This is a genomic window from Fluviispira vulneris (assembly GCF_014281055.1).
GTDB classification, from domain to species: Bacteria; Bdellovibrionota_B; Oligoflexia; order Silvanigrellales; family Silvanigrellaceae; genus Silvanigrella; species Silvanigrella vulneris.
Window position 1 is genome coordinate 575,147 of record NZ_JACRSE010000002.1, and the last position, 57,671, is coordinate 632,817.

The 57,671-nt window shown below is 33.1% G+C and carries 55 protein-coding genes (2 of these 55 running past the window's edge); 29 read left to right on the plus strand and 26 right to left on the minus strand.

Going from position 1 to position 57,671, the window contains the following annotated elements; all coding sequences use genetic code 11:
• Together H7355_RS06310 and nrfD are read right to left on the minus strand one after the other, a co-directional pair.
• A protein-coding gene (locus H7355_RS06310; RefSeq protein ID WP_186645875.1) for a tetratricopeptide repeat protein crosses the window boundary here: on the minus strand, positions 1-967 show its 5' portion. It extends 305 nt beyond the left edge of the window; only the first 967 of its 1,272 coding nucleotides appear in the window; the start codon lies at positions 965-967; the stop codon falls past the left edge of the window.
• A 156-nt stretch (positions 968-1,123) separates the two neighbouring features.
• Complete coding sequence (nrfD, locus tag H7355_RS06315) at positions 1,124-2,530, minus strand: NrfD/PsrC family molybdoenzyme membrane anchor subunit (RefSeq protein WP_186645876.1); 1,407 nt, start codon at positions 2,528-2,530, stop codon at positions 1,124-1,126.
• A 192-nt stretch (positions 2,531-2,722) separates the two neighbouring features.
• Here nrfD and H7355_RS06320 point away from each other — a divergent pair, with 192 nt between their 5' ends.
• The gene (locus tag H7355_RS06320; protein ID WP_186645877.1) at positions 2,723-3,703 is read left to right on the plus strand and encodes a hypothetical protein; all 981 of its coding nucleotides are present in this window, start codon (positions 2,723-2,725) and stop codon (positions 3,701-3,703) included.
• Here the strand turns inward: H7355_RS06320 and H7355_RS06325 are convergent.
• The 4 genes from H7355_RS06325 to H7355_RS06340 all read right to left on the minus strand — a co-directional run bounded on the left by H7355_RS06325 (position 3,690) and on the right by H7355_RS06340 (position 6,892).
• Positions 3,690-5,270, minus strand: coding sequence for an APC family permease (locus H7355_RS06325; RefSeq protein WP_186645878.1), 1,581 nt, complete (start codon positions 5,268-5,270; stop codon positions 3,690-3,692). The genes H7355_RS06320 and H7355_RS06325 overlap by 14 nt on opposite strands.
• Before the next feature lie 149 nt (positions 5,271-5,419).
• Positions 5,420-6,268, minus strand: a complete 849-nt coding sequence (locus tag H7355_RS06330; protein ID WP_186645879.1) for a proline dehydrogenase family protein — start codon at positions 6,266-6,268, stop codon at positions 5,420-5,422.
• A 94-nt stretch (positions 6,269-6,362) separates the two neighbouring features.
• Positions 6,363-6,602 carry a hypothetical protein gene (locus tag H7355_RS06335; RefSeq protein WP_186645880.1) on the minus strand — a complete coding sequence of 80 codons (240 nt, stop codon included), beginning with the start codon at positions 6,600-6,602 and terminating at the stop codon, positions 6,363-6,365.
• An 89-nt stretch (positions 6,603-6,691) separates the two neighbouring features.
• Positions 6,692-6,892 carry a hypothetical protein gene (locus H7355_RS06340; protein ID WP_186645881.1) on the minus strand — a complete coding sequence of 67 codons (201 nt, stop codon included), beginning with the start codon at positions 6,890-6,892 and terminating at the stop codon, positions 6,692-6,694.
• Positions 6,893-7,338: 446 nt separating this feature from the next.
• Here H7355_RS06340 and ppdK point away from each other — a divergent pair, with 446 nt between their 5' ends.
• The 12 genes from ppdK to H7355_RS06400 all read left to right on the plus strand — a co-directional run bounded on the left by ppdK (position 7,339) and on the right by H7355_RS06400 (position 21,911).
• The gene (gene ppdK / locus H7355_RS06345; RefSeq protein ID WP_186645882.1) at positions 7,339-9,927 is read left to right on the plus strand and encodes a pyruvate, phosphate dikinase; all 2,589 of its coding nucleotides are present in this window, start codon (positions 7,339-7,341) and stop codon (positions 9,925-9,927) included.
• Between the two features lie 244 nt (positions 9,928-10,171).
• A complete protein-coding gene (locus H7355_RS06350; protein WP_186645883.1) occupies positions 10,172-11,473 on the plus strand; it encodes a sugar MFS transporter in 1,302 nt (433 codons plus the stop codon).
• A 157-nt stretch (positions 11,474-11,630) separates the two neighbouring features.
• Positions 11,631-12,662 carry a sugar ABC transporter substrate-binding protein gene (locus H7355_RS06355; RefSeq protein ID WP_186645884.1) on the plus strand — a complete coding sequence of 344 codons (1,032 nt, stop codon included), beginning with the start codon at positions 11,631-11,633 and terminating at the stop codon, positions 12,660-12,662.
• 54 nt (positions 12,663-12,716) lie between these two features.
• Positions 12,717-14,252: a xylose ABC transporter ATP-binding protein gene (locus H7355_RS06360; protein WP_186645885.1), complete on the plus strand. Its 1,536-nt coding sequence runs from the start codon at positions 12,717-12,719 to the stop codon at positions 14,250-14,252.
• Entirely contained in the window at positions 14,249-15,580 is a 1,332-nt protein-coding gene (locus H7355_RS06365) for a sugar ABC transporter permease (protein ID WP_186645886.1), read from the plus strand. Before H7355_RS06360 ends, H7355_RS06365 begins: the two co-directional genes overlap by 4 nt.
• Before the next feature lie 161 nt (positions 15,581-15,741).
• Positions 15,742-16,083 (plus strand): FeoA family protein, encoded by a 342-nt coding sequence (locus H7355_RS06370; protein WP_222435670.1) that lies wholly within the window; start codon positions 15,742-15,744, stop codon positions 16,081-16,083.
• Position 16,084: 1 nt separating this feature from the next.
• A complete protein-coding gene (gene feoB / locus H7355_RS06375; RefSeq protein ID WP_186645887.1) occupies positions 16,085-18,013 on the plus strand; it encodes a ferrous iron transport protein B in 1,929 nt (642 codons plus the stop codon).
• A 19-nt stretch (positions 18,014-18,032) separates the two neighbouring features.
• Positions 18,033-18,212: a FeoB-associated Cys-rich membrane protein gene (locus H7355_RS06380; protein WP_186645888.1), complete on the plus strand. Its 180-nt coding sequence runs from the start codon at positions 18,033-18,035 to the stop codon at positions 18,210-18,212.
• An 89-nt stretch (positions 18,213-18,301) separates the two neighbouring features.
• Positions 18,302-19,747, plus strand: a complete 1,446-nt coding sequence (locus H7355_RS06385) for a sigma-54-dependent transcriptional regulator (protein WP_186645889.1) — start codon at positions 18,302-18,304, stop codon at positions 19,745-19,747.
• A 398-nt stretch (positions 19,748-20,145) separates the two neighbouring features.
• On the plus strand, positions 20,146-20,913 hold the full coding sequence (locus H7355_RS06390; protein ID WP_186645890.1) for a hypothetical protein: 768 nt from the start codon (positions 20,146-20,148) through the stop codon (positions 20,911-20,913).
• 280 nt (positions 20,914-21,193) lie between these two features.
• Positions 21,194-21,421, plus strand: coding sequence for a hypothetical protein (locus H7355_RS06395; protein ID WP_186645891.1), 228 nt, complete (start codon positions 21,194-21,196; stop codon positions 21,419-21,421).
• Between the two features lie 100 nt (positions 21,422-21,521).
• On the plus strand, positions 21,522-21,911 hold the full coding sequence (locus tag H7355_RS06400) for a papain-like cysteine protease family protein (RefSeq protein ID WP_186645892.1): 390 nt from the start codon (positions 21,522-21,524) through the stop codon (positions 21,909-21,911).
• On the opposite strand, the gene H7355_RS06405 is transcribed toward H7355_RS06400, so the two are convergent.
• On the minus strand, positions 21,898-22,866 hold the full coding sequence (locus tag H7355_RS06405; RefSeq protein WP_186645893.1) for a hypothetical protein: 969 nt from the start codon (positions 22,864-22,866) through the stop codon (positions 21,898-21,900). The two genes, H7355_RS06400 and H7355_RS06405, sit on opposite strands and share 14 nt — an antisense overlap.
• 18 nt (positions 22,867-22,884) lie before the next feature.
• Positions 22,885-23,421 (minus strand): hypothetical protein, encoded by a 537-nt coding sequence (locus tag H7355_RS06410; protein WP_186645894.1) that lies wholly within the window; start codon positions 23,419-23,421, stop codon positions 22,885-22,887.
• A 417-nt stretch (positions 23,422-23,838) separates the two neighbouring features.
• Here H7355_RS06410 and H7355_RS06415 point away from each other — a divergent pair, with 417 nt between their 5' ends.
• Positions 23,839-25,611, plus strand: a complete 1,773-nt coding sequence (locus H7355_RS06415) for an ABC transporter ATP-binding protein (RefSeq protein WP_186645895.1) — start codon at positions 23,839-23,841, stop codon at positions 25,609-25,611.
• A 198-nt stretch (positions 25,612-25,809) separates the two neighbouring features.
• Positions 25,810-26,268 (plus strand): hypothetical protein, encoded by a 459-nt coding sequence (locus tag H7355_RS06420; RefSeq protein WP_186645896.1) that lies wholly within the window; start codon positions 25,810-25,812, stop codon positions 26,266-26,268.
• Positions 26,269-26,336: 68 nt separating this feature from the next.
• Here the strand turns inward: H7355_RS06420 and H7355_RS06425 are convergent, their stop codons facing one another.
• Entirely contained in the window at positions 26,337-26,993 is a 657-nt protein-coding gene (locus H7355_RS06425) for a shikimate kinase (protein ID WP_186645897.1), read from the minus strand.
• A 118-nt stretch (positions 26,994-27,111) separates the two neighbouring features.
• Here H7355_RS06425 and H7355_RS06430 point away from each other — a divergent pair, with 118 nt between their 5' ends.
• Genes H7355_RS06430 through H7355_RS06450 form a run of 5 tightly spaced genes read left to right on the plus strand, consistent with a single transcriptional unit; the run spans position 27,112 to position 32,609 of the window.
• Positions 27,112-27,894, plus strand: a complete 783-nt coding sequence (locus tag H7355_RS06430; RefSeq protein ID WP_186645898.1) for a carbonic anhydrase — start codon at positions 27,112-27,114, stop codon at positions 27,892-27,894.
• A gap of 2 nt (positions 27,895-27,896) precedes the next feature.
• A complete protein-coding gene (locus H7355_RS06435) occupies positions 27,897-28,805 on the plus strand; it encodes a BadF/BadG/BcrA/BcrD ATPase family protein (RefSeq protein ID WP_186645899.1) in 909 nt (302 codons plus the stop codon).
• Between the two features lie 31 nt (positions 28,806-28,836).
• Positions 28,837-29,994: an N-acetylglucosamine-6-phosphate deacetylase gene (gene nagA / locus H7355_RS06440; protein ID WP_186645900.1), complete on the plus strand. Its 1,158-nt coding sequence runs from the start codon at positions 28,837-28,839 to the stop codon at positions 29,992-29,994.
• 14 nt (positions 29,995-30,008) lie between these two features.
• Positions 30,009-31,220 (plus strand): SDR family NAD(P)-dependent oxidoreductase, encoded by a 1,212-nt coding sequence (locus H7355_RS06445; protein WP_186645901.1) that lies wholly within the window; start codon positions 30,009-30,011, stop codon positions 31,218-31,220.
• A 36-nt stretch (positions 31,221-31,256) separates the two neighbouring features.
• The gene (locus H7355_RS06450) at positions 31,257-32,609 is read left to right on the plus strand and encodes a competence/damage-inducible protein A (RefSeq protein ID WP_186645902.1); all 1,353 of its coding nucleotides are present in this window, start codon (positions 31,257-31,259) and stop codon (positions 32,607-32,609) included.
• 50 nt (positions 32,610-32,659) lie between these two features.
• Here H7355_RS06450 and H7355_RS06455 read toward each other — a convergent pair whose 3' ends face one another.
• Positions 32,660-33,448 (minus strand): ABC transporter permease, encoded by a 789-nt coding sequence (locus H7355_RS06455; RefSeq protein ID WP_186645903.1) that lies wholly within the window; start codon positions 33,446-33,448, stop codon positions 32,660-32,662.
• A complete protein-coding gene (locus tag H7355_RS06460; RefSeq protein ID WP_186645904.1) occupies positions 33,441-34,175 on the minus strand; it encodes an ABC transporter ATP-binding protein in 735 nt (244 codons plus the stop codon). Before H7355_RS06460 ends, H7355_RS06455 begins: the two co-directional genes overlap by 8 nt.
• A gap of 61 nt (positions 34,176-34,236) precedes the next feature.
• Here H7355_RS06460 and H7355_RS06465 point away from each other — a divergent pair, with 61 nt between their 5' ends.
• Complete coding sequence (locus H7355_RS06465) at positions 34,237-35,268, plus strand: ABC transporter substrate-binding protein (protein WP_186645905.1); 1,032 nt, start codon at positions 34,237-34,239, stop codon at positions 35,266-35,268.
• 363 nt (positions 35,269-35,631) lie between these two features.
• Positions 35,632-38,697, plus strand: coding sequence for a CotH kinase family protein (locus tag H7355_RS06470; RefSeq protein ID WP_186645906.1), 3,066 nt, complete (start codon positions 35,632-35,634; stop codon positions 38,695-38,697).
• Here H7355_RS06470 and cmk read toward each other — a convergent pair whose 3' ends face one another.
• Positions 38,698-39,369: a (d)CMP kinase gene (gene cmk, locus H7355_RS06475; protein ID WP_186645907.1), complete on the minus strand. Its 672-nt coding sequence runs from the start codon at positions 39,367-39,369 to the stop codon at positions 38,698-38,700.
• Between the two features lie 175 nt (positions 39,370-39,544).
• On the opposite strand from cmk, the gene H7355_RS06480 reads away from it, so the two are divergent.
• Genes H7355_RS06480 through gatB form a run of 3 tightly spaced genes read left to right on the plus strand, consistent with a single transcriptional unit; the run spans position 39,545 to position 42,852 of the window.
• Positions 39,545-39,826: an Asp-tRNA(Asn)/Glu-tRNA(Gln) amidotransferase subunit GatC gene (locus H7355_RS06480; RefSeq protein WP_186645908.1), complete on the plus strand. Its 282-nt coding sequence runs from the start codon at positions 39,545-39,547 to the stop codon at positions 39,824-39,826.
• A gap of 20 nt (positions 39,827-39,846) precedes the next feature.
• On the plus strand, positions 39,847-41,328 hold the full coding sequence (gatA, locus tag H7355_RS06485) for an Asp-tRNA(Asn)/Glu-tRNA(Gln) amidotransferase subunit GatA (RefSeq protein WP_186645909.1): 1,482 nt from the start codon (positions 39,847-39,849) through the stop codon (positions 41,326-41,328).
• A 24-nt stretch (positions 41,329-41,352) separates the two neighbouring features.
• On the plus strand, positions 41,353-42,852 hold the full coding sequence (gene gatB, locus H7355_RS06490) for an Asp-tRNA(Asn)/Glu-tRNA(Gln) amidotransferase subunit GatB (protein WP_222435671.1): 1,500 nt from the start codon (positions 41,353-41,355) through the stop codon (positions 42,850-42,852).
• Positions 42,853-43,078: 226 nt separating this feature from the next.
• Here gatB and H7355_RS06495 read toward each other — a convergent pair whose 3' ends face one another.
• The 5 genes from H7355_RS06495 to H7355_RS06515 form a co-directional block, all read right to left on the minus strand.
• Positions 43,079-43,714, minus strand: a complete 636-nt coding sequence (locus H7355_RS06495; RefSeq protein WP_186645910.1) for a TetR/AcrR family transcriptional regulator — start codon at positions 43,712-43,714, stop codon at positions 43,079-43,081.
• 129 nt (positions 43,715-43,843) lie between these two features.
• Positions 43,844-44,251, minus strand: coding sequence for a hypothetical protein (locus tag H7355_RS06500; protein WP_186645911.1), 408 nt, complete (start codon positions 44,249-44,251; stop codon positions 43,844-43,846).
• A gap of 25 nt (positions 44,252-44,276) precedes the next feature.
• A complete protein-coding gene (locus H7355_RS06505) occupies positions 44,277-44,657 on the minus strand; it encodes a hypothetical protein (RefSeq protein WP_186645912.1) in 381 nt (126 codons plus the stop codon).
• A gap of 112 nt (positions 44,658-44,769) precedes the next feature.
• A complete protein-coding gene (locus tag H7355_RS06510; protein ID WP_186645913.1) occupies positions 44,770-45,750 on the minus strand; it encodes a phosphate/phosphite/phosphonate ABC transporter substrate-binding protein in 981 nt (326 codons plus the stop codon).
• Positions 45,751-46,644 carry a substrate-binding periplasmic protein gene (locus H7355_RS06515; protein WP_186645914.1) on the minus strand — a complete coding sequence of 298 codons (894 nt, stop codon included), beginning with the start codon at positions 46,642-46,644 and terminating at the stop codon, positions 45,751-45,753.
• 83 nt (positions 46,645-46,727) lie between these two features.
• Between H7355_RS06515 and H7355_RS06520 the strand changes: the two genes are divergently transcribed.
• Positions 46,728-47,192: a YaiI/YqxD family protein gene (locus H7355_RS06520; protein WP_186645915.1), complete on the plus strand. Its 465-nt coding sequence runs from the start codon at positions 46,728-46,730 to the stop codon at positions 47,190-47,192.
• On the opposite strand, the gene H7355_RS06525 is transcribed toward H7355_RS06520, so the two are convergent.
• Together H7355_RS06525 and H7355_RS06530 are read right to left on the minus strand one after the other, a co-directional pair.
• The gene (locus tag H7355_RS06525) at positions 47,193-48,605 is read right to left on the minus strand and encodes a phospholipase (protein ID WP_186645916.1); all 1,413 of its coding nucleotides are present in this window, start codon (positions 48,603-48,605) and stop codon (positions 47,193-47,195) included.
• Positions 48,602-49,381 carry a transporter substrate-binding domain-containing protein gene (locus H7355_RS06530; protein WP_186645917.1) on the minus strand — a complete coding sequence of 260 codons (780 nt, stop codon included), beginning with the start codon at positions 49,379-49,381 and terminating at the stop codon, positions 48,602-48,604. The genes H7355_RS06525 and H7355_RS06530 overlap by 4 nt, the downstream gene beginning before the upstream one ends.
• 207 nt (positions 49,382-49,588) lie before the next feature.
• Between H7355_RS06530 and H7355_RS06535 the strand changes: the two genes are divergently transcribed.
• Positions 49,589-51,955 carry an ATP-binding protein gene (locus H7355_RS06535; protein ID WP_186645918.1) on the plus strand — a complete coding sequence of 789 codons (2,367 nt, stop codon included), beginning with the start codon at positions 49,589-49,591 and terminating at the stop codon, positions 51,953-51,955.
• A gap of 12 nt (positions 51,956-51,967) precedes the next feature.
• Here H7355_RS06535 and H7355_RS06540 read toward each other — a convergent pair whose 3' ends face one another.
• Positions 51,968-52,447: a hypothetical protein gene (locus tag H7355_RS06540; RefSeq protein ID WP_186645919.1), complete on the minus strand. Its 480-nt coding sequence runs from the start codon at positions 52,445-52,447 to the stop codon at positions 51,968-51,970.
• A gap of 253 nt (positions 52,448-52,700) precedes the next feature.
• Entirely contained in the window at positions 52,701-53,108 is a 408-nt protein-coding gene (locus H7355_RS06545) for an OsmC family protein (protein WP_186645920.1), read from the minus strand.
• 95 nt (positions 53,109-53,203) lie between these two features.
• On the opposite strand from H7355_RS06545, the gene H7355_RS06550 reads away from it, so the two are divergent.
• Together H7355_RS06550 and folE2 are read left to right on the plus strand one after the other, a co-directional pair.
• Complete coding sequence (locus H7355_RS06550) at positions 53,204-53,704, plus strand: hypothetical protein (RefSeq protein ID WP_186645921.1); 501 nt, start codon at positions 53,204-53,206, stop codon at positions 53,702-53,704.
• Between the two features lie 30 nt (positions 53,705-53,734).
• Complete coding sequence (gene folE2, locus H7355_RS06555) at positions 53,735-54,514, plus strand: GTP cyclohydrolase FolE2 (RefSeq protein ID WP_186645922.1); 780 nt, start codon at positions 53,735-53,737, stop codon at positions 54,512-54,514.
• Between the two features lie 4 nt (positions 54,515-54,518).
• Here folE2 and H7355_RS06560 read toward each other — a convergent pair whose 3' ends face one another.
• The 5 genes from H7355_RS06560 to lpoB all read right to left on the minus strand — a co-directional run.
• On the minus strand, positions 54,519-54,809 hold the full coding sequence (locus tag H7355_RS06560; RefSeq protein ID WP_186645923.1) for a ubiquitin carboxyl-terminal hydrolase: 291 nt from the start codon (positions 54,807-54,809) through the stop codon (positions 54,519-54,521).
• Between the two features lie 116 nt (positions 54,810-54,925).
• The gene (locus H7355_RS06565) at positions 54,926-55,132 is read right to left on the minus strand and encodes a hypothetical protein (protein WP_186645924.1); all 207 of its coding nucleotides are present in this window, start codon (positions 55,130-55,132) and stop codon (positions 54,926-54,928) included.
• A 356-nt stretch (positions 55,133-55,488) separates the two neighbouring features.
• The gene (locus H7355_RS06570) at positions 55,489-56,424 is read right to left on the minus strand and encodes a hypothetical protein (protein ID WP_186645925.1); all 936 of its coding nucleotides are present in this window, start codon (positions 56,422-56,424) and stop codon (positions 55,489-55,491) included.
• 200 nt (positions 56,425-56,624) lie between these two features.
• Complete coding sequence (frr, locus tag H7355_RS06575; protein WP_186645926.1) at positions 56,625-57,185, minus strand: ribosome recycling factor; 561 nt, start codon at positions 57,183-57,185, stop codon at positions 56,625-56,627.
• A 65-nt stretch (positions 57,186-57,250) separates the two neighbouring features.
• Positions 57,251-57,671, minus strand: partial view of a penicillin-binding protein activator LpoB gene (gene lpoB, locus H7355_RS06580; protein ID WP_186645927.1) — the 3' portion only. Its footprint extends 206 nt past the window's final position; only the last 421 of its 627 coding nucleotides appear in the window; its start codon lies off the right edge, out of view; the stop codon is at positions 57,251-57,253.

The window sequence follows — 57,671 nt, forward strand, 5'->3', positions numbered from 1 at the left end:
AAAAACTAGCAAGGTGTTTATTTTCAAAATCTCCCTCAATTTTTTTAAAAAATTCCTTTGCTTCATTATGCTTTCCATTTAATGAATTAACCTTCCCAAGCCCTAATAATGCAGTGGTGTCATTTGGATTGAGATTTACAGCTTCTTTAAATTTTTCTTCCGCCATATAATTTTTATTTAAGCCAAGAAGTGCTTCACCAGTCATAGATTTATGGGAAATATTTTTGGAACTTTTTGCTTCGAGTCTTTCAAAAATCATAAGAGCCTCATCAAATCTCCCTGCAAGACAAAGAGCTTTACCAAGTGAACTCATGGCTTTTAATGTAAGCATAGCGTTACTTTTTGTATCATCTTTTATATGACTTTGAAAAAAATCGATAGCTTCTCCGTATTGGTTTTTGAGCATATGAATTTCACCACCAATATGAAAAAAACGCGGATTCGTATTTATCTCTTCTTTGACAAGTGGGTCCTGGAGAATTTCATCGCATAATTTAATATTTTCGGTATGAATGGCATGTTCAAGTTTTTTTAGTTTCCGATGAAGTTCGGATTGTGCCAAATATTTATTTTTGATTTCTGTCATTTTTAACATAAAAGAATTGCCATTTATAATTTTTGGAAAAGTGTAAATAATGTCTAATTCTGCCATGAGATATTTATCTTCATCATCAAAATGTTGGGAATAAGTTATAAAATCAATGTGATCATAATTATGATTTTGGCGAACTTGTTGTGCAAATATATTGCCTTGTATTTCCTTCATTTTCCAATCAAACAATATATAGTGAATATCATGACATTCAGACTCCAAAATTTCAAAAGCCACTCCGGTATTTGCTGCAGTTGTGACTGTAAAGCTATCACTTGCTTTAAGAAATCCTGAAAAAAAGGAACGAGCTTCTCTTTTTTCATCTACTAAAAGGATTCGAATTGCGTTTTTATTTTCGGTCTGAGTGTTTTCCATAATGTCTCCAATCACTGTTTATTTAAATTATAACAAATTATGTGACGGAATTAAGAAAAGTCGAATCGCTAAAACATGACGGCCGAATATATAAAGAATTTTCTTTGGAAAATTTTAAATTCCCATTTAATCTTATTATAATTATTATGGGAATTTTTAATGATTTGAGTTTAAATCGGGCTTTAAATGAGGATCTGCTTGAGGCATAACCCCTTTCACTTCAGCCATATTTACCATTGGTAGGTAACGGACAAAAAGGCAGAATAAATGAAAGAAAAGAGCAATAGAACCAATAAATAAAGAGATATCCCAAAACGATGGAATAAAATATCCCCAAGAAGAAGGTAGAAATGTTCTGCTGAGTGTTGTCACAATTAGGACAAAGCGTTCAAGCCACATACCGATATTTATAAGAATAGCAGCCACAAAAAGCCAAATGACATTGTTTCTCCACTTCTTTATCCAAAATGTTTGAGGAATTGCAATATTTAAAATAACCATAGCCCAATAAGCCCAACCATACGGACCATTGATACGATTCCAGTTCCAAAACTTTTCGTATGGGTTGCCGCTGTAAAAAATAGTGAAAAATTCAATTACATAAACATATGCCATAATAATACTGGTGAAGAGAATGAATTTTGCACAGATTTCAATATGTCTATCTGTCACTAAGTCTTTGAAATTGAAAATTGAGCGAACCATGATCAATAAATTTAAACAAAGACAAAAACCTGAGAATATTGCTCCCGCAATGAAGTAAGGAGGGAAAATGGTTGCATGCCAGCCTGGTAGGATAGAAGTTGCAAAGTCGAGTGATACGATTCCCGCAGTTGAGAAAACCGCAGGAGTTGCTATACCTGCAAGCAATATACATGCTCTTTCATAGTTTACCCATTGCCGTGCCGATCCGTGCCAACCAAGGGCAAAGAAGCCATAAGCAAGCTTTCCTATTTTTGATTTTGCTTGGTCACGGAGTGTTCCAAGGTCAGGAATCATACCAACGTACCAGAAAATCACACCAATGCTTAAGTATGTATTAACAGCAAAAACGTCCCATTCAAGCGGGCTTTTAAAGTTCGTCCACATTTCCATTTGGTTAGGAAATGGGAAAAGCCAATAGGCAAACCAGGGACGGCCAATATGCACTGCTGGGAAAATAGCTGCTGCCATGACGGCAAAAATAGTCATCCCTTCGGCAATTCTGTTAATAGAGGTGCGCCATTTTTGTCTAAACAAGAGAAGAATTGCTGCAATGAGTGTACCAGCGTGAGCAATTTCAATCCAAAAAACAAAGTTAGTAATATCCCATGCCCAATCTACTCGGTTATTGTTTCCCCAAACACCGATCCCTTCCCAAAAAAGGTACGCAAGTGAGACAAGAAGAAGTCCAACTCCAAGTCCAGAAAGTCCAAATACTATGTACCAACCTGGCCCAGCTTTGCGCCCTGCGAGGGTGGCAACAGATTGTGTTACCATATGAAAAGAAGCATCTTTTCCTGTAACAAGAAGAGGGCGTCTGTCGACGGGATCGCGCCCTTTGAGTTCAACCGAATGTTCCATGGTTCACCTGTGATGGATAATAGGTCATAAAGTAAAAAACCAAATGTGGTTTAACGAATTTGTACTTCGTGATCAAGTATACGGTAAAAATTATCAAAAAAACACTTCACATTGTTTCTTCTACAAATTATTGTCGCGTATGCATCGAAAAGGAATTGCGTATGCATTATCAACATAAATTTAAAGGAATGTATGCAACGTATTGACGCTTCAAAACTTATATCATTGCTATTCGCAAGTGAAAAGTCGGCAGAGATCAAATTTGTACTTGCTGAAAATCCAATTTTTAAAAGAATTATTGAAAATAAAATTAGCAGTGAAATTGGCGCATGTCCTCAAAGATTTGTTGGCAAAAATGCAATTTTGGAATTTTATGAATATGTAGCAACAGGTAGCTTATTTTCTGCTCCACAAAAATGCATAGTAGAAATGCCTGAAAAATTGACAATAAAACAATGGGAAGAAGAAAAAAAATTACTAAATAGAATCCCTACTCCGCTTGAAACTTCATCTTACATTTTTGCACCGACTTCATATCGAAATATTATTAAAGAAACCGATTTAAAGAAATTAGCTTCTATTTATTTGTGCTATGAGCCAAATGAAATGGATTTATATCGTTGTGTTGAGCTTCTTTTGTTACGTTATAAAGTTCTTGCCAAAAAAAGTAAAAGTGAAATTACAGAAATTTGTTGTCATGCCCTAGAATGTTATTCAGGAGATCTTATCTCCTGTGATATGCATTTTTCTCGTATGGAAAATGCTAATTTAAGTTTTACAGCAGCTCTGGCTGGAAGTCCTGAAATCAATGGATTTCATGTGGCTGATGCTCTTTCGCGTGGTGACAAACATCTAATCGAATTGCGTCTCGCACAGTGTGAAGCCTGTGGAGAAGATGCTTCGAGTGTTTTTATGGCGCTTGTTTATTTTGTAAAACAAGTTTCGTTTATGCATGCAGCTCTTGAAGAATGTAGAGATATGCGCACAGCATTTGAAAGTGTGAGAATACCTTACCCTTCGCAAGCAAGGGTGCAAAGGGCATTACAGGTTTTAACAAAAGAAAAAACGGGACATTTTTTTATAGCTGCACCTAAAATTGAGATGCAGCTCAGAACACAAAAAAATGCACACAAATGGCTATCATCTGAACTTATTTCTTTTATTTCAAATTAAATTCATTTATATTTTTTATAACATTTTCCTTATTTAAAGAGTTTTTACGCGCTATATAGAAAACAATTATGCTGAATAAGATAGCGCACGTATTTCCTTCAAAGTTAGAAAGTTTTTGAATTCCACTGCCAAAACCTGAAAAGTAATTAATAATTGTAAATCCAATTAAATATCCAACTAACCATAGCGAGCATTTGAAGTTATATTTGGCAAAAACCTCTTTACCCTCTTTATATTTAATAATGGCAAAAATAATCGTAAATAAAGTAATAATAATTGATAATTTAAGTAGAACAACAAAACCAATCCAGTGCATCATAAGACCACAGATACAAAAAGCGATCAGTGACATAATATGATAAAATGGTAATTTAAACGGTCTTTTTACGTCAGGACATTTATCTCTTAAAACCATAAGTGCAATTGGTGTTACAGATAAAGTCAACACAAACGATGAGGTTAAAAATGTAACCATTTCCTTCCAACCTGGAAAAGGGAAAATGAGTATGAGTCCAACAAAGAAACAAACCCAGAGAGACGTTTCAGGCGATCCGTGTTTATTTAAACGTGTCATTGCTTTTGGAGCTGCGCCGATGTTACCCAGGGTACGCAAAACACGGGAAGTTGTTGAAGTCATCATAAGACCCGATCCAAAGGGGGAGACAACGGCATCGAGATATAAAAGACTGCATAAAAAAGTAAAACCAGCGGCTAAAGCAAGACCAGCAAATGGTCCCATATCTCCAGTAAAACTTAATTTACTCCAACCTTCATTTAAACTTTCTCCTGGTATGGCAATAATAAATGCAAATTGAATAAGGCAATATAATAAAGTTACAATTAAAATAGAAGACAAAGCAGCAAGCGGAATATTTTTTTGCGGGTTTTTGGTTTCACCTGCTAAAATTATCCCAGATTGAAAGCCACCAAATGCAAAAATAATTCCCCCAACGGATAAACTAGCCATTATTCCTTGCAAACCATTTGGTGCAAATCCATGAAAATGATTAATATTTGAAAAATCACTGGATGGACTAAAAATAAAAGCTCCTGCAATTGCTAAAGGAACAAATAATTTCCAAATTGTTGCAAGAGTATTCGTCCGCGTTAAAAACTTTACGCTATAGCGATTGATAAAAATAATGACAAATAAAATAAAGGCAGAAGCAATATATCCTATGACAGATAGTTCTGGTTTTGCTCCAGTGCGTTCTACAAGGTTAGGAAAATAATTGCTTGCGTATTGTACAACGGCTAATGATTCTATTGGAGATATGGTTACAAAACAGAGAAAGTATATCCATCCAGTTAACACGCCAGAAAATTTTCCATGGGTAAAAAATGGATAACTGGTTAAGCCACCCATTATTGGAAACATAGATGCAAGTTCTGCAAATGTAAGAACAATAAAAATGAAGCAAAATCCGCCCAAAAGCCACGAAGTGATTGATGCGGGACCTGCCATTTGTGCAGCGTAAAGAGGACCAAACAGCCACCCAGAACCGACCATGCTCCCTACAGAAGCTAAAGTCACACCGATTAAACCAACATTTCGTTTAGGCAACACGCATGGGCTCCTTTTCAGACATAATAAACAAAAAAAGAGTTTATAAAAATTAACCTCTTTTAAAAAAATAAATCCTCTCATAAAGGCTTTTAGGAGAGGATTGTACTATTACACTAGTATGATCTGTTTATCAAGAAAATTGCTTCATTTTAAGATTTAAATAAATTTTTAAGAACAAAAAATACATTTTCTTTTCTTTCAGCAAGTCTGCGCGCATAGTACGCTTGCCATTGATCTCCATAGGGGACATAAATTGTCATATTGTGCCCTTTCTCACGAATTCTTGTCCATGTTTTTTCACGCATACCATACAACATTTGAAATTCATAACGTTCTTTAGGAATGTTATTTTTCTCAATAAAATCCATACAAAAATCGATAATTTCATCGTCATGTGAAGCGATGCATATTCTCTGCCCTTCAAGCAGCAGTTTTTGAATAAGTTTTTTATAATTTTCAACTATCTTTGCCATTTTTTTTATGGCTTTGTCTTGGGGCTCTTTATATGCGCCCTTACAAAGTCGAACCCGCCCATTTGCTGCTAAAATACGTTTAACATCTTCTTCTGTTCTAAATAAATAAGCTTGTAAGACAATTTCGATATTTTTAAATTCTTTTGCGGCTCTTTCATAAATAACAATAGTCCGTTCTGTATAATCACTGCCTTCCATATCGAGAGCGACGCGAACATGATAGTGATCTGCGATGCGCATAATTTGAGAAAGATTGTTATAACAGAAATCAAAATCAATATCTAAACCCAGCATCGTGAGTTTAATTGAAACGTAACAGTCTAATTTTTTTTCAGAAATTTTTTTAATTAGGATATCATATTCTTCAACAAATTTTATAGCTTGTTGTTTTTCGCTGATATTTTCACCAAGAAGATCAAGTGTAACACTTATTTTTTTATCATTAAGTCGCTCTACAGCAGCAAAAGCTTCTTCAATATTTATTCCTGAAACAAATTTTTTTGCATAGAATGGAATAGAGCTCATCGGGCAGTCCTCATTTTGTAAAAAAGCATTTGTAAAAACATCGGTCGCTGTCTTTTTTACAATAATTTCTTAGAATGACAACTGAGGGGGGGAACTATTTTTGGGGTTTGTCTGAAATTTCTTTAATCTGAGAAATAAGTTTATTTATTCTTTGTACACTTTTTTTTATGTTATCGATTTTCAAATTTATTATATTTTCTTCGCTATCTTTTTCTTCAGCAAATTTGTAAAACTCTAATACATTGATATTTCTCTTGTTCTCGATTTCTGCAAGTTTTTTTAACTTAAATTCACTGATATGATAAATATTATTATTTTTTTCATCATCTAACATACTATTGACCTAAGGTTTCAAGAATATCTAAGTACAAAGCAAAAGGCATTTTAAAGAAGCTCTAAAATGCCGATTCGACTTTTATTTTATTACTTTATTCTGTAACTTTTCATTACATTTTTATTTGCCTGCTCGCGCTCTTTGCGCAATCTTTCTTGATTTGCTTTATTTTGTGCTGTGGCTTTAGTAAAATCAACTTTTGCAGCAGGTTCTTTTTCTTTTTTAGCTAAATTTTTATTAGCATTTTCTTTAATTATTTTTCTTGAGAAGAAATCAATTACATCACCCATAGGAGATACCTCATTTAAAAAACGTTCTTATTTTGCTTAGCAACTCTTATGCCTCGCACTTTAATAGTTTTTTTTAGTAAAAACAAAGGATAAGAGAAGAAGTTGCTCAGCTCTGTAAAAAGAGTGAACACTAAGTGCCCATAAAATGTGCTAATAGAAAATAGGAGAACTTACAAGTAGAAGCTTTCTTTTTGTGCAAATTCTATGAGATTTTTAGTAATAATTCCGTCCTTTAGGAGAAGCTTAAGGCTTCTAAACAAAAAGTCTTGATATTACTATAGAAAAAAGACTATCAAAAGATTGGACACTCAAATTATAGATTTTGCTGAACAATTTTACAGCTCAACTCTATTAAGTGTTATTTTACAATTATAATAATATCGAGTATGAATACATTTAGCGAGAAAATTGAAAACTTCTCAAATTCTGAGTCACGAGGAGAATGTATGAGTTATGTTTATTTTTTTGGCAGTGGATACGCTGACGGCAATGCTTCAATGAAATCAGAATTAGGCGGAAAAGGAGCAAATCTAGCTGAAATGACAGCACTTGGTTTGCCTGTACCCGCTGGCTTCACAATCTCTACTCGAGTGTGTCTCGATTTTATAAGAGAAGGAGGTTCTTTTTCTCGAGAACTTATAAGTCAAATCGAAACGGCTCTTAAAAAAACAGAAGATTCGATGGGCGCTAAATTTGCGGACGCTCACAATCCTCTGCTGGTCAGTGTGCGTTCTGGTGCTCGGATCTCAATGCCAGGTATGATGGACACTGTTCTAAATCTTGGGCTGAATGAAATTACAGTTGAAGCTTTGGCTAAGAAGACTGATAATCCACGCTTTGCATATGATTCTTATCGTCGTTTTATCCAAATGTATTCGAGTGTAGTTAAAGATCTTGAAACGCATTATATGGAAGATGAACTTGAATCTTTCAAAAAATTAAATGGTTATAAAGAAGATACCGAGCTCACTGCATCCGATCTCAAAGAATTGGTAGGGGTTTTTAAAGCAATTTATCAAAAACACATCATGGAGCCTTTTCCTGAAGATCCCTACGAACAACTTTGGCAAGCGATTGGAGCGGTTTTTAAAAGCTGGAATTGCCCTCGTGCTAAAAAATACCGTGAGATCCATGCCATTTCCCATGATTGGGGAACAGCGGTAAATATCTGTTCGATGGTCTATGGCAATATGGGAGTCACTTCAGGTACAGGTGTTTGTTTTACCCGTGATCCTTCTACAGGTGAAAATGTCTTTTATGGTGAGTTTTTGATCAATGCGCAAGGCGAAGATGTGGTCGCAGGAATACGTACGCCAAAACCCTTGTATTTGCTAGAAAAAGAAATGCCAGAAGTCTTTATTCAGCTTGAAAATGTGCGTAATAAACTCGAAGCGCATTATCGTGATGTACAGGATATTGAGTTTACCATTCAGGAAGGAAAGCTTTATATTTTACAAACACGCAATGCAAAAAGGACAACTCAAGCAGCACTCAAAATAGCTATCGATTTTGCCAAAGAAGGATTGATGACAAAGGAAGAAGCTCTGCTTAGAGTGAATGCGCAGGACCTCGATAAACTCCTCCATCCAACCTTGGATCCTCGAGCGCATAAACAGGTGATAGCGAAAGGGCTACCCGCTTCACCCGGCGCCGTGTCTGGCAGAGCGGTTTTTACAGCTCTTGAAGCCGAGAGCTGGGCCGCTAGAGGAGAATTGGTGATATTGGTGCGTGATGAAACATCACCCGAGGACATCGGTGGTATGTATGCTTCACAAGGATTTCTCACAGCACGCGGTGGGATGACTTCGCATGCCGCAGTCGTTGCACGACAAATGGGAAAATGTTGTATAGCGGGTTGTTCTTCATTAAATATTTCGCAAACACAAAAATCTGTAAAAGTTTCGGGCATAGAAATTCTAGAAGGGGATTGGCTCACTTTGGATGGAACGACGGGCGAAGTTATGCTTGGCAAGGTAGAAACTAAAAACGCTGAATTAAGCGGTGATTTTTCGATTTTTATGGATTGGGCTAAAGAAATTAGACATATGAAGGTACGCGCCAATGCCGATACACCACGTGATGCTCAATATGCACGGAGTTTTGGTGCTGAAGGTATAGGTCTTTGTAGAACAGAGCATATGTTTTTTGAAGAAAATAGATTGCCCGTTGTTCGTCAGATGATTTTATCAAAAAACAGTTTAGAGAGAAAATCAGCTTTAGATAAGCTACTGCCATTTCAAAGAGATGATTTTGTTGGTATTTTAAGTGCAATGGAAGGTTATGAAGTGACGATTCGTTTGCTCGATCCTCCACTACATGAGTTTTTGCCACATACTGATAAGGATATGATGACCTTAGCTGCACAGCTTGGTCTTACTCTTGATGATTTAAAGCAACGTGTGCGAGCTCTCCATGAAGCAAATCCTATGCTTGGTCATCGTGGATGTCGCTTAGGCATTTCTCACCCTGAAATTTATGAAATGCAGGTGCGTGCCATCTTAGAAGCGAGTGAAATTTGTAAAGAACAAGGCAAAAAAGTCTTTCCTGAAATTATGATTCCACTTGTCGGAATTGACTCAGAGTTAAAATGGCTGAGAGAACGTTTGCAAAAAATAGCGCCCAACATACCTTTTGGTACTATGATTGAAGTTCCGCGCGCGGCATTAGTTGCCGATAAAATTGCTCGGCACGCAGATTTTTTTAGCTTCGGTACAAATGATTTAACTCAAACAACTTATGGTTTTAGTAGGGATGATTCTGCACCATTTTTAAGAGTCTATAAGCAGGAGAACATTCTTGAAGAAGATCCCTTTGCAGTGATTGATCAAGAAGGGGTTGGGCGTCTTATAAAACTTGCCTGTGAACTGGGTCGTAAGGAAAATCCAGGACTTAAACTTGGTATTTGTGGTGAACATGGTGGTGAGCCAGCAAGTGTTCAGTTTTGTAATAATTTAGGTTTAAATTATGTGAGCTGTTCACCTTTTCGCATACCAATAGCAATGCTTGCTGCAGCTCAAGCAGTAGTGAAAAAATAAATGTCGTAAAGACATTTGTATGAGTGTTTTTGCTCATATCAATATTTGTGGATAAACCACATAAATGCTTGTCCATATAGCCAAAACCACATAATTATATCCCTTAGATGTAAAAAAAACACAGAGAAGCTTCCCATCGAAGACAATTTCCCATAATTCATTCACTGAAGCTTTTCTTTGGATGAATAATTGAGTTCAATTATTTTCCCAGGAATCTTTTCCATTTCAAATATTAGAGGTTAAAATGGTTACAGTTGCTCAGAATCCTCGTCCCCATGATCAAAATCCTATTCCAAAAATACAAAAAAATAGCAATCCCGCCATTGCCGTTGTCTCAACACTATTTTTTCTTTTTGGTTTTATCACTTGTCTTAATGACGTTCTTATTCCGCATTTAAAAGAATTATTTTCTTTAAATTATGCGCAGACTATGCTTGTTCAGACAACATTTTTTGCAGCATATTTTATAGTTTCTATGCCTGCAAGTAAACTTATCGAAAAAGTAGGCTATAAAAATAGTTTTTTGGTAGGTCTTGCATTTACAGCTTTAGGCTGTTTTTCTTTTGTTCTTGCAGCGAAAGTTGCCATTTATGCTGTCTTTCTTGGTGGTTTATTTATTTTAGCCAGTGGTGTGACAATCATTCAAGTTGCTGCGAATCCTTATTTAACTACAATTGGTTCAAAAGCGCGTGCATCAAGTCGTCTTATTTTCGCTCAAGGTTTAAATTCTCTTGGAACGACTATTGCTCCTTTAATTGGTTCAGCACTTATCCTATCTGTGGCAGTAAAATCAGCAGACGAAATTGTTGCATTATCTACTACTGAATTAGAAATATATAGATCAGCTCAGGCAGGTTCTGTTCAGTTACCTTATTTGGGATTAACTCTATTTGTTATTTTAATAGCAGTTGCTTTATGCTTTTTTAAATTCCCAAAAAATAAAGTTGCTTTTCAAAATAATTTAAATGCAAACATTAAGTTTAAACTTTTTGATCATCCAGATCTCGTCATGGGAACAATTGCTATTTTTGCTTATGTTGGAGCTGAAGTTGCAATAGGAAGTCTTATGATAAATTTCATTGCACAACCTAAGATTGGTAATATTCTTTTTGATGAAGCGGGGAAATATTTATCACTCTATTGGGGTGGTGCTATGGTTGGTCGTTTTATTGGTGCTTTTGTTACAACAAAAATAAAACCAAACAAAGTCTTATTCACCCATGCCATTATTGCATGCGCGTTGGTCACCAGTACAATAATGGGTACAGGTTATTTTGCAATGACATGTATTGTAGCAGTTGGTCTCTTTAATTCTATTATGTTCCCAACAATTTTTGTTTTAAGTACAGAGAGATTGGGTTCCTTTGTAGAAAAAGGTTCAGGAATTATATGTATGGCGATTGTTGGTGGTGCCATAGTTCCATTAATCCAAGGTTACGTTGCAGATATTTCCAATTTAAGTATAAGTTATATCGTCCCCTTAGTTTGCTACGTTTATATTGCATTTTTCGCTCTTAGAGCTAAAAATGGAATATCGGTTAAATAATTTATTTAATCCACAAAGTATTGAATAAAAGCTCCCCAGAGATAAATAAAATTTTTTAATTTACTTTATGTTTCCGAACTCGTTTTGACTTTTTATTTTTAATCTGTAATATTTATTGAGTTTCAATAAGCATTAGATCTAAAAATAAGGAGTCCGTATGAATCTCTTGACCAGACGATTGTTCCTCCGTTTTTCATCTTTAAGTCTTCTCCTCTCATCTGCTTTTTCTGTTAACGCTTTAGCTGCTGATGATATTCGTATTGGCATTTCTTTACCGACTCAAAGAGATATTGTTTGGGTAAGATATAAGCAGGGTCTCGAAGATGCAGCAAAAAAACTCGGAGTTAAAATATTATTGCAAGTCTCCGATCAAGATGCCTCTGTCCAAGCCTCACAAGTCGAAAATTTACTTTCACAGAAAGTAAATGCTTTAATAATCGCCCCCCATGATGCTTCTGCTGCAAGTACCTTGGTAGAAAAAGCTCATAAAGCAGGGATTAAAGTAATTTCTCTCGATCGCTTGATATTAAATTCAGATCTTGATCTTTATGTTTCTTTCGACAATCCGAAAATTGGAGAATTGCAAGGAGAGTATTTAGTTAAAAATGTGCCAAAAGGAAATTATGCTGTTTTTCTTGGAGCACCAACAGATAATAACTCCAAAATATTGCATGAAGCTGCTATGAAACATATTGCTCCTCTTGTAAAAAAAGGAGACATAAAAATTGTCACAGAACAAAATATTCAAGATTGGCAACCCAGTGTTGCACAGCGTTTGATGGAAAACTCTTTAACAGCAAATAAAAATAATATAAATGCAGTTTTAGCTCCTAACGACAATACAGCTGGTGGAATAATCCAAGCTTTATCCTCGCAAAAATTAGCTGGGAAAGTTTATGTAACAGGACAAGATGCTGAGTTGACAGCAGCACAAAGAATTGCTGCAGGCACTCAATCAATGACTATTTTTAAGGATCAGAATAAATTGTCAGAACTTGCACTGCAAATTGCTAAAGATATGGCAGAGAAGAAGCCATTTAAAGCTACTCATTATACAGCAAATGGAAAGAAAAATGTTCCCTCCGTTTTCTTAGAACCTATTATAGTGGATAAAAATAATATTGATAAAGAATTTATTCAATCCGGATTCTTTAAAAAAGAAGATGTATATAAATTTATAAAAAAATAAATTTATTTTTGAAGGATTTAACTCTAAGTTAAATCCTTTTAAAGGAGAGTATTTTTGCTAAGCTATTCTTTAGAGTTAAAAAATATTAGTAAAAAATTTGGGACAGTAAAAGCATTGTCTTCAGTTAATTTGTCAATAAAAAAAGGTGAAATTCATGCACTCTGTGGTGAAAATGGTGCAGGAAAGTCAACCCTAATGAAAATTGTGAGTGGGTTATATTCAAGCGGAAATTATGAAGGTGAGATTTTCGTTGATGGTGTTTTGCAAAATTTTAAAGGAACAAGAGATAGTGAGCATGCAGGAATAGCAATTATTTATCAAGAATTGGCCCTCGTAAAAGATATGACTGTTTGTGAAAATATTTTTTTAGGTCATGAATATACTAAGAGTCTATTTATTGATTGGGAAAAATCCTATAATGAAGCAAAAAAAATACTGCAAGAAGTGAAATTAAATGTAAATCCATCGGATAAAATTTCTCAACTCGGTGTTGGTGAGCAGCAGTTGGTTGAAATAGCAAAAGCTATTGCAAAAAATGCAAATATTTTAATTTTAGATGAACCCACAGCAGCTTTAACTGAAAAAGAAGCTGATAATCTTTTAGAAATAATTAAAGAGCTCAGGAATAAAGGTAAAACTTGTATATATATTTCACATAGGCTCAAAGAAATTTATAAAATTGCTGATCGAATCACAATTTTGCGCGATGGAAAAACAATTATTACAAGTGATGTAAAAGAGTTATGTGAAGACAAATTGATTTCTAAAATGGTCGGAAGAAATCTAACTGAAATTTATCCACGTGTAGAGAAAAAACTTGGCAATGTGGTTTTCGAAGTGAGAAATTGGACGGTTGAAGACCCTGAAACTGGGCAAAAAGTCGTTAAAAATGTAAACTTTAAATTGTATCAAGGAGAAATATTAGGAATTGCTGGTCTAATGGGCGCTGGGCGCACTGAACTTGTTATGAGTTTATTTGGTGCATGGGGAAAAGTCACAAGCGGAGAAGTTTATTTAAACGGAAAAAAATTAAATATTTCAAATGAAAAAGATGCTATTCAAGAAGGAATTGCCTTGGTTTCAGAGGATCGAAAAAAGTTTGGTTTAATTCTTGGCATGAATATTAAAGAAAATATCACTTTGTCTAGTATTGAAAATATCACTCAATTTGGTATTGTTAATGAAAATAAAGAAATCTCAGCAAGTCATAATTACGTTCGTGATTTAAAAATAAAGATCCCTTCAATCGAAGAATTATCTGGAAATTTAAGTGGTGGAAATCAACAAAAAGTCGTGCTATCTAAATGGCTCATGACAAATCCAAAAGTATTAATCCTAGATGAGCCTACCCGTGGAATAGATATCGGCGCTAAATTTGAAATTTATAAAATTATGAATGACTTGATTGAAAAAGGTGTTTGTATTTTAATGATATCCTCTGAATTACAAGAAATATTAGGGGTAAGTGATCGCATTTTAATAATGCATGAAGGTGAATTTAAGGGTGATATTCTATATAAGAACGCTTCACAAGAAAAAATAATGCGTTATGCAACAGGACATACAAAAGGAGATGAATTAACTTTATGAATTTTCTTAATCAAAATTCTGTTGATAAAATAAATTCAGAGGTGAAAAAATCTGAATTATGGGAAATAATTACTGTTTCTTTTAAAAAAAATATCCGTCAATATACCATGCTAATTGCATTGTTTGTTATTTGGGCTGTGTTTACTTATTTAACAGGTTCCCTTTTTCTTTCACCAAGAAATTTATCAAATTTGTTTTTGCAGACTTCAACAGTGGGTGTTTTGGCTATCGGTATGACCATGATTTTAGTGGCAGGTCATCTCGATCTTTCCGTTGGTTCTGTAGCTGGATTTATTGGGGCAACCAGTGCTGTTTTACAAGTGAATTACAATTGGCCAACTGTGCCAACCGTCCTTTCAACCCTTGCATTAGGTGCAATTATTGGGCTTTGGCAAGGTTACTGGGTAGCATATCGAAAAATTCCAGCATTTATTGTTACATTAGCAAGTATGATTGCTTTTCGTGGAGCGATATTAGGAATTACAGATGGCAGAACAATTGGACCAATGAGTGATTCATTTAAGTTGATTGGACAAGGATATATCTCTCCTTTTATTTTTACACTTGGCAAACAATTGGATGAATCTGGAAAACCTGTTCTTGATGAATTTAATAATCCTGTCATGGGTTACAATTCTATATTTTCAAACAAATTTTATTTAGGTGAACAAGCTCCTTTCAATGATTTAACAATTTTAATTGCAATTTTTTGTATCGCACTTTTTATTTTGTTGAAGATTAAAAAAAGAAACTCAAGAATTAAATATGGTTTTGCTGTTCTGCCAAAAAGTCTCGAAATATTGAGTATTATTTTATATTCTATTTCAATTGCTGCATTTTTCTTGGTAATGGCATTTTATATGGGAATTCCTTATGCAGTTTTAGTTGTTTTTATTTTAGGAATTACTTTCCATATCGTTACAAATAACACTATTTTCGGGAGACATATTTATGCGATGGGAGGAAATGTTGAAGCAGCAAGACTTTCAGGAATAAATATAAAAAGAAATACATTATTTGTTTTTATAATCATGGGGACTCTCACAGCAGTCGCAGGAATTATTTTAACTGCACGTTTGAATGCTGCTACCACTTCAGCTGGACAAAACTTTGAGCTTGATGCAATTTCGGCAGCTATCATTGGTGGTACGAGCACAATGGGTGGGGTAGGTACGATATTTGGTGCAATTATCGGTGCTTTAGTTATGGCGAGCTTAGACAACGGCATGAGTCTTTTAAATATTGAAGTTACATGGCAGTACATCGTAAAAGGGAGTATTTTACTTTTAGCTGTCTGGGTAGATATTGCCACACGTAAGAAAAGCTAGGAATAATAGTTAATTAATTAACTATTATGTCGTTTATATATCCTCCCTCCGATATTGATAATCGTTATCATGAGTGCTAGCATGATTTTGTGCTGGTTGCTTTCTTATCTTAGAAATAACCATTAATTTTATATATTATCAAATAGTTAGAGGTTTTCTCTATGCAGACAAAAATGGCCAATCCTTTGGAGTTTGGCATCGATCTCGATCATTGTGAAGTTTCATCAGACACAGAGCTTGTGTCCCTCTGCGAGCTCAAAATCGGCGAGAAAGCAGTAGTTGTAGAAATTGATGAACGAAAATTAGGATTAGAAAACACTCTTCCTACAGGCGAACTTGAAAAAAGGCTCTTAGAAATGGGATTTATCGAAGGAACAGAAGTGACTTTAGAGCATGAGGGTATGATTGGCAAAGATCCCATCGCTGTCTTGATTCGTGTTTGCTCTTTAGTCGCCTTGCGTCGAAAAGAAGCTCAAGCAATTTTGGTTAGAAAGATCGCCTAATATGTCAATTCATGCAGATATTTTATCCCCTACCCGTATTGCTTTAGTTGGAAATCCAAACTGTGGAAAAACTGCTCTTTTTAATGCTCTAACAGGGAGTCGCCAAAAGGTTGCAAACTATGCGGGTGTTACAGTCGAAAAGAAAGAAGGAACTTACTTAAGCCCACAGGGTAAAAAAGTAAAAGTTGTCGACTTACCTGGCACTTATAGTTTGAGAGCGAGGAGTCCTGACGAAGAAGTCACTCGCGATGTCGTGCTAGGCAAATTTGCACATGAAAGTATTCCCGATGCCATAATTTGTGTGGCTGATGCCACGAACTTGCATCTCGGTCTTCGCCTTGTGCTTGAATTAAAAAAAGTTGGTAAACCTATTGTTTTAGCTTTAAATATGATGGATGTTGCGCGCAAACGCGGTTACGATATTGATATTAAACTTCTCGCTAAAGAACTCGGCGTTCCTGTTATCCCTACCGTTGCGATACGTAAAAATGGGATTAGCGAACTTGTTGCTGCTATTGAACAAGAAGTTTGTAATAATTCATCCGACAATTCTATAAATGAAGAAAATATAGAACAACAAAATCATACTTCACATTTAAAATGCGTTTGGACAGAACCCAATGCACGCGATGTTCGCTCTTATCACAAAGAAGTTGAGCGTATACTTTGTGTAGCGAATAGAAAACAAGGTGTTGCATCTGAGTGGACAAAAAGACTTGATAGCTTATTTTTGCATCCTATCCTTGGTACCATAACACTTCTGTTCCTATTATTTGCAGTTTTTCAAGCAGTTTTTACATTAGCTGAATTTCCAATGGAATTCATCGAAAGCAGTTTTGCAAGTCTTCAAGCTCTTGTAACGGAAAGCATGCCTGATGGTGTCCTACGTAGTCTACTTGCGGACGGTATAATTGCTGGTGTCGGCAGTGTCCTTGTGTTTTTACCGCAAATTCTTTTGCTATTTTTCTTCCTGCTTTTATTAGAAGATACAGGATATATGGCTCGTGCTGCTTTCCTAATGGATAAACTTATGGGGGGTGTTGGTCTACATGGTCGTGCATTTATCCCACTTTTATCTAGTTTTGGCTGTGCTATCCCAGGAATTATGTCTACCCGTACAATCGAGAGTAAAAGAGATCGCATCATCACGATCTTGATTGCACCTCTAATGACGTGTTCAGCGCGTTTACCTGTTTATGTGCTTATTATAGCGGCGTTTATTCCAGCAAAAACCGTGTTTGGCTTTGCATCTTTGCCTGGTTTAGTCATGTTTGGGCTTTATCTGATTGGTATTCTTTCTGCATTGGCCGTTGCATTTGTCCTCAAAAGATTCTTTATCAAAGGAAATGTGCATCCGTTGCTTATGGAACTTCCGACCTATAAAATGCCAAGTTTAAAAAATCTATTTTTAGGGCTCACAACCCGTGCTAAGTTGTTTATTACCAAGGCTGGTTCACTTATTCTAGCACTTATGGTTCTCATTTGGTTTTTAGCGACATATCCTAATCCACCAGAAGGTGCGACATTACCTGCAATTGATTACTCTTTTGCTGGTATGATAGGCCGCTTTTTTGAACCTGTTCTTGCTCCTATAGGCTTTAATTGGCAAATAGCGATTGCACTCATACCAGGTATGGCAGCAAGAGAAGTCGCAGTTGCTGCACTTGGTACTGTCTATGCAATCAGTGGAAGTGAAGAGGCTGTTGCGGAAGGTTTAGCAACCACTCTCTCTACTGCTTGGTCTTTGCCCACAGCTTTGGCTTTTTTAACTTGGTATATTTTTGCCCCTCAATGTGCACCGACTTTAGCTGTTGCAAAGCGTGAAACAAACTCTTGGTTTTGGCCAACAGTCATGTTCAGTTATATGTTTGGTTTAGCATATATTTGTGCATTTATTGTTTTCCATGTTTCACAATATATTATTGGATAAATCTAAAAGGGACTCTAGTATGCTTCAAGAAATTATTGTTATAACGATCGTTGCAGCAGCAGCTGTCTTTCTTGTTTATAAATGGTTACCCAAAAAAAAGACCTCAGTTGAAAAATCCAAAGGATGCTCATCTTCTGGTTGCAGTGGTTGTTCTGTGGAAAGTAATCCGCAAAACTTAAAAAGTTATCATAAGAAATAAATTGAAAAATAATTCTATATAAGAATTAATAATATTGGAATAGAAAATGGAGGTTCTTTTCATAAAAGAACCTTTTTTTGTGAGAATTTATGAAATCCGTTTTTTCAAGAGAAATAAAAGAAGAATATATATTGATTCATTTAGATGATGATCCTCTTGAGTTAAAAAACTTTGCTCGAAAAATACAAGCGAATAAGAAAAATATTTCTTTTAAAATTATTTCAGTTGTTAATTTATTTGATTTTAAGAGAATTATTCGATCCTTTAAAAAAATTGATTTTGCTGTTCTAGATATATTTTTATCTGAAAAAGATCATAAAAATGGAATTTCAATCGTATCGGAACTAAGAGACCTGCATCCTGAAATTATTGTGCTTATGAGTTCAAATCTAGATGATCCTGACTCAATTTTACAGAGTTTAAATGCAGGAGCCGATGAATTTCTTTCCAAAAAACTCAAAACCGAAAATATAGTCGATAAGATTCTTACTATTAGAAAATCTGCTTATTTAAAAAGAGGGATTGAGCATAAAAATATTCCCTCTGACAGAAAGTATGACACAATTGATTTTGCTGGGGAATCTTTAAAAAAAGTTTACTTACGTATACCTCAAATTATCAACTCAGCTATCACCGCTGTTTATGTTGAAGGTGAATCTGGAACAGGCAAAGAAATTATTGCAGATTTATTTTCTTCCTTCATTCTGAATGGACCTTTTATTAAAATCAATTGCGGAAGTATTGCGCCAAGTTTACTTGAAAGTGTGTTGTTTGGTTATGTAAAAGGCGCATTTACCGGAGCAATTTCACATAAATCAGGGTTGCTAGAAGATGCAAATGGCGGTTGGTTGTTTTTAGATGAAGTTTCTAGTCTTTCCGCAAACGCACAGGTGGCACTCCTTAGAGTTCTTGAGAATCAAGAAGTCACACGTATCGGGGAATCCACCCCTAGAAAAATAAATGTCCGTTTTCTCGCCGCATCCAATATTCCACTCAGTTCTCAAGTTGAAAAGGGAGAATTTCGCAATGACCTCTGGCAAAGACTGTGTGAAACAGAGATTTTATTAAAACCATTGCGGGAAAGAAAAAAGGAAATTCCCGATCTTATCCTATTTTTCTGTCAAACTATGCAAGGCGGTCCTTATCGAATTGAAAAAACAGCTATGAATGTTCTGTGCCAATTGCCTTGGGATGAAGGCAATGTACGTGAATTGCGCAATTGTCTGCGCGCCATGACCGAACATCAAAGCGATAAAGTCTTATCCCCCATGGGTATTCCAGAAAGAATCTTAGCAAAATCAAAAAAACATGATGAACAAAACGAAATCATATCTGATTGTAAAAATAATATTCTTATCAGAACCACTGACGAAAATGGGAAAGCTCTCACATTTAAGCAAATGTGTGATGAACTTTTAGATAAGTATTTACAAAAATTTTATCCAAGCAAAATAAATTTAAGTGATGCAGCAAAAAAACTCAAAATAGCGCGCAGCACATTGCAAATTAAGTGTAAAAAATTAAAGAAATATTAAGTATAGATCTTTTGTTAGATTTGTTTTAGCTTCAATAATAATTAAATAAAGTATAAGTTGATACAGCTTTAATTTCTGCAAGGTATGTGAAAAGTTAGAAGCTTCTTAGGGCAGCGTTGTTAGAAATAAACACTCATCATTGGTAATTTTAAATTGTTAATAATATTCGTTATATTTCTTAAATTTAATGTCAAAACAAAATAAAATTTCGCTTTACTTATATGATAAAAATAAATTTTGATAATATAATATATATTTTCATTGAGTTATATTTTATTAATATTAATGATTCATTAAATATAATTTATATTCTTGACTTCGGTATAAAAAAATGGATTATATTTTAAAACACAATTAAATAAACATTGTGTTTTAAAATTATTTATTAAGGAGGATATATGTTATTAAAGAAAGTTTTAGCCACGCATTTTCTTGTTTTTTCATTGAGTGCATATGCAACTAACGAAGATAAAGTGAATGAATCATTGATGCTAGGACCGAATGATAATACTCAGCATTTGACTGATAATTTTCCATTAGCGACGAATTCTCAAGAAGGTTTTATTGAATCAGATAAAGAGCACTTTAAATATAATGAAAATCCAGAATATATTATCGTAGCAAATCCATATTTTAGTTCCTATGAATATAAACCTGGTTCCATCGAAATTGAGTTAGTGGTACCAACATATTATGAAACTTCCTTCGAAAAAAATATTTTTTCAATACCAAAATATATAGTATTTCATCTGAATGAAGCATTAACGAATGAGTTTCAAAGATTAGGAATAAGTTTTAATGACTTTACTTCATTGGAATTAAATTCACCAAATCCTGAAGTACCTAAAAATTATTCTGGTATATCTATTAAAAGCACTGAAAGTACTCTTGAAATGAGAATCGAAAATGTTGAAAGTGCAGAAATGATAGCTGGACACTTACTTAGACAAGGAAAAGTCTTAGATAGAAAGAAGAATTTAAAGGACAAATTAGCAAGCAAATTACCAAAGAAAAAATTTGACGATAGTTTATATGCTAAGTTTATAAATGAGAATAAATTTGTTTTGAATATTAAACTAATATCAAGTCTTGCAAAATATCGTAAATGTAAGAATGGTGAAGAACCTAAATATTTATCTATCCGATTACCTGAGACAAATTCATAGTCCATTGTTTTCCCCATTTCTTGGTGAAAAAGTGTCAATTTGAAATGGGGGTTATGATCAGATTTAATATTTTTAAAATCAAATACTTCAAAAATCACCTACAAAATAATGATTCATTATAATTTTAATTAACTTCCAAAATCTGTCACAATAATAAGTAGTAATTTTAAATTTCCAAGCTGCACTCCCTATTTACTTAGTGATTTTTTACTAATAGTGATATAACATTATTTGTTTTTGGTAGTCAATTTTATTTCACATATTATAAGGAATATAAATCATGAAACTAATCAAAGGGATGTTTGGATGGCATTCTAATAAACAGATTTTTCAGACAGATGTCTGTAAATTAAGTGGGAAAAAATTTTCTGATTTCCCGCTTAATTTTACAAATCATCCAATGAAATTTCCACCATTTATTAATTTAGATTGTCCTTTTTTCTTTCAAGAGCAAATAAATGCATGTGGAGATACAAGTGTTAAAATGTTAGTTTCATTTCAAATCTAATCCTGAGTTTTCTATACAACTAAAGTACATCAACGACTTTATTTCTAAAAAGAGAGGTCATTTTACAGGTACATCTGATAATGATCTGAAAAAGATAGGATTGAAAACATTAAGTTTACCAAATATGATAATAAATAATTTGAAATATTTCAGTTCTTGGATTGCATATGCATTATATCACTTAGGGCCACTTATTGTAACAATTAAAGGTCGCCTTGTTCTCCATGCAGTTGTTATTAAAGGTATAGAAAATGAGACATTATTAATTCATGATCCATGGCATGGTTCGGATCAATATGTTAAATTTAGCAATTTCTTTAAAATTTTTGATAAAAATAATGAAATATTTATGTATCTACCTAATAGAAGTTTAAATAAAATTTACCCAACGCGTGAAACTGAATTGGTTATTAATTTAACATATTGTGATTGTATAAAGCCAATTCCTTTATTAAAATCTAGTGATATCATAAAACCTATATCAGTTTAGCTGTCAACTTGTCTTTTTCGCTTTTGCAATTTGAGTTAACAGTTTTGAGACTATTTATTATCAATAAAATAAAGATAATCATTAGCAGAAAAAAACATACAGCACTGCTCACGCTCCATATGCGAGGGAGAAGTGACTTTTCGCTAGAAAATATTTCCAATGCCTTGCTTCCCAAGAAAATACCTATGCCAGTTCCCAGTGCCTCAAACAAAGTTGCAGTGCTAAACACAATTCCACTTTGGTTTTTTGCTCCAAGAGAGGCTAAATAAGAATCAGCAATGGGTGAAGAAATAACCTCGGAAATTGTTATCAAAATACATAAAATAAAAACACTCAGTATTGGGTTTATGAAACTTGCTGTCAGGCCAAGTAACACATACGAAAATGCAAAAATTGAAACGCCAATAATAAAAAGCCATGATTTATTAAAATTCTCGATTGCCCTATATTTATTGTAGCATAAATACATGACAGGGATAACGATAAGAGCTTGAATCGAAAAAAAGCCAGAGGCAAGCTTTATGTTATTGAAATAATGCAGACTAAAATATGAAAAGCAAAATATAAACATTTGCAGCAGAGCGAACTGAATGACATAGCCTAGCATAAACAACAGAGTCTCTGTTTTAATTCTAATAAAGACAAGAAAATGCGCTGCAAGAGAAGCATCTTTGGGAATAAAGATAAGGGCAGAAACTGCGAGCATACTTACAAGATTTGCATAAATTATGAAATATTTTCCACCGTATTTGTCGACCAATGCTCCTAAAGGAAATAAAATGAATCTAGAAATAACAATAAATATCCCGATAGATATACCTACAGTTTGAAGTCCCACTTTAAAGTATGAAGTCATGATAATGGCGAGAAAAGGAAACAGCGAATAGTACGCTGCCTGACTGAAAAAGCGGGATGAAAGTAAAAGAGAGTCAGAATATTTCTCATTTGTTACCATAATATTCTCCGCAAAGAGTCAATGATCGAGATCGTTATTATGAATGCCTAATTTCATATTCTCCCAATTTTCCCATGAAATACTTCTTCCAGGATAAGCGACTCTTTTAAATGACCATTCATTTTTAATGAATTTAAGTATTTTTTTATAAACTTCAGCATCGATAGCGATATTATTTTTTGTAACCGTCCAAAATAAAACTTGCGCATCAAAATATAATTTTCTGAGGTCTAAATCACTCTTAACTTTAATTGGTTTTATATAAATACAGCCTAGATATTCCCTAGTGTCTTTTGAAAGAATGCTAAAAGTAAAAGCTTTTTTTTCATTAAAATCATTTTGATGTCGCAAGATGCTTAAAAGATTATCAGCATATGTTAAAGACGATGAAGCCCAATTCTCATTACCGCCAAAAACTTCTTGGATCTCTATGAGGCTACTCATTACTGTTTCATAATCTATTTTTGCATATTTTTCACTTAATTTTGAGAAAATAAATTTATCTATAATGTACTCTTCATGTACAATTTGTTTAGCAGAAATAAAATTTGTCATTATACTTTCCTTTAATTTTCATGAATTTCTTGAAAACATTTAAAATAAAATTTAGACAATAAATATTATTTTAAATGTATCTTATTTTCTTATAAATATAAGAACCATATTGAGGGAAAAAATATTAATTTTTAATTAAAATTTAACATATATCTGTTCTTAATTTATTTTATTTAAAAATAGCCAATTTTAATAAAAGTTATTATAAAAAATTTGTCAAGGCAGCAAATTAAATATTATAAATATGAGTAAAATTATTGCATTATAGGAGATGAATGATCTTAAAATTTTTTGAATGATAGTATGGGAGAGATTTAAAAAATTAAGTAAAATTTTAGTTTTAGTATAATTGACAAATTTATTAAAACAATTTAAAAAAATAGATTACAAAAATTAATGAATATTGGAGAAAGACCAATGCATCCTTTTAAACGACTTTTTCATTACTCTAAGAACTATCAAAAAGACATTGGTTTAGGAGTCTTATATTCTTCTATCAACAAAATCTTTGACATTATGCCCGAAATATTGATTGGTATTGCGATAGACACCGTTGTGAATAAAGAGCGTTCACTTCTGGCAAAATTAGGTTATCAAGTAGCAAAAGAGCAAATAATTATTTTAGGAGTCATCACCGCTCTTATCTTTGTTTTTGAATCCTTATTTGAATATTTATACTCCGTTAAATGGAGAAATTTAGCGCAAAATCTCCAGCACGATCTACGACTCGATGTATATTCACATATTCAGAATTTAGACATGGCATATTTTGAAAATAAAAATACAGGAAATTTACTATCTATTTTAAATGACGATATCAACCAAATAGAACGCTTTTTGAATAATGGAATTAACTCTATTATCCAGGTCTTTTTGTCATCTATACTCATAGGCATTGTCTTTTTTATTTTAAATCCATCCATTGCAGTCTTGTCGCTCCTCCCTATTCCTTTTATTTTATTTGGGGCGTTTTATTTTCAAAACAAAATTGGCCCCAAATATTATCAAGTCAGGGAGAATGCAGGTATTTTAAATTCCAATCTCAATAATAATATTTTAGGAATTTCAACTATTAAAAGTTTCACCACAGAAAATTATGAGTATGAAAAGATAGAACAATTGAGTTCTCAATACAAAAATGCCAACTACAATGCGATAAAATTCAGCTCTGCCATCACCCCTGTTATTCGTATGGCAGTTATGTTTGGCTTTATAATTATTCTCGTTTATGGTGGGTATTTAACACTAGACAATCAGTTAAATGTTGCATATTATAGTATATTAATTTTTCTCTCACAAAGACTGTTGTGGCCTTTGACGGATCTTTCTGAAATAACCGATAACTACCAACGGTCGCTCGCTTCAATCAATCGTGTGATGGATTTATTAAAAATACCAACCAAAAGAATTGATGCTGGGCAAAAATTGACACATGCAAATATCAAAGGGCAAATAGAATGTAAAGATCTTACTTTTGCCTATACAAATAGGCCTATTTTAAACAAAATCTCCATTAAAATAAACTCTGGTGAAACAGTTGCATTTGTTGGCACAACCGGTTCAGGAAAAAGCACTTTACTAAAACTTTTACTGCGTTTTTATGAAAAAAATTCTGGGCAAATCCTTTTAGATGGCAAAGATATTTCTACATTAAATTTATTTGATCTCCGGCGATCGATTGGTTATGTGAGTCAGGATATTTTTTTAGTGAATGGAACAATTGCAGATAATATTGCTTATGGTTCTTTTCATGCATCACGTGAAGAAATAATTCATGCAGCAAAACTAGCTGAGGCTCATATCTTTATCTCTGCCTTTGAAGAAGGTTATGATAAAATGGTCGGAGAACGAGGACAAAAACTTTCAGGTGGACAAAAGCAAAGGATTGCAATTGCGCGCGCTATTTTAAAAAATCCACCCATACTTATTTTGGATGAAGCGACATCTGCTGTTGATAACGAAACAGAATTAGCTATTCAGAAATCCTTAGAAAAATTGGTGATTGGGCGTACAACAATCATCGTTGCACATAGATTATCAACGGTTCGTCATGCAGACAAAATTTTTGTTTTCAACAATGGAGAAATCGTCGAAAACGGTAAACATGAATCACTCGTTGAGAAAAATGGAATTTATGCCAGTCTGTGGAATATTCAGATGGGTGAGAAAAATTTGAATATGAACTTTTAAAATTCTTTTGTGAAAATGATCGTAATTCAGTTGCAATACAAAATTTTGTTAGAGTCAGTTTATTTTTAGATAAAAAACTTAATAATATTATTTTATAATTATATATGAATTGGTAAGCTAGAAAATTTTACAATTTTATTAAATTTTTATAATTTACCAAATCCGATTTTTTTGTCGGATTAATATGAAAGGTTTATTATGATAAAATTAATAAAAATTGCGATAGCTATAACTCCAATTTTTTTTGCTGCAAATTCTTTTTCGCAAGAAATTAGTGAAAATGAAAGAAATCGAATAGAGCAAGAATGCCATGCAGTTAATCAAAGAAATATGGAAATTCTTAGAGCTTATGGTAATAGAACGGTGAGTGCAGAAACCCTTCTGCAAAAATGTATAAATAGTCGGATAGAAATATCAATTTTTAATAGTTACAATACTATAGAAAATACACAAGAACTTTACAGCTACACAGTGTCTGCGCTCGAAAATAAATTAGCTGAGCTGCAAAACATAAACACTCCGGAGTCAAACCTAGAATATAAATGTTTGGAAAAACAAAAGTTTGCAATTGAGTTTGCAACTCTTGCGAATGAAAGTTTTTTAAAACGAGCTCTCATTACAGCAAACAATTTATTAAGATTTAATTGTGTTAATTAGCTTTAAATAAAATTCTTCAACGTTCTAAATCAAATCACAATTTTGAAGTGCTTTGCAAGAGTCGTTCTTTATATATCAGTATTTTTTTCGGGAAGAGGATCATCTTTTTCAATCCAGCGTGAGGATTGTCTTAGTTTTTTGTTCATTATATTATAAACATCTTGCATATATTCACGATTGTCCGCACGGCGTTCGATCAAGGAAAGATGCATTTTTAATGTTTCCATAGAATTATATGCAGTTTCAATTACGACATCCGCTTGTTCGTAGGACTCTTTTCTTTCTTCCCAAAGGTTATTTACTTTTTCTTGAACTTGTTCAAGAGTTTTACAATGTGCAAAGAACGGACGGTTATCTTTCGCAGCGAAAATGCGTTGACTGATGATATCGAGTGGAGTTTTTAACGTAACAATAAGTCCCAAACGGCGAGCGTAATTTAAATTCTCAGGTTTTTGCAGAGTTCCCCCACCCATGGCAATTACGAAATTATGTCTGCGTTCGAGTTTGTGCAATATTTTTTCTTCGAGTCGCCTAAAACCTTCTTCGCCTTCAAGTTCAAATAATTGGGGGATAGATTTCCTTGTCGTAGACTCAATAAAAGAATCGAAATCTAAAAATAAACGATCGCTCATATGTGCATATATTTTTCCAAATGACGTTTTACCTGCACCAGGCATGCCTGTGAGAATGATATTTTTAAACTTCTTTGCCCAATACTTTGTCATTTTTGTCCTTTCGAAGCAACTGTCTAGCATGTGAGCGTGTTTGCATCCTAGATTGATCATTTGTAAACTATAATTAATGTTAACTGAAGACAAATCTTTTAGCGAGGAGGAAATCTCTATGAAGGAAGGCAATGGGAAAGCTTCCTTTATATTTGTTTTTACAGTTCTCATTATATTTTTGCGCTTAAATGCATCCGCTGTCCCAGGCAAATATGTTGAAAAACATTGGAGTTATGAAGGGAGTACGGGACCGGCAAAATGGGGTATGCTTATGCAGGAATTTCAAGCCTGTATTGCTGGAAAAAAACAATCCCCTATCGATATTAAAGAGCAAAATTTAAAGCAAGACAACGATATTCCTTCATTAAGTTTCGCATATTTTAGCACACCGCTTAATATTTTTAACAATGGTCACACGATTCAAGTGAATTATGAAAGAGGAAGTAAGCTTACTATTGCTCATGATGTGTATGAATTGAGCCAATTTGATTTTCACAGGCCGAGCGAACATGCCATCGAAGGGAAACGAGCAGATATGGAAGTTCACTTTGTCCACAGAAAAGAAGACGGTACACAGGTTATCATTGCGATATTAATGAAAAAAGGTTTTAGAAATAAACCGTTAGAAAAATTGTTCAATAACTTGCCTGGAAAAAATGTCTCTGAAAAAAAAGTAGAAGCGAGGATCAATGCTTTGGATATTTTTCCGCAAAAGGGTGGATTTTATACATACTCAGGCTCATTAACTCATCCGCCTTGCTTAGAAAATGTAACTTGGTATGTTTTAAAAAATCCTATAGAGCTGTCAGCTGAGCAATTAAATCAATTTTCTAAGTTATTTCAAATGAATGTCAGGCCTTTGCAGAAGCTAGAAGGGCGCATTATCGAGGTTAAAGATTAGAAATGATGAAAAAAAACTTTTTCATAGGAGTCGATGGCGGGGGGACGAAGACACTGATTCGCTTGGAGTCTGAAGATGGAAAGGTGCTTGGAGAAGGGTTAGCAGGGCCGGCAAACATAAGATTATCTGTTGATGTTGCCATCAATTCCATCGCAAGTGCTTTTGAACACGCATTGCAAGTTGCAAATCTCACTGAAATGCGTTTTTCGGATGATGTGCAATTTCATGTTGGCATGGGACTCGCTGGCTATGAAGTCCTTTCCGCTCGAGAAGAGTTTTTAGCGAAACAAAAAGGTCTTGGTTTTGCTCATTGTCACATTCAATCCGATGCATTTGTGGCATGTCTTGGTGCTCATTCAGGAAATTATGGTTCAATTATTATATGTGGGACAGGAGTTGTTGGCTTAAAATATGCAAAAAAAGGTAAATATCAAGTGGGAGGCTGGGGATTTCCCCATGGCGATGAAGGAGGAGCCGCTTGGATAGGTCTTGAAGCTATTCGTAAAACTTTGCATCTATGTGATGGACGTGGAATAGAATCCCCACTTTTGTTGCATATCAAAAAAAAATTAGGCGATAAGGTTGAGAGTGTCACAGAGTGGGCTTGTTACGCCAATGCAACCAAATATGCAGAACTTGCTAGGGATGTTTTTAAATTTGCAGAAGAAAAAGACAGCATTGCTTTATATTTATTAAACAATGCTGCTACGCACATCGAAAAAATATTTTTTGCCCTTGATAAAGTTGAAAATGAGATAAAAATCAAACTCCCATGTTCTTTAGTGGGTGGTGTGTCGCAATTTATTTTACCATTATTAAAACCTAATATTAAAAAGAGATTGGTTCCTGCGCGAGGCGATGCGTGCGATGGTGCTTTACTTATGATAAGAGAAAAATACAATCAAAGTTAAATTTTGATTGTAGAATCATAAGAGGTCATTCATGCTATGCCTTAAAAATGCAAGGATATTTGATGGTATTTCCTTTATTAAGAAAAAGAATATAATAATTTCTGAAGGAACAATTAAAGATCTCTCTAATCGAAAAATTAATAAAAATATAAATAAAGAAATTGATTTAAAAGAAAATATTATTGCACCAGGTTTTATTGATATTCAATTAAACGGAGGAGGAGGTGCATTTTTTAACGAAACGCCAACACAAGCTGCACTCTTAAAAATTTCTCGAGCACATATATTGCATGGGACCACGTCATTTCTTCCTACCCTTATTACCGATGATTACTCTAAAATTCCTTTGGCTGTGCAAACAATAAATAAATGTATAAGTGAAAAAATGCCTGGAATTTTGGGTATTCATTTTGAAGGTCCATTTATCAGCAAAGAAAAAAATGGGATTCATGCTAAACAATTTATCAGGACACCTTCTCTTGAAGAAATAAAACTTATGACATCCTTAAAAAATTGTAAAACTCTAATTACAATTGCTCCAGAAATTATGGGAAGTGATCAGATCAAATCTCTATTAAAGAAAAATATAACTATATTTGCAGGACATACAAATGCAAGTTTTAATCAAATGAATAATGCATTCGATTTGGGTATCAAAGGTGTTACTCATTTATTTAATGCTTGCAGTCAATTTGGGAGCCGCGAACCTGGAGTTGTTGGTGCATTTTTGCTAAATGATAAAGCATGGTGCGGTATAATAGCAGATGGCTTGCATGTGAGTTTTGATTCACTAAGGTTGGCGTTTAAAATAAAGAACAGAAATAAATTTATTTTAGTTTCAGATACAATGGCCCCATTTGGTACAAATATGAAAAATTTTTTTATAAATGATAATGAAATTTTTGTTAGAGATGGTAAATATGTGAATTCGGATGGGACACTTGCTGGCGCAGCTCTTTCGATATACGAAGCCTTTAAGAATTTAATAAAAAATAAACTTGTTTCTTTAGAAGAAGCATTGCCTATGACTTCAACAAATGCAGCAGAATGTTTAGAAATAGATGGAAGCCATAAACATAGTATGATGAGAGGCAGAATTCTTCCAGGATTTGCTGCAGACTTAGTTGTTCTTGATAAAAGCAATTTAAAAATTAAGAATGTAATACAGTCAGGTAAAATTATATTTTAAATAATAGAGGAAGAATGATGAAAATTAAAACAGAATGGACAGCAAAAGAATATCCCCACAACTGGGAATTTATCGGTGAATGTGAAGAAGGTGAAAAAATAAATATTTCTGTAAAAAATGGTGACGCAATAAAGATTGCTCCGAATCCGAAAGAACTTCTTTTACAAGGAATGGCCTCTTGCACTTCCGTCGATGTTGTGAGCACATTACAGAAAATGCGACAACCACTTGAAGAGCTCAAGGTCGAATGTGAAGCAGAGCAAACCACAACCCACCCGAAAGTCTTTGCGAGTTGCAATTTAGTTTATTATGCAAATGGTGAAAACCTGAACAACGAAAAAGTTGCTAATGCTGTTTTTTTAAGTTTCACAAAATATTGTGGGGTGAGTGCAATGATTGAAAAATCGGGTTGCTATATTACTCCTAAGCTTTTTATAAATAATAAAGAAATAGATATATTTGACCCTGAGAATAAAATTTCAGATAAGCTAAAACATTGGAAGGATGAAATTGCGAGTCATTGCAAAAATGGAATCGCCTTTGTGACAGGCGCTTCAAGAGGCATTGGCCATGATCTTGTTCAGCAACTATGTGAAGATGGTTATGCAGTCATACCGTCTTCCCGCTCAAAAGTCACATTCGAGCATAAAAATATTTTTGATTCATTGTATTTAGATGTTGAGAAATCCCATTCTATTCATTATTTAACAAATTTTTTAAAGAAAAATTCAATTAATTTTAATTTAATTGTACACAATGCAGGAGTCTTTAGTGCAGATGAAACGAGCACTAACTCAACAGTGAGTTTTACAGAAATACAAAGGATTTTTGCAACAAATGTGTTTGGCTTGATTGAAACAAATAATACATTTATGCAATTGATGAACCCAATCTCAACTATTGCTTTTGTTGCAAGTTTGATGGGGCATGATTCTTATGATACATATACTCATACAGCTTATCGTATGTCAAAAAGATCTGTAATCCAATATGCTAAAAATCTTGCGCTTGAGTTTGAGAGTCAAAATAAAAAAATATCTGTTTTAAGTTTACACCCTGGCAGTGTTAAAACGGATATGAATCCGAATGGTAAAGTTTCAGTAAAAAATTCAGCACAACAGATCACCCAACTTGTTTCATCAAAAATGCTTGCAAATAGAATGAAGCACAATGGTGGATTTTGGAATTATAATTTGACGAAGGAAGCTTGGGAGTGTTTAAGTTAATTATTAAAAAAGGGAAAATAAAAATTTGAGGTGAGCATGAAAACAGCTGGTTTTTTAATTACAGGCAATGAAGTCCTTTCTGCAAAAACAAAAGATACGAATGGTCCATTTATGGGTATGCATTTGCGGAGAATAGGCGTTTCTGTCAAAGCATCAATGATGTGTTCTGACTTAATAACAGATCTGAAAGACTGTCTGAATTATTTAGCCGAGCGATGCGATGTAATTTTAATGACAGGAGGTTTGGGGCCAACTTCAGATGATTTAACAGCAGAAGTTGTAGCACAATTTTTCAATGTCCCAGTTCAATTTAATGAAGAAGCCTGGGAAGCCTGTGCTGCTTTTTTTATTAAATCTGGGAGGGAATCTATTCCTGAAAGCAATAAAAAGCAGGCACTTCTCCCACAGGGATGTGAACTCTTACCAAATAAACTTGGCACAGCCGCAGGCTTTTGCACGACAGGTAAAAAATTTGGTAAAACACTTAAAATTTATTCTTTACCAGGTGTTCCTTATGAAATGGAACCCATGTTTTTAGAATTTGTTTTGCCTAATTTAACAGATCAAACATCAATGCCCGTCGTAAAAAATTGGCAAGTTTTTATTATGGGTGAATCCTTTATGCAGACTGCAATTGAAAAGGCAGAAAAATCTCTCATAACAAAATATCCCAATGCTGTTGTTTCCTACCAAGCTCATCCTTATTATGTGTCTTATGGTATTACTCTTTTTCCTAAATCTGTCAGTGAAAAGCTGGAATGTGAAAATTATTTAAATGCGGTTTATTCAAACGAAGTAGAGCAAGCATTTTCTAAACATATTTTATATGCTGAAGATAAAAAAGTCCCTAATTATATTTTAGATCGTCTCGAAAACTTAAAATTAAGTATTGCATTTGCAGAGAGTTCATGTGCTGGATATTTAAGTAAAGAATTGAGTTCCTTAAATAAAAGTTCAAAATATTTTTTAGGATCGATAATTACAAGTAATAACAGTATTAGAAATAATATATTATTTAATTCTGAAGAAAATAAAATAAAATCAACTGAAGATCTCGTGATTGCAATGTCTTTATCGACCATAGAAAAATTTAACTCAGATATTTCCCTTTCGGAAAGTGAAAATAAAGAAGCGACACACTTCGATTCAAACTCAGATAAAAAAGAAGGATTTTATTTGTCCATGGCTTTTAGAAAGAAAAGTTTAGATAATATAGAAAAAATAAAAGAACTTCTTACAAAATTTTCTTGGAAAAAAATTGAAAATATAAATAATCAGGATGTTTATGTTTTCTCATGTTTTATAAAATCAAATCAACGTCACACTCCAGATGTGCAAAAAACTAGAGCAAGTCATTATTTGCTTTGTTCTCTCTCCGCAGTTTTATAAAAAAGTGGGTGCGAGTGTCTCTTCCCTTAGGAACGTAACAGACTCTGTTCTCAATGAGCATAACTTTCATGCCATTTTCTGAGTAAGAGATAAGATATAAAGTGGAATAGACTGTAAATGACAACCCCTAATGCTGTGATTATAAATAATGCTGCAAATAATTTGTCTGTTTCTAAATTGTATCCCGCCATTAATAAAATATACGCTATTCCTGATGCTTTTCCTCCTGTGCCTGCAATAAACTCAGCTGAAATTCCTCCTATTAGGGCCAACGCTCCTGAAATTTTTAATCCATTTAAAAATGAAGGTAGAGCCGATGGAATAAATAATTTTTTCAGAATAAATGTATTTGAAGCACCGTAAATTTTAAAAATTTTGATCAACGAATTGTCCGTACTTTTGAGTCCAGAAAGAGTTGAAGAAATTATAGGGAAGATACATGCAATCCATGCACAAATAACCAAGGTTAAAAAAGTATTACTTTTAAACCAAATAATTAATAATGGAATAATTGAAACTATAGGAGTTGTTTGCAAGATAACGATAAATGGAGAGATAGCTTTGTCGAGACTTTTAAATTGAAATACACTGATCGCAATGAAAACACCAGACAGAATTGATAAAAAAATTGCTAGAAATGTTACACTTAATGTAATTAATGTTGCATAAACAAAAGTTTTTAAATAGATTATAAGTGCGATAAATACATCGAGTGGAGCGGGGAGAAAATATTTTGGTATATGAAAAATAATAATAATACTTTGCCAACAAATAAAAATAACAATAAGAAAAATAAAAGGATAAATAATTGAGGAGATTTTAGATTTTATTTTAGACATTTTGGTTTTCCAATATCTTACGGATTATGACACAATTATTATGAAATTCTTCCGAGTTTCTATAGTTTTTAATACTGGTTTTTTCTTTTTCAATTTTAATTTGACCTATAATTTTTCCAGGATGTTCAGAAAAAATATAGATACGATTGCATAAGGAAACAGCTTCAGCAATATTATGCGTAACAAATACACTTGTTAATTTTTTTGTTAAATATATTTCATATATTTCATCTGCGAGTCTTTCTCGCATAATTTGATCAAGAGCCGCAAATGGTTCATCCCAAAGTATAACCTCAGGATCTGTGATGAGAGCGCGCGCTATAGAAGCACGCATTTTCATTCCTCCTGATAGTTCTCTTGGAAAATGTTTTCTAAATTTTTGCAAGTCTAATATTTGTAAATATTTATTTACTTTTTCATCAATTTCTTTTTGTGGTGCATTCAAAATTTCTAGAGGTATTGCTATATTTTGTTCTAGATTTTTCCAAGGCATCAGACATGAATCCTGAAAAACAAACGCTGATTTTCTTTTTGTAGAATTATTTTTTAAGTTACCTGAAGATATTTTTTCTAGACCTGAAATCAGTGTGAGAAGAGTAGATTTACCACAACCTGAGGGACCTAAAATTCCTATAAACTCACCTTTTTCAATTTCCATTGTCACATTTTTTAGTACAGTTAGATTTTTATATGTTTTACTCACGTTCTCTAATTTGATAAAGTTCACTTGTTATCTCTTTTTCAGGAGTGTTTCATTTAGCACAACATATTTCCATAGGATAATGTCAATGAGAAAATATCTTAAATCAGAATTTAGAAGTGTACCATATTTTATTTTGCTACTAATAATAGCAGGGATTGTTATTTATGTCCTAGGAGCAAAAAAAGAGAAAAAAATTCAAGAAAATGATGAAAACGATTTATTTTCTTTAACACTTGGAACCGATTGGTTTGCCCAAGCGGAGCATGGAGGATTTTATCAAGCAGTTGCAGCAGGTATTTATAAAAAATATGGACTCAACGTAAAAATAAAAATGGGTGGTCCGCAAGTCAATGGATTACAGCTCCTCTTAGCTGATGAAGTACAATTTTATATGCCCAATTCTTATATGATGATAAGCGCAGCAAAACAAAAATTACCTCTAATCAGTGTCGCTGCTATCTTTCAAAAAGATATTCAAGTTTTATTAGCACATCCTCATGTTGGAAATGATACAATGGAGAGTTTAAAAAACAAACCTATCTTTATTTCTGCGCCCACAACGGCTTCAATCTGGGGATTTTTAGTTGGGCGCTTTGGCTATTCTGACAGCCAGAAAAGATCTTATTCCCATTCTTTAACCCCATTTTTACAAGATAAAAATTCTGTCCAAGAAGGTCTTTTAACATCAGAGCCTTACTTAATCGAAAAAAAATATGGTTTTAAACCTGTTACCTTGCTTTTGTCAGATTATGGCTTTTCTGGATATGGAGAGTTGATGACCACAACTCTAAAATTTGAAAGAGAGCATCCCGAAGAGGTTGGAAAATTTATCCAAGCATCAATTGAAGGATGGAGAAATTATCTAGAAAATCCCGTTTTAGGAAATGATCTTATCAAAAAAGCTAATCCAAATATGACAGATGATTTGCTAAAATTTGCTCATAATAAGCTCATAAGTGAAAAAATTTTAACAGGAGAGGATACAAATCAATTTGGAATTGGCGCGATGACAGATAAACGTTGGTCTGAATTTATGAATATGCTTATCAAATATCAAGTTTTTGATGAAAATGTAGATTATAAATCCATTTATACGTTGAAATATTTAAACAAATAATTTATTTTGTTATATTTTTTCTAATAAATTAATATTAAAAAATAATTTTTTATATTCTTGTTAATTTATAATTTCTAAAATTTACCTTAAAATACCTATTAATAATATTATTTAAAAAATTAAATATTTTAGAGAGAATGTATTTATGTTCTTTTCTTGATTTTGTATATCATTTGAATTAACCAAGGATCATAAGAATTTTCTTATAGGTGTTTATTTGTTTAAAGTCTGTTTGTAATTAATCTTTAGAAAGGAATTTGAATTAAATAATTAGGTAAAAATTATATATGTATATCTACTATTTTTAATTTTTAAAAATAGTTGTTTTTTTTGTGTTAAAAATTTAAATACTTAGGTGAAACCGTGTGTTATGAAATTAAAATAAGAAAAATTTTAGTCTGTTCTTTAGCGATTTTACTTGTTTCTTGTGGTAAATTGCAAAAAAAAGAAATATTATTAAAAAATGCTAATACTTATTTCGTCCCGCATACAAATGCTAAAAGAAAAGTTTATATAGATAATAAGAATGGAATTATAATTGTTCATGGTTTGAAAAAAATCAGTGAACTTGAAAAAAATAAAGATGAAATTATATTTCAATATGAGTCAAATTATGATCTATATGTGAATAAGATCTTAATGAAAAACTCGATTGTGACCATAGCGGATATTTTAAGTGCTTATAAGAATGAATTGCCAATCGAAATTCCGATTCATATTAAGAATAAGGTAAACTCAACAGATGAAAAAGTTTTTCTATTAACTTTTTCCCGTTTGCCAATTTTAGAAATTAAAGAGAATAATATTTTAAAACATCCAGTAATAAGAAATAATAGTATTTCAATTACAAAATATAATGATGAAAATATTTTTAATGCTGACATAAAGATAAATATAAGAGGGAAGGGGAGTGTAAAAAACCCAAAATCTTCTTATGCGATCTATGGTGATGACAATTTTTCAAATTATTTGAAAGATAATTTGAAAATATACTCTAAATCGAATGAATATAGTTTGTTGTCTTCATACAATGACTCATCTTTTTTAAGAGAAAAGTTTGCTCACGATCTATTCAATAGACAAATCTTGGGTAATGAGATTCATGAAACCATTCGTATGCATTATGTAGATGTATTTATCGAAGGTGAGTACGTTGGGGTGTATGCTCTCATGAACACGCTCAATCCATCGGACTTAGTTTTTGAAAACAAAGATGAGAATAAATATTCGATGCTTGAAATGAATGCACAGAATCTTTACTCCATTAAAAAAAGTAATGAAAAATCATTAAGCGAAGCATTGCTTGGTCAAAAAGTTGATTTTTTTAGTGAAGGAAAGTTACATAACAATGCTTCAGGTTTAGCTCCATTTGCGAATCGAAATGTTTTGTGTCACCCAGATTATGTTAATTTAATTGATAAAAAATATGGGTTTGCGTATTTATCAACGATATTGGCTTTGCAAGCGGTCGATAATATAACGAATAATGTTCATTTAGCCATTCACCCAGCTTTAAGTAAAAGTGAATTATGGAATAAAGAACATATGTTCTTGCCCAATTTTAAAATATATTACATACCTTGGGATCTAGATATGTCCTTAGGAGCAATGGGTTGGAAAAAAGAAATTGTATTTCAGTTTGACGTGAATAACTATAATAAAATATATAATTATAACGGAATATTTACAAAACCTCCATATAATGTTCCGTTAGAAAATCAGGCAAGTCTTTTGACTTGTTATACAAGATCTTATGGAACTCATGTTAGCTTTAAAGATGAGTTTAATAAATATTGGCTAGAAAATAAAGAACATTATAATGGACATTTTAGTAATATCCGCATTAAAAAAGAGTTAAGTGAAAATTTTAATATTTTAGATGAAAATGGGGCTTATGCAAGGGAGTTTAAGCGTTGGTCATCCCGTTCAGGCAGTAAATTTTCTACTTATGATTTAAATCAATTGATGGGTTGGATAGACAACCGCCTTAGCTTTGTCGAAAAAGAATTTTTGAAAATTGATACAAAAGAGATTATTAAATATAAGAAAAAACAAAGCGTTCGTGATCACTCCAATATCAATGTTATTCATTTTGACCCTAAACAAGTACAACTTTCTATAGAAACAAAAGAACATATCACTGGACAAAGTGATTCAAACTTTGATCGTAATATTTTTAATAATGCTGCATTAACAATAACAGATCTTTATGCACAAGATAAAAATAATATAGCCGGTCTTACAGGTGGTTTTTTTGAATACTGGTACAATGGAAAATTTGTGCATTATCAAGATAACCATTTAGATGATAACGATATTAATAATCATTTTAAAGTATTTAATGACAGAATGATTCATACCTGTGATAAAGAAGGTTATTATCCCAAAGATGGTGTTGTTACATTACCAATTGGAATATTAAAAATAAATAATAAATGGTATACATCTGAAGAAAATTTATCAGATGTTGTTGGGTGGAATGAAAAAGGTGAATATATAATTGATAGAGTTAAAGTCGTTTGGGATGTTGTAACAGGGACAGGCACATCGCTTTTTAAAAATCTTAAAAAGATTGATTCAAATTTTGTTTTATCTTCGCCAAAAATAAATGTCTTTCGCTCCGATGCAATCGATCAAGATGGAAGTCCGGATTACATAAGTAAGAATATTACTCTAAAAAGAGAAACTCAAAACATTGTGATCTACTTTGATACTTTTTCGGATAGAACCAGAACTCCAGATGACGGTTTAGAAATAATCGTAGAAAATAATTATATTCGAGAGATTACTCATAAAGGGAATAACATTATACCTAAAAATGGTTTTGTCGTTTCTATAAGCAAAGAATATATAAAAAATAGCGAATTGATGAAAGAAATTGAAAATCTACAGGTTGGCACACCACTGCACGCTATATATGAATATTTAGATGCTAATAATAAACCTACTAATATATTTGATAATATGACTTTTATTCGTGGTAAAGTTCAGGCTCTTGTCTTGAATAAGAAAACCGCTGTGGTTAAATCTGTAGGAAATATTCGTAATGTATTCATCGATTCTACACGGAAAGTAAAAAATCTTCCTCAATACCTTGATGTAGATTTTTATGGAAAAAAGCATCCAAGAACTGCGTTGTGCTTTAGAAAAGATCTAAAAAATGGAGATATTGTTGAATCTAAGTGGTCCTTGGTATTGGTCGATGGACGGCAAAGAACCTCCTTTGGCATGAGAATAAATGAATTATCCGATTATCTTGTCAATCATTTAAAGTGTGATGATGCTATTAATTTAGATGGAGGAAGTTCAGCTAATATGATCGCGCATGGCTTAAAAATGAATGTCAGTGGCTCATGGAGAGGTTATTGTTCAGGAATACCAAGACCTGTTTCCGATGCGATTGTTCTTAAAGAAAAAAGCTCAAAATGATCATTTGATCCTTTTGAGCCTTTGATAAATTTCCAGTACATCAATTGGAAATTTAGGATCCTGCACTGCTTCGATAGGCAGTTGTAGATTTTCTGCAATGATTTCTTGAATGCGGGAAAGATGTAAGTTTGTTCGCTCCAATTGGCTTTTTTTAGCCCATTTTGCAGCAGCAACAATAAGACTTGAAACTTGATCGGCAGTGAGTTTTTCAGTGTTGATTGTCACGTCAAAGTCACTGTGATCATCGATATCTAAGCCATAAAGTCTTAAATATCTTTTTCTATTTTGCTCGTCTCGCTTCAATGTTTTATAAAGAACTTGCTCATAACTCGATTCTTTCTCACTTTCGCGCCGATTGATACGAGTCGCTCTCGTTTCGAGAGGGGCATGTAACCAGATGCGCAGTTCTGCATCCATTAACCAAGCTGCTAAGCGGGTTCCAACGACAATATTTTCATTGGAAATTGCGTTTCGAATAAGAGTTAAATCTGTTAAATAATCATAGATAAGATTTGTACTTGCTTCTTTGTGAATTTCTTCAAAATTTAAAGATAAATCACGCGCTAAATCGCGGAATGTGTAGTTTACTATTTTGAGCTGAAGAGCTTTACCAACATTTGTTGTTGCTGTTGTGTTGCCGCATCCGCTATGTCCTGAAATTGCAATTCTCATGAGAGTCTCCATTTTTTACGCGTCGCTTTATCCATAAATGCATTTGTTGGTTGATTCAATGCTCATGTCAGTTTAGTTTAACAAATTGTCTATTGGATAGCTTTGAAAGGATTTTTCATTTATGACAACTGATTTTTCACGTGAATCCGTAAAACGTATAGCTGAACTGAGCAGATTGCATCTGTCAGAAGATGAAATAACACGTTATCAAAAAGAACTAGCTAAAATTCTTCAAGCCTTTGAAGCACTCTCACAGGTGCCGTTGCCTGAGGAGCTTTCCGGTGATGCCCGCTCAGCGCTTGGTCTAGCAAAAGGGCTTGCTGCCGATGAATCTCTTTCGAGAATGCGCCCCGATGAAGCTAAAAATACGATCGCTACGCCGGATTTTCTTGCGCAAGCTCCCGATAGGGAAGGTGTTTTTCTAAGAGTTCCGGCTATATTAGCATCATCAACTTAATAAGAATAAGAGAATTCATTATGAGTCATAAAAATAAATTTAGTTCTGAATTTGTCAATAATATAAATCAGCATTCAGCTTATTCTTTGGCAAAAGCATTCCGGACGGGAGAAAGAAAACCCAGTCAATATTTGGAAGAACTGTTTGAGCACATAGAAAAGCAAAACCCTGAATTGAATGCTTTGACAAATCTTCAAAAAGAATATGCATTTGCCCGAGCAAAGGAATTGGAAAGCAAAAAGCCTGAAGCCGACCAACTTCTTTATGGAGTTCCTGTTGTCATAAAAGAAAATATTCAAAAGATTGGTTTTTCAGTAGAATGTGCCTCAAAAATGCTGAAAGGTTATCGTGGTCAATTCGATGCCACAGCTATCGCCTCATTAGAAAAAGCAGGAGCCATACTTATAGCGAGTGCGAATATGGATGAATTTGCTATGGGTTCTGCAAATGAACACAGTGCGCATGGAGCAGTTAAGAATCCTCACGATCTCAACCGCGTGAGTGGGGGATCGAGCGGTGGCTCATCCGTTGCTTGTGCGGCAGGTTTTGCTCCTATTTCATTGGGTTCTGATACAGGTGGGAGTGTCCGAGAACCAGCAGCTTTTTGTGGCATATTTGGCTTCAAACCCACTTATGGGCGAGTTTCACGCTATGGTCTCGTTGCGTTTGGCTCAAGTCTCGATCAGATTTCGCCCTTTGCTAGAACGGTTGAAGATCTCGACCTCGTTCTCAAAGTGATAGGGCATGAAGATCCACTTGATGCCACGACACTTAGAGGCTGTTATGAATCTCAAATAGAAAAAGCAACTCTGAAAGGAAAAAAAGTAGGAGTTATCCGTAGTCTATTAAAATCTGGATTGGATGAAAATGTCTCCGAACAGTTTACAAATCTAGAAGAAAGTTTAAAAAAACAAGGTGTTGAATTCGTAGATATTGAAATTCCGTCTTTGTCTCACACTTTAAGTGTTTATTATGTCATTGCCTGTGCAGAAGCTTCGAGCAATTTATCGCGCTTTGATGGCATTCGCTTCGGTCACCGAGCTGAAAATACCGATGATTTAGCAGACCTGTACAGTAAGTCTCGTTCAGAGGGTTTTGGTGCCGAAGTGAAGCGTAGAATTATGCTAGGGACATTTACTTTAAGTGCTGGTTACTATGATGCCTTTTATGGGCGAGCTCTCGCTGTGCGTGATATGATGGCGAAGGAGTTTGCAGCAGTTTTTGAAGAATTAGATTTTATTTATATGCCTACAGCACCTACAAGTGCATTTAAATTTGGTGAAAATTCTCATGATCCACTCAAAGAGTATCTGTATGATGTTTTTACTATTCCCGCTAACTTAACAGGAATTCCCGCAATATCTTTGCCGGCAAAAGTGAAAGAAGGATGCTTACCTGTTGGGCTTCAGTTTATGGCTGCTAAGGGAAGGGATGCTGAATTGATTGCGTTTGCTGCAGCTCTCGAAAAAGCAAAACTGGTTGGAACAACAGCACTGGTCTGAACTCTTCTAAAGGTAACAAAATTTATGAGCGAAAATAATTTAACAAGTTATCCAAAAGTACTTGAGATAATGAAAAAATATGATGTTGTTATTGGTATTGAAGTACACTGTCAATTAGCAACCAAAAGTAAAATGTTTAGCTATGCCAAAAATGCATATGGCGATTCACCTAATTCTAATATTGATCCGACTTGTTTAGGATTACCAGGAGCTTTACCAACAATTAATGAAGAGTGTGTAAACTTAGCTATCCGTATGGGATTGGCGCTTAAAAGTGACATCCAACCCGTGAGTGTTTTTGCACGGAAAAATTATTTTTACCCTGACTTACCTAAGGGATATCAAATCACTCAATATGATAAACCCATTTGTTTTGGCGGTGAACTTCAACTTGCAAGTGGTAAAAAAGTGAGAATTGAGCGTGTGCAAATTGAAGAAGATGCAGGTAAAAATATTCACGTAGGTGCTACTTCACTCGTTGATTACAACCGCTCCGGAGTGGGGCTGATTGAAATTGTCAGTGCTCCAGATATGACTTCTCCAGAAGAAGCTAGTGATTATTTGCGAAAATTACATAGCTATGTTGTTAATTTAGATATTTCTGAGGGTGATTTAGAGCGAGGAAATTTTCGTGCGGATGCCAATGTTTCTATTAAGCCAAAGGGTTCAAATGTACTTGGCCAACGCTGTGAAATTAAAAATGTGAACTCATTTAAATATTTAGAAAAAGCTATTGCATATGAAGTGGAACGCCAATTCGAAGTGCTCGAATCAGGCGGTACAATTCATATGGAAACGAGAGGATATGATAGCGATAAAAACATAACAATTGGTCAACGTAGTAAAGAATCAGCAAAAGATTATCGATATTTTCCAGAGCCAGATTTGCCTCCGCTCGTTGTATCTAAAGAGAGAATTGAAAAAGTCAGAAGTCAAATGCCTGAGTTACCAGAAAGCAAAGCAGCACGTTTTATAGAAAAGTATGGACTTCCTGAATACGACGCCAAGGTCATCACATCTTCAAGAATTAATAGTGCTTATTTTGAATCATTAGTTAATTCATTGCTTGGTAAAGTTGATCCTAAAAATATCTCAAATTATTTTATGACAGATGTTATGAGAGCGAGTAAGGTTTTTGCAGAAGAAAAGGGAATTTCTCTGGATGAATTGCAACAGGTTCCTGTTTCTTTAGAAAATAGCAATGCTCTTTTAAGTTTACAAGCTTCAGGAACAATAAGCGGACGTATTGCTAAAGAAATTTTTGAGGAAATGATTTTAAGTGGAAAATCACCAGTTGAAATTGTTAAAGAAAAAAACTTAATTCAAATTTCAGATGAAACTTCGATAGCTAAAATTTGTGAACAAGTTATTTTAGAGAATCCTGAGCAACTTGCTCAGTATTTGTCTGGAAAAGAAAAACTTTTTGGCTTTTTTGTAGGTCAAACTATGAAAATTTCTGGTGGTAAATTAAACCCAAGTAAAGTTAATGAAATGTTAAAAAAATTACTTGAATCAAAAAAGTAATTTTAATTATAAATATAAGGTTCCACCGAATTTTTTTAAATTCGGTGGAGTTTCCAACCTATTCGCATTGTCTGTTTACATTAAAATGACTATAACTGATTCTTTGCATATTGTCAAATTCTTCATGGCTAACATACTAAAATTAATAAGCAAAGAGTATTAAAAAAGAAAAAAATAGGATAGGTCTTTTGGGATATTTAATATTCGAATTTGATTTATCAAAAATTTATCTAATTCCTACAGTAAAAATATCGATATATTGTTTTGCCAATTCAAAGCATTCTTCCTGTGGAATACCAAGTAAAGCTTGACGATTAAAGCCTATCATAAAGGCCAAAGAATAAATCATCATAACCAAAGCTTCGCAATCACATTTTGAAGAAATATCGCCCATCAATTGTCTATGTTTGAAAAATTCAATCTGAGGTTTTAAGAAATCCATATCTTTAAATCTTATTTTAAAATCGTCAAACTCTGGATCCGTGATAGCTCTTGAAAGAATAACTCTTAAAAGTTGCTCACTTTCTTTAAATTTTTCAATATATATTTTCATAATCAAATAAATTTGATCTTCAATTTTATTTGAATCACATAGACAATCTAATATATCTTTTTGACTGTTTACTCTGCCATTATTTATCACTGCAATGAGAAGATCTGATTTTGATTTAAAATAACGAAACAAAAGTCCATCAGAACATTTAGCTTCTTTAGCAATGTCACGAATGGTTGCTGCATCATAACCCTTTTCAGCAAAAACTTTTTTTGCACTACAGATAAAATCTTCAAAACGATCTTCTTTGTTTTTTCTTTGCCGTTTTACAATAGTTTGTGCTTTGGGTTCAGAGGATTCTGTTTGCATGATAATTTTTCTGCACTTTCTCTATTGAGTAAATAATCAATTACTCAAATGTAAGATAGTGCGTAACCTAAGATCGGGCGAGAGTCAAGCTTATTGGCATATAACAAGATGATATCTTATAATAAAAATCTATCTGAGTTTTTCAGGTTGTGTGTCGTAAACCCTTGGGAGCTCTTTCGACCAGCGGATAAGTTGAGCTTGTTCATTGCGCAAATAATCTGAAACTTTTTTCATGCTCGGATCTGTGCGCATTTTATCTATGATATCTTGTAAAGTTAATATTCTATCTGCTTGCACATCTAGATTCATAATATCATCCATAATGGAATTGAATGTGTCCTTTTCATCAGGAGTCAAGCCCGTGGTTATGGAATGGCGATGGTATTTTTGAATCATATCTTTATCAGTGTTAATTATAATGGTACCATCGTCTCTTTTATCTTCAACTACGCCTGGGTTCGTATAAATTCCAACTTTAGAAACATAATCTCCAACTTGAATAAATGCACCTTTTTGTGGTGGTGGAATATAAACCATATTTTTATCTCCTCATAAAAAACTTTCAAATGCCTAAGGTAATCGGATCAACTGCGAAGTTTTCAGGTGCAAATTTTTCTCTGACAATTCTGTATTGCAATTCATTCTCTAAATATTTTATAATACGAGGATTGCCATTGGCTTGTTTTAAACTTTCAATTTTAGCGTAAAGATCTCTTATCTCTTGTCGCTTATCTTCATTTTCTTGGTCAGATAATGTGGTCATATAAGCGTCTTTTAAAGCGGGCTCTAAGCCGTTACGTATGCCAAATTTTGCATTTTCTTGAACTTTTTCAAAATTAGGATCTAGGATTATTTTGCCTGTCTTTGGATCAGTTTTTTCGACTCGAGTCGGATCCCCTTTGCGTGTCCAAACAATATCATTGGGTACAATTGCGAGTGGCATGGAGTATTCCTATCTATTAATTGAATCTTTCAAGTACTATTGTTAGCTCCAATTAAATAATCATGTGAGGCATTTTTTTTCTTATGGACAGAGAATTGACATTAAAAAATGTTTAAGGAATGCGCGGTGTAAGAATACGTATGTTTTCTTGTTGGAAATTATATAATTCTTTTGTAAAGGAAAAAGATTTTTCATTGGATTTCTGAATACCATCTGCATCAAATATTTTTTTAAAATCTGAATTATTTTCTTGTACACAAATTTCTAATCCATTAATTAAAGATTTTGAAATATCTAAAGGTATTTTAGGGTTCTCAACAATAACTTTAAGTGGAATACTCTGTGAAATACCAAGTATTGTAAAATGTCCTATTTGAGAACCAATTTGAAAAGGAACAGAATTCGGAAATTTTTTTTCTAAAAACGTTTCTGATAATGCTCCTATTGTTGCTAAATTTTCTTCGATAGCTTGCAAAACAGAATCGTAATTACCAACAAAAATTGCGCTGCTAGGAAAAATATTACGTTGGAGAAAATACATTCGAGGTATTAAGAAACCGACGTCGCTTTCAGGATGGGTGTAAGCAACAGTTGAATTATTAAAAAAATTAAGAGTGTGTTCATTCTGAAAAGAATATACATTCAAAGGCAATGCTGTTTTTATTAAGTAATTTTTCCAAGTTGAGCTTTTCCCTAAAATAATTGAACGAGTAAAAGGAGATTCTTTTTTAAGTAATAACAATATACTTTGTAGTGGAGTTTTTTCAGAAGCTCCAATATAGGATAAAGAACTCATAAGAGCAAACTGTGCATTTCCTCTTGACATAGCAGTGATCAATGCTTTCTCATCTGTAGCATAATTAAAATGGACTCTATAGCCGGAATTTTTTTCAATACAATTCTCTAAATTTTCAACAGCAATTTCATCGGTATTTAATATATCTGGGCTTTCCAAATAGAACTCAATTGGCAAAGCTTTAGAACCCAATTCTGGTGAATTTAAACAGAGTTGAGTGCAGCTCGTTAAGATCAATAAACTCATAATAAGACATACATGAAATGTTACTTTTTTCTTCCATTCATAAAAAATCATTTAATATCCTTTTTCGATCCACATTTCATTGATAATTGTCATCAAATCACTTTCCTTCATTTTATAAAGTTCTCTTTCAAATTGCTGAATAATTTTATCTTTATCAGGAAAAGTTGATTTGTTTGGGAAGATGCAATAATAATCTCGCCAGTAGAGCACATTTCTGTATTTAAAAACAGACTCTTCCGCCCCAATTTTTTTTAATAGCATGGTTGTTCTTTCTCTATCAGCAATAAAGAGATCAATTTTTTTTTGTCTTAATTTAATAACGAGATCTTTGTAATCTCGTCCTTCATACAATAATCGGTTCAATTGTAATTTTTCATATGGATAATTATCCCAGAACTCACTTGGATAGGTAAAGCCAACAACAATACCTACTGTTAAGTTTTGCCCCACTGCTTCTTCATAACTTAAAGTTTCTTTATTGCCAATTTCACTTGTGAGTCTGTGGAAAACATAATTTCTTGTGCGCAAGGGAATTCTTGGAAAATAAGCATATTTTTTATATTTCTCTGTTTTTTGAATGCCCAAAGCAATATCTGCTTTGCCCTCTTTGATCATGGGTTCCAATTCTTTCCATTTCACGATTTGGACTTCGTATGGTATTTTTAACTTCTGCAATATTTTAGTTACAATATCAACATCCGAACCAACAACTTTAGGTGGAGCATTTGGGTCAACAATTTCAACTGGCTTTTTAGGATCTTCTTTTTTGGGGGGTGCTTTGGGATCAACAGGTTTTATCACCTCAAAAAAAGAATGCATATCAACTTCTTCTGCAATGATCTTAATTTTTTTGTCTTCTGCGCAAGAATTCTTTTGAAAAATTAGAAAAAGAATTATAATAACGATTGACGATTTCTTTAAATTTAGAAATTTTCTAGCCAGCATTGGCGTATCCTTTGAGGGAAGTTATACTGCAAATGTTGAATAATTTTTTTATAGATATGAGTGAGAAAGAGTAAAATTCCTTTATGAAAATTTGGATTGATGCAGACGCTTGTCCTGCCGTTATCAAAGAAATTGTCTTTAAAGCTTCTGAAAGATTGAGTGTGGAAGTTTGTTTAGTTGCAAACCAAGAATTGAAGATCCCGAAATCAGCTTTGATTTCAATGGTTAAGGTTGCAAAGGGTTTTGATGTTGCAGATGCATATATCGTCACAAACTTGAATGCGAATGATATGGTTATCACTGCTGACGTGCCTCTTGCTGCTTTGGTGGTCGAAAAAGGAGCTCTTGCTATCAATCCACGCGGCGAACTTTATAATGAAGGTAACATTTCAGAAAGGCTTTCTGTGAGGAATTTTATGCAGTCTATGAGGGAGAGCGGGCTCATTCAAGGTGGAGGTCCTGCTCAGTTTAATCCAGCTGATAAGCAAAGATTTGCGTCTACATTCGATAAGCATCTGCATATCTTACTTAAAAAAGATAAGAAATAATCATTCTTTATTCTGTAAAATGGCACGGACTATACTCCGTGTTTCTATACCTGTATTTTTCAATAATTTATAAGAAATTTTTAAAAGCTCTTCTCTTTGATGAGAATCTAAATTTTTAATAAGAGATATTGTATCTATATTAAAGTCAAAAATATAATTTGGATCGGATACATATTTATAGGGTAAATTTTTAGCTAAAGAAGAAGAAATATCTTTATTATACTTTTCAAAGACTACGCTGCCATAGGTTGGAAATGTTTCTTTGAAAGCATTTGCTGTTATATACTCTCTTAGGTAATAATCGATATTTGTCGAATCAACTGCTTTGTATTCATTTTGAAAAAGTGCGGAATGAAGAGGATCATTTTTAATATTATATTTTCTGACATAACTTAAATAATTGTAAATTATTTGCTCATAAATTAAATGGCGATTTGAAATGATATTAATTGCGTCATTTTTACGCCTGTGAGAACGATTAAATAATCCTTCCAAGGCATCTAGAATATTAAAGGCTATTAGATCTGATGATGAAAAACCAGGCAATGGTGTGACATGAAAGGGTTGAGATAAATCTTGTGCATAATGTAAACTCCAACCTAAAAAGCGGTATCCCCAGTAAGGATGTCCTTTATTAAATGCAAATTTTGCGAGTTCTTTAAAAAGATAAAACCGATGTTCAGCGTATGTTTTTGTCAGAAAAGGTGCTGCTTTATAAATAAATGCTGAGTTATGATAAAACCCCATATGAAAAGGAGCTTGGCTGCTAAAGACAAGATTGGGGTTGCCAAATGGTTGAATGCCAAAATGATATTTGAAATTGTCAGCATCTGGGCTATCGTCAAATAAGCCCACATCGAAACCATAATCAGGCTCATCCGATGCACTCGCAACAATACTTAAGGGTGATAGCAATTCTGAATTTTCAATTTTAATAAATGAGTATGCAATTGAATTTTGTGAAATCTCTGGCAGAAGAATTTCATTTTGCGGTATGCGAATGTGTTTATCTCTTAACTCATCTCCTGGTAGTAATTGCAGAAAAAAGGGAAATTTCATCTTTGGATTGATACGTATTGCTCTTAAAAATTTAAGTTCAATATCGGGATCATTTGCAAAAGATTTAAATTTAAGATCCTCAGGTGTACTTGGATAATGAGAGTATTTATACTGATTATTTCTATTTTTCGACCACTCTTCGATTTGCTTCAAGATATGAGGCAGTTCATTTTGTGTTTCCGATAAAAATGAACGTAAACTTTCAGGATAAATAATATTTTTTTTCTCAATTTCAGCTGCATTGCTAAGAGCAAGTTCTGTGATTAATGTGTGATTTGACCAAGTAAAAGCTTTTTTGTAATGCAAAACATTTATTGAAAGTATTAATAATAATATTTTATAACTATTTTTCATTTATGAGTGACCTTTTTAATAGCTTTATTTATTTTCTCCATAGTTTTTTCACCTACGATTTTTGCACACATAAAATATCTAGATTGTGCTTCTTTCATATCATTTAGTTTTTTTAATTTCAGCTTATCTTTAAGCTCCTTATTTTGATTTAAATGATATTGAATCTCGTTTATTGAAAAATAAGTATAATCAGCTCCATTATTAGCTACAGTTTGTAGCATTTCTTTTGGCTCTTGGGAGGTGACTTTTATTTTCTTGGGATCAATTTTATCGATTTCAGTTGAAATATAATTTTTGTATTGTGCAAGTAATTTATTTGTATAATTACCCCATGAATAGCCGATTTTTGCTAAGGGCATAAGAGAGTCATCTTTCATTATTTCTTCTAAAGTTTTGTATTTATCAAATCTTTTGTCCTCTTTGCGTATAGCAAGTGCTATTATTTCATCAGTGTAATAGGGTTTAGAAAAATATGAAAACTGTTCTCTTTCAGTAGTGATATATGCGTATGTGATACAAACTGGTTCGTTGTTATTTTTTATTGCAAGAATGGAACGTGATATAGGTTCAATTTGAAATTCATAAGGGATATTTGCTTCCTTCATGATTTTTTTGATCAACAAATAAAGCTCACCTCCTTTCAACTGTTTAGTGACATTGTCTGTCACAAAGTAGGGGGGTCTATCTTGATAGTGAAGGGTAATTAAATTTTCAGCTGCCATAGATTTGTATGATGAAAATATTGCAAGTGCGAGTAAGATTGCGCGCTGAATCATATTTAAGCCTCCAAAAACATTGATAAATTTTATATATAAACATCAAGTAAAGTCAACTATTTAAAGCATTGATTTCAAAAGGATATTTATATCTTAACATAAGAACTTCCTAAAATACTCTTCACAAACCGTTTTTGCTTTATTTTTAATTTTATAAAGTCGATTGTATGTCTGGTTGAGAAGTAGCTTAAAATCGAAAGATAGTTTATGTTAAAAAATAAAACGACTCTTATCCTTATTCTTGTCACTGTTTTAGCAAGTCTTGGGACTATTCTTCTTTTATTTATTAATTATTTCAAAGAGATAAATAATTTAAAATCTGTTTACAAAATAGAAAAGCAAGAACAAGTAAATGAAGTTAAGCGAAATATAGAAATGCGTTTTAATTACTTTTATCAGGCATTACGAACTATCAGTTTCATTCCAAATGTAAAAAATTTAATGGAAGGCCAAGTTCAGAAGCTATCCAATGATACACTGAGTGTTATACATGAGATATACAATAATGCTTATTATAATGTCCAAATGTCAGAAATTTACATAACTCCAAAAAAACTAGATCCCGATCAAATCGATGCAAAAACGAAAAAACCTCAGTCTCCCCTTTTTACCCTCGATAATAATATTACAGGAATAACAAGTGTAAATGCGGGCAAAAAGGATAAGATTGAAGAAATTGAAATTTTTGAATACCGTGTGATGAAAGAGCAATTAAAATTTTTAAATGAAAAATATCCTGTATTAAAGAGTTCTAAAGAAGTTAATGTACCTGCTATATTAAGTAAGGATATTGTGACGTGTGATAATTCTGAGTTTTCATTAGCAGACCTTAAAGCAAAAAATGACTATAATAGGCTTGGTATTGTATATACAGTGCCATCTTATAATAAAAATAATAAGTTTATTGGAGCAGTTTCTGGTGTTCTTCGAAAAAAAATAATAGCGGATTCTCTTCCTGAAAAGTATTTTAAACTGGTAAATTTGAATTATGGCTTTGCAGCAGATAATAAAGCGATTAATCAATTGTTAGAATCTGAGCAATATTTTAAAAATAACCTCGTGAATCCTAACATAATCTTAAATGGAAGTGTAGATCTAAAGATCAGAGATGATTCTGTCTGGAAATTATGGTATGCATTTCCTAATGAAGAATTTTGGAGTCGAAATGATGTATCTTCAGCAAAAAAATTGCTTATTTTTGGAAATATTTTAATAATACTTTTTGCAACTGGAATTATTTTTAAGCTTATAGGTTCTTTAAAATATCAGAAAGAACTCGAACAAGAAATTCAAGAAAGAACGTATTCTCTAAAGACTAAAAATCAAGATATGCAGCTTATACTGGATAAAGCATCCGAGGGTTATTTAATAATTGATACAAATGGAAATATTACATTAGAGCATTCAATTATTTTGGATAAATGGTTCGGGAGTTTTGCGGAAGGAACTAAAATTTGGGATTATTTAAGTCAAGGAAATAAAATATGGCGAGAATCTTTTATAAATGCTTTTGAACAAATCATAAATGAAAGTATTCCAATTGAACTTGCACTTGATCAAATTCCTAAATTTATTTCGGTTAATAATTTTCATTACGAGTTGTCTATATCTCCAATATACAATGACAATAACGATTTGATAAAATTCTTTTGTGTAATTTTAAATAATACAGTTAATCGTGAAATGGACCGAATTGAAGTCATTAATAATGAAAAAATGAGAATTTTTAAAAATTTAATAAATAATAAAGAAGATTTTATAGAGATAATAAATGAAGCAAATAATCTCGTATCTCTCATAACTGAAGAAACAAGCCCAGAAGAGTTAAAACGAATATTTCAATTATTAAAAGAAAACTGTATGACTTTAGGCATATTTACTTTCGCAGAGTTATGTCAGAATTGGTTAGATGATATAAATACTTTTAATTCAGAAAATAAAGGAGAAAATTGTAAAAAATTCTGTGAATTATGGTCGAGAAAAATGCAAGATGTTAAATTATTAATTGGTGAGCAAAATTCTCAATTGGTGAAAATTGACAAGAATGAGTTATATCATGCTTTAAAAAGTGTGAGAATGGGTGCGACACAAAATGAAATTGAAAATTTACTTCTTTCACTTTCGCTCGAACCGATATCCATTCGTTTAAATAGACTTTCAAAACTGTGCAAGCAAATAGCTGAAAAATATAATAAAAATATTAATATACAAGTTTACGCAAACGAATTTAGAGTTGATTCAAATTATTTAGCAGATTTTTGGCGGACATTAATAATTGTTCTGCATTATGTAATCCATTTTAATATAGAGCACCCAGATGAAAGGGTTCAATTAAAAAAATCTGAGAATGGATTGATTTCAATCGAAGCTGCAATGCAAAATAATGAATTTATTTTAAAGATAAAAGACGATGGAAAAGGTATAGATTTATTAGAAAAGCAATATAATGCTTTTTCCTTGGTTGAGCAAGTTTGTATAAATAAAGGTGGTAAATTTGAAATTGAAAATATACCGAACCAAGGAACACTTTATATCTTTAAAATTCAGATAAAAGATACAGTAAATATAGGATAAATTTGTAATTATTTAATTACAAATTCCTTTACTATTAATTCTAACTTGTTCTTCAATATTATGTATTACATTAGATACTTTAGAGTTTATAATTACAATTGGATCTTTGATGTCTTTAAATTGAGTGACTTCAAAACCATCATTACCAACATATTTATATTCAAACTTTAAATTTAACCATGTGCCAGAAACCATATTGGGATGGCGTAAACTTTCATTTGCAGCTAATATGACATTATTATTTAAAATATTTAAAGCTTCTTGAGCATTTATACCAGAAAGTTTTTGCAACGTGAATTGCTGTTGATTTTTGTCTATGTTTTTATAATTACATGAATAAATATATGCAAATACATTGTGGTTGACGTCTTGATATACGACTGTTTCCATTTGGCCGCCACCAGTTCTTTCTATCGAAAACTTATTAACAGTCACATTGTTAGCAAAACATGCACTAGTTGATAACATAAGACCAATTATAATCTTTTTCATAAAGACTCCTTTAAAAAAATATAAAAAATAGACGAGGGACAAGTTTTAACTTGCTAAGCATTTAACATCCAAAAATTTACAAGTCAACATATAGGATAAATTGAGGAAAAAATGACGCTTCATTTTTTAATAATAAGTCTCTTATTGAAATTTAATTTATAAATAATAAATTATTAGAAAAATATATTTAGATTTTATTGGTGTAATTCTATGTTTTATTAGAGAGGTTTTCTAAGATTTTCAATCGGTTTATTTATATTCTTTCGTATTTTTCTTCGAAATTCATGTGTTCAGAGAGAGATTTTCTAACTGGACAGGTTTTTCCTGCTCCAACCAATCTTTTAAAATCTTCATCAGAGCAATTCGTTTTTATTAAAAAAGTCACAATAAGATTTGAAATTCGTCTTGGAGAAGCTGACATTTCTTTTTCAATATGAAATTCGATAGAAGATAAATTAATATTATTTTTATGTGCATACATACTGATGACAGTTGTTGCACATGCACCGAGGGAAGCTGCACAGAGGTCGGTTGGAGAAAATAAGCTCCCATCTCCCCCATTGTCCACGGGTGCTGTGGTTTTTATGATGGCTCCAGAAGGTCCATGTGTGATTTCTGTTGAATTTACACCAATCAATTTACCGGTTATTTTGACGCCCATTGCAATTCCTTTTTTAAAATCAGAGAAAACGACTTGCAGCAAATGAAGGGAAAGAATAACACTGAATGGCTGTTTGTTCTAGTGGAGGATAGATTATGTACGATATCATGCTGTTTATTCATTCTTGGTTAAGATGGGCTATTATTATTTCCTTAATTATAGTTCTAACAAGATCAACTCATGGTTGGTTTTCTAGAACTGCGTTCCAAAAAAGTGATAAGATTTGGGGAGGAGTGCTGATTGGCACTATCCATTTGCAGATTTTGATAGGTCTCTTTTTATATTTTGATTTAAGTCCAATCGTTCGGACAGCTCTTGCTAATATGGGATTTGCAATGAAGAGTCCTGTCCTAAGATTTTGGGCTGTAGAACATTTTATCAGCATCCTTATATTTGCTTTTATTATTCAATTTGGCAGAATTATTTCAAAGCGTGCTGCGAACGATTTTCTAAAGCATAAGAGAATGGCTATTGCTGCTTGGATTGGTTTGCTCATACTCGTCGCAACTCTACCATGGCCATTTCGTAAAGAAGTGGGTCGCTCGCTTTTTGCCGATTTCCCTTCTCGCTCTCAACTGATAGCCAATCCTGAATAAGTTTTATTATCAAGTACCAAAGGTTTTAGCATGCAAGACACTCAAAATTTTTTAGATAACCGGAAAATTAGAATTGCGAAAGTTGGGATAAAAGATGTTAAACATCCTATTTATTACCAAGATATAAATAATAAAAGTCAATATCCAAGTGTAGCTAATTTTTCCTTTTACGTTGAGTTGCCTGCGGATAAAAAAGGAACTCATATGAGTCGCTTTCCTACACTTCTTTATGAATTTGCTCCTTTTTTCTCTCTGCAAAAGTTTGAAGAAATGTCTGTTAAAATGCTTGACATACTTGAATGCAATAAATCTTATCTCAATGCAGATTTTATTTATTTTTATGAGAAAGAAGCTCCCGTTTCTAAAATAAAAGGCATGACCGATATCGCGGTGAGTATACAAATCTCTGCAAGTCGAAATGAGACGACTCTCTCCAAAATAAGTTTACAGATTCCTATTAAAAGCCTCTGTCCATGCAGTAAAGCCATTTCTGATTTTGGCGCACACAGTCAGCGCAGTCATATGACAATCTCTCTCTGGAATCCACAGATTTCTATACTCGAATGCATAGAAATTGCAGATAGCTCCGCTTCAAGTGCTATTTATCCCGTCCTCAAGCGCGCAGATGAAAAATATGTCACAGAAAAAGCTTATAATAATCCTAGATTTGTTGAAGATCTGGTGCGTGAAGCAGCAGTGCTGTTAAAAAAGAAATCAGACAATTTGCGCTTTGAAGTCAGTGCCGAAAATTTTGAATCTATCCATAATCACAATGCCTATGCGATTGTGAAGAGTGAAGATATTTTTTAAATTTTTATTTTGGGGAGTATTCGGAAGTTTCGCTTTTATTAGCTGCCAATGAAATTTTCTCGTAAAAAAGGAAATAAGGTACTTCATATTGTTGCCCTGTTGTTCCAGAGGACACAATTTTGTTTAATATTGTCTCTCCATCTTGAATACTTGTGTCATCACAATAAAAAGATTTATTTTCTTTGATTAAGAGAGTTGTGTAGTGCCCACTATGAGTATTAATGCCCCTATGCATGATAACTGCTGATAATTTATATTGGATGGAGTTTCTATTTATCTCAAGAGCTATGGGCATAGGATCTTGAATCTTAATATTGTCACCTTGTCGATACAATTGAATAATATATAGGTTGTCATCGTTTATAAATGAGCCTTCGGGGTTATCATATTTGCTTTCTGGAATTAAATTATTTAAATCATTGTATTAAAAATGGAAATTATTTCTTTAGCATTAGTGTGTTCAGATAATTCTGTTAAAACTTCTCCAGGGCAGTTTTGATTTCCCCAGTCTGCTGGGGAAAAAATAGATTGGACAAGTTGCCTTTTATATTCAGAAATTTCATCACTGTATTTCCCTGTTTTTAGAATATTTTTATATTCTAAAAGAATATTTTTCATGACAATTTCATTGGGATTTAAATTGTCACGTTCAAGAAAATTTGCATTTTGCGAAAGATTGCTAAGGTCTTGAATGACTGAATTTAATTAACAGTAACTTCCTGTTTCGTTCCTTAAACCAATCACTTCTTCTGTTTTGTTACGTAAGCCACTCACTTCTTCAGTTGTATTTTGATGCTTTTTATTCACTTTTTTTTCTTGCGTGCAAGAGAATAAATTTATTGTGAGTATAAATATAAAAAGATATTTCATTCTGTGTCCAATTTTTAAAAATGACTTACTATTTAACAAGAGTATTCAGGTTAAATAGAAAATCTCAATAGCAATCTATAAGATAAAAGTAAATGAAAAAGCATTTATAAAAAAGGACTTGTTGCACGTTTATATAATTTTAATGTTAGGAAATCGATTAGACTGGGAATGAGGCTTTTTAATGGCAACGTATTTGCTTTTGTATAACCTATCCATTTGGCAAAGGATATATAAGCTTCTTCAGAGTAATATTTATTTATTTCTTGGAATGCTGCTTGCAGTGTGCGCTTAATATCTTCAGGACCTATGTGTTTGAGATAACGGATGGTTTTTTGGAATTCACCCGCTGAATTTTGATAAAACCCATTAAAATCATAGTCTTGAAAGTGATTGGTGGGTCTGCCAATAGCATTGAGTCCTGACCAAGGTGTTTTCCTAAGGTTCATTTGATCTTGAATTTGAGCAAAGCTCCAGCCGTGATCGATTTTAACAAAGCTATAGCGACCTTTGACTTTTGCTCCTCCAATATTGGCTGTATGTGTATCGTAATCGCCCAGCCAAAGGGCTGCAGCTAAGATCCGTCCTAAATTTGTGTTTTGGAAAATTTGGACAAAATCTTTTCCTTTACTGGAGTGGAGGCTTCTAAAAAAATAGGGCCTTTCCTCGTAGCCCATGATTTTATGCGCTTCAATAAATTCATCAAAAAATATTGTTCCAATATAAATATTTATATGAAGATCATTTTTTCTTACATTTTTAGTATATGTCATTTGATCATATTTTGAGAAAAATACATAAGAAGCATAACCAGGAATAATAAGATTATACAATGCAGTTGCTAAATATTCGCTGATTGTTTCACCATCATTTCGTCCTTGTTTAAAAAGAACAGTAATTTTCTTGTTATTTTTATAGCCTTCATAAACTCCACCGTGTTGGCAACGAGAAACTTGGCCCCCCAGTTTTCTCCCTTTTTTGCTAAAGTTTGTGATATATTTTAGCGAAGTCTGTGGTGAAGTATTACATGAAAAATTTGTCATAAATACCTCTGAAATAAAATTACAGAATCATATTATAAAGATTGAGAATCAACAAAGCCAGTTAGGCTCAATTAATATATTACAAAGTATTTTATGTTTTTCAATGATTGCTTTAAAAATAAAATTAAATTAAAAGTATTAAATATTTAAAAAAAAGATCTCGAAAATTTTTCGAGATCTCAAAGAAAAAATATGAAAACTTACATCGTAAGAACTTCTTTTTCTTTTGCTACGCAAAGTTCATCCACTTTTTTTGCATAAGTATCGGTCAATTTTTGAACTTCATCGCTTGCACGCTTGACTTCATCTTCAGACCAACCATGTTCTTTTTGGGATGCTTTTGCTTTTGTGTTTCCATCTTGGCGGTGGTGACGGACAGCTACTTTTGCTTCTTCACCAATTTTTTTAACTTGTTTAGCAATTTCTTTACGGCGTTCTTCAGAAAGTGCTGGAATAGGAATGCGAATCACTTTTCCATCATTATTTGGAGTGAGACCAAGTCCAGAAGTTAAAATTGCTTTCTCAACGGCAGGGAGCATACTTTTGTCAAAAGGATTGACTGTGATTAAGCGAGCTTCTGGAGTCGCTAAAGTCGCAACTTTACTTAATGGCATTTGGGTACCATAGGAATCAACTCTCACATCATCCAATAATGCCGCTGATGCTCTGCCTGTTCTGATTTTTTGTAGATCGGATTTTAGAGAATTAATTGTTTTTTCCATTCCCTCTTTAACTTTTTCTACAAGTTGTTTTTTATCCATGAGCTATCCTTTTCTAAAAATACTAAATGCAGTGATTAAACTGCAGCGGATTAATTTGTAAAGGTTTACCAACCAATACTACTTCTTTTGAAGTTTTTTCTTATTTTTTCGATACCACTCCAAACCAACTCGCCCGTTGAGATATTGGTGAGTTTCATTTCAATTTGATATTGAACGGAACTCTTACCCCCCTGTTGCGAAACGATACTTGAAATAGCACCTGAAAGGAAGAAGTCAGCGCCGTGTTGGTTACCAGGCCCTTTTACGCCACCTTTTCTAACCACACCAGACTGCTGGTATTTATATTCGTCTAATATTTTTTTACGAAGATCACCATCTAAAAAACGAACTTTTCCGTCATTGAGGATTTGGCTGCGTAGATCTTCGAAGAGTGCTTTGGTATCAATCACTTCACTCGTTCTATTTTCCATATCATCCACAAGAACAAAAGGTCTATCTGTGGATTTCTTCTTCATATCTTCACGC

Coding starts and splice junctions, on each gene's coding strand:
- nrfD (WP_186645876.1), bottom strand. CDS start 2,530: ATGGAACATTCGGTTGAACTCAAAGGGCGCGATCCCGTCGACAGACGC.
- H7355_RS06320 (WP_186645877.1), top strand. CDS start 2,723: ATGCAACGTATTGACGCTTCAAAACTTATATCATTGCTATTCGCAAGT.
- H7355_RS06330 (WP_186645879.1), bottom strand. CDS start 6,268: ATGAGCTCTATTCCATTCTATGCAAAAAAATTTGTTTCAGGAATAAAT.
- H7355_RS06335 (WP_186645880.1), bottom strand. CDS start 6,602: ATGTTAGATGATGAAAAAAATAATAATATTTATCATATCAGTGAATTT.
- H7355_RS06340 (WP_186645881.1), bottom strand. CDS start 6,892: ATGGGTGATGTAATTGATTTCTTCTCAAGAAAAATAATTAAAGAAAAT.
- ppdK (WP_186645882.1), top strand. CDS start 7,339: ATGAGTTATGTTTATTTTTTTGGCAGTGGATACGCTGACGGCAATGCT.
- H7355_RS06350 (WP_186645883.1), top strand. CDS start 10,172: ATGGTTACAGTTGCTCAGAATCCTCGTCCCCATGATCAAAATCCTATT.
- H7355_RS06355 (WP_186645884.1), top strand. CDS start 11,631: ATGAATCTCTTGACCAGACGATTGTTCCTCCGTTTTTCATCTTTAAGT.
- H7355_RS06365 (WP_186645886.1), top strand. CDS start 14,249: ATGAATTTTCTTAATCAAAATTCTGTTGATAAAATAAATTCAGAGGTG.
- H7355_RS06370 (WP_222435670.1), top strand. CDS start 15,742: ATGCAGACAAAAATGGCCAATCCTTTGGAGTTTGGCATCGATCTCGAT.
- feoB (WP_186645887.1), top strand. CDS start 16,085: ATGTCAATTCATGCAGATATTTTATCCCCTACCCGTATTGCTTTAGTT.
- H7355_RS06380 (WP_186645888.1), top strand. CDS start 18,033: ATGCTTCAAGAAATTATTGTTATAACGATCGTTGCAGCAGCAGCTGTC.
- H7355_RS06385 (WP_186645889.1), top strand. CDS start 18,302: ATGAAATCCGTTTTTTCAAGAGAAATAAAAGAAGAATATATATTGATT.
- H7355_RS06390 (WP_186645890.1), top strand. CDS start 20,146: ATGTTATTAAAGAAAGTTTTAGCCACGCATTTTCTTGTTTTTTCATTG.
- H7355_RS06395 (WP_186645891.1), top strand. CDS start 21,194: ATGAAACTAATCAAAGGGATGTTTGGATGGCATTCTAATAAACAGATT.
- H7355_RS06405 (WP_186645893.1), bottom strand. CDS start 22,866: ATGGTAACAAATGAGAAATATTCTGACTCTCTTTTACTTTCATCCCGC.
- H7355_RS06410 (WP_186645894.1), bottom strand. CDS start 23,421: ATGACAAATTTTATTTCTGCTAAACAAATTGTACATGAAGAGTACATT.
- H7355_RS06415 (WP_186645895.1), top strand. CDS start 23,839: ATGCATCCTTTTAAACGACTTTTTCATTACTCTAAGAACTATCAAAAA.
- H7355_RS06420 (WP_186645896.1), top strand. CDS start 25,810: ATGATAAAATTAATAAAAATTGCGATAGCTATAACTCCAATTTTTTTT.
- H7355_RS06425 (WP_186645897.1), bottom strand. CDS start 26,993: ATGACAAAGTATTGGGCAAAGAAGTTTAAAAATATCATTCTCACAGGC.
- H7355_RS06430 (WP_186645898.1), top strand. CDS start 27,112: ATGAAGGAAGGCAATGGGAAAGCTTCCTTTATATTTGTTTTTACAGTT.
- H7355_RS06435 (WP_186645899.1), top strand. CDS start 27,897: ATGATGAAAAAAAACTTTTTCATAGGAGTCGATGGCGGGGGGACGAAG.
- nagA (WP_186645900.1), top strand. CDS start 28,837: ATGCTATGCCTTAAAAATGCAAGGATATTTGATGGTATTTCCTTTATT.
- H7355_RS06445 (WP_186645901.1), top strand. CDS start 30,009: ATGATGAAAATTAAAACAGAATGGACAGCAAAAGAATATCCCCACAAC.
- H7355_RS06450 (WP_186645902.1), top strand. CDS start 31,257: ATGAAAACAGCTGGTTTTTTAATTACAGGCAATGAAGTCCTTTCTGCA.
- H7355_RS06455 (WP_186645903.1), bottom strand. CDS start 33,448: ATGTCTAAAATAAAATCTAAAATCTCCTCAATTATTTATCCTTTTATT.
- H7355_RS06465 (WP_186645905.1), top strand. CDS start 34,237: ATGAGAAAATATCTTAAATCAGAATTTAGAAGTGTACCATATTTTATT.
- cmk (WP_186645907.1), bottom strand. CDS start 39,369: ATGAGAATTGCAATTTCAGGACATAGCGGATGCGGCAACACAACAGCA.
- gatA (WP_186645909.1), top strand. CDS start 39,847: ATGAGTCATAAAAATAAATTTAGTTCTGAATTTGTCAATAATATAAAT.
- gatB (WP_222435671.1), top strand. CDS start 41,353: ATGAGCGAAAATAATTTAACAAGTTATCCAAAAGTACTTGAGATAATG.
- H7355_RS06495 (WP_186645910.1), bottom strand. CDS start 43,714: ATGCAAACAGAATCCTCTGAACCCAAAGCACAAACTATTGTAAAACGG.
- H7355_RS06500 (WP_186645911.1), bottom strand. CDS start 44,251: ATGGTTTATATTCCACCACCACAAAAAGGTGCATTTATTCAAGTTGGA.
- H7355_RS06505 (WP_186645912.1), bottom strand. CDS start 44,657: ATGCCACTCGCAATTGTACCCAATGATATTGTTTGGACACGCAAAGGG.
- H7355_RS06510 (WP_186645913.1), bottom strand. CDS start 45,750: ATGATTTTTTATGAATGGAAGAAAAAAGTAACATTTCATGTATGTCTT.
- H7355_RS06515 (WP_186645914.1), bottom strand. CDS start 46,644: ATGCTGGCTAGAAAATTTCTAAATTTAAAGAAATCGTCAATCGTTATT.
- H7355_RS06520 (WP_186645915.1), top strand. CDS start 46,728: ATGAAAATTTGGATTGATGCAGACGCTTGTCCTGCCGTTATCAAAGAA.
- H7355_RS06525 (WP_186645916.1), bottom strand. CDS start 48,605: ATGAAAAATAGTTATAAAATATTATTATTAATACTTTCAATAAATGTT.
- H7355_RS06530 (WP_186645917.1), bottom strand. CDS start 49,381: ATGATTCAGCGCGCAATCTTACTCGCACTTGCAATATTTTCATCATAC.
- H7355_RS06535 (WP_186645918.1), top strand. CDS start 49,589: ATGTTAAAAAATAAAACGACTCTTATCCTTATTCTTGTCACTGTTTTA.
- H7355_RS06540 (WP_186645919.1), bottom strand. CDS start 52,447: ATGAAAAAGATTATAATTGGTCTTATGTTATCAACTAGTGCATGTTTT.
- H7355_RS06545 (WP_186645920.1), bottom strand. CDS start 53,108: ATGGGCGTCAAAATAACCGGTAAATTGATTGGTGTAAATTCAACAGAA.
- H7355_RS06550 (WP_186645921.1), top strand. CDS start 53,204: ATGTACGATATCATGCTGTTTATTCATTCTTGGTTAAGATGGGCTATT.
- folE2 (WP_186645922.1), top strand. CDS start 53,735: ATGCAAGACACTCAAAATTTTTTAGATAACCGGAAAATTAGAATTGCG.
- H7355_RS06560 (WP_186645923.1), bottom strand. CDS start 54,809: ATGCCCATAGCTCTTGAGATAAATAGAAACTCCATCCAATATAAATTA.
- H7355_RS06565 (WP_186645924.1), bottom strand. CDS start 55,132: ATGAAAAATATTCTTTTAGAATATAAAAATATTCTAAAAACAGGGAAA.
- H7355_RS06570 (WP_186645925.1), bottom strand. CDS start 56,424: ATGACAAATTTTTCATGTAATACTTCACCACAGACTTCGCTAAAATAT.
- frr (WP_186645926.1), bottom strand. CDS start 57,185: ATGGATAAAAAACAACTTGTAGAAAAAGTTAAAGAGGGAATGGAAAAA.